The 55,670-nt window shown below is 64.3% G+C and carries 57 protein-coding genes (2 of these 57 cut by a window edge); 37 read left to right on the top strand and 20 right to left on the bottom strand.

The window, feature by feature from the left end:
* The 4 genes from AC4FWB_RS09830 to gnd form a co-directional block, all read left to right on the top strand.
* Window positions 1-265 carry the final stretch of a copper chaperone PCu(A)C gene (locus AC4FWB_RS09830; RefSeq protein WP_491025801.1) on the top strand. It extends 278 nt beyond the left edge of the window, so only the last 265 of its 543 coding nucleotides appear in the window; the start codon falls outside the window, past its left edge; the stop codon is at window positions 263-265.
* A gap of 38 nt (window positions 266-303) precedes the next feature.
* Window positions 304-822: a YcnI family copper-binding membrane protein gene (locus tag AC4FWB_RS09835; protein ID WP_491025802.1), complete on the top strand. Its 519-nt coding sequence runs from the start codon at window positions 304-306 to the stop codon at window positions 820-822.
* A 52-nt stretch (window positions 823-874) separates the two neighbouring features.
* Window positions 875-2,509 carry a copper resistance CopC/CopD family protein gene (locus AC4FWB_RS09840; protein ID WP_491025803.1) on the top strand — a complete coding sequence of 545 codons (1,635 nt, stop codon included), beginning with the start codon at window positions 875-877 and terminating at the stop codon, window positions 2,507-2,509.
* Between the two features lie 237 nt (window positions 2,510-2,746).
* The gene (gene gnd / locus AC4FWB_RS09845) at window positions 2,747-4,174 is read left to right on the top strand and encodes an NADP-dependent phosphogluconate dehydrogenase (RefSeq protein ID WP_491025804.1); all 1,428 of its coding nucleotides are present in this window, start codon (window positions 2,747-2,749) and stop codon (window positions 4,172-4,174) included.
* 41 nt (window positions 4,175-4,215) lie between these two features.
* Here gnd and AC4FWB_RS09850 read toward each other — a convergent pair whose 3' ends face one another.
* Window positions 4,216-5,148, bottom strand: coding sequence for a LysR family transcriptional regulator (locus AC4FWB_RS09850; RefSeq protein WP_491025805.1), 933 nt, complete (start codon window positions 5,146-5,148; stop codon window positions 4,216-4,218).
* 93 nt (window positions 5,149-5,241) lie between these two features.
* On the opposite strand from AC4FWB_RS09850, the gene AC4FWB_RS09855 reads away from it, so the two are divergent.
* Window positions 5,242-6,039: an NAD(P)H-dependent oxidoreductase gene (locus AC4FWB_RS09855; protein WP_491025806.1), complete on the top strand. Its 798-nt coding sequence runs from the start codon at window positions 5,242-5,244 to the stop codon at window positions 6,037-6,039.
* A 67-nt stretch (window positions 6,040-6,106) separates the two neighbouring features.
* Here the strand turns inward: AC4FWB_RS09855 and AC4FWB_RS09860 are convergent, their stop codons facing one another.
* Window positions 6,107-6,667 (bottom strand): TetR/AcrR family transcriptional regulator, encoded by a 561-nt coding sequence (locus AC4FWB_RS09860; protein ID WP_491025807.1) that lies wholly within the window; start codon window positions 6,665-6,667, stop codon window positions 6,107-6,109.
* Between the two features lie 151 nt (window positions 6,668-6,818).
* Between AC4FWB_RS09860 and AC4FWB_RS09865 the strand changes: the two genes are divergently transcribed.
* Window positions 6,819-7,274, top strand: coding sequence for a DUF2269 family protein (locus AC4FWB_RS09865; RefSeq protein WP_491025808.1), 456 nt, complete (start codon window positions 6,819-6,821; stop codon window positions 7,272-7,274).
* Here AC4FWB_RS09865 and AC4FWB_RS09870 read toward each other — a convergent pair.
* Entirely contained in the window at window positions 7,258-8,355 is a 1,098-nt protein-coding gene (locus AC4FWB_RS09870; protein ID WP_491025809.1) for a LacI family transcriptional regulator, read from the bottom strand. The two genes, AC4FWB_RS09865 and AC4FWB_RS09870, sit on opposite strands and share 17 nt — an antisense overlap.
* A gap of 384 nt (window positions 8,356-8,739) precedes the next feature.
* On the opposite strand from AC4FWB_RS09870, the gene AC4FWB_RS09875 reads away from it, so the two are divergent.
* The 8 genes from AC4FWB_RS09875 (at window position 8,740) to AC4FWB_RS09910 (ending at window position 16,700) form a co-directional block, all read left to right on the top strand.
* The gene (locus tag AC4FWB_RS09875; RefSeq protein ID WP_491025810.1) at window positions 8,740-9,978 is read left to right on the top strand and encodes an ABC transporter substrate-binding protein; all 1,239 of its coding nucleotides are present in this window, start codon (window positions 8,740-8,742) and stop codon (window positions 9,976-9,978) included.
* Window positions 9,979-10,079: 101 nt separating this feature from the next.
* A complete protein-coding gene (locus AC4FWB_RS09880; protein WP_491025811.1) occupies window positions 10,080-10,973 on the top strand; it encodes a carbohydrate ABC transporter permease in 894 nt (297 codons plus the stop codon).
* Between the two features lie 13 nt (window positions 10,974-10,986).
* Entirely contained in the window at window positions 10,987-11,910 is a 924-nt protein-coding gene (locus AC4FWB_RS09885) for a carbohydrate ABC transporter permease (RefSeq protein ID WP_491025896.1), read from the top strand.
* A 2-nt stretch (window positions 11,911-11,912) separates the two neighbouring features.
* Complete coding sequence (locus tag AC4FWB_RS09890; RefSeq protein ID WP_491025897.1) at window positions 11,913-13,019, top strand: ABC transporter ATP-binding protein; 1,107 nt, start codon at window positions 11,913-11,915, stop codon at window positions 13,017-13,019.
* A 30-nt stretch (window positions 13,020-13,049) separates the two neighbouring features.
* Window positions 13,050-13,796, top strand: coding sequence for a sugar phosphate isomerase/epimerase family protein (locus tag AC4FWB_RS09895; RefSeq protein ID WP_491025812.1), 747 nt, complete (start codon window positions 13,050-13,052; stop codon window positions 13,794-13,796).
* Between the two features lie 11 nt (window positions 13,797-13,807).
* Entirely contained in the window at window positions 13,808-14,950 is a 1,143-nt protein-coding gene (locus AC4FWB_RS09900) for a Gfo/Idh/MocA family protein (RefSeq protein WP_491025813.1), read from the top strand.
* Between the two features lie 170 nt (window positions 14,951-15,120).
* Window positions 15,121-16,167, top strand: a complete 1,047-nt coding sequence (gene mgrA, locus AC4FWB_RS09905; RefSeq protein ID WP_491025814.1) for an L-glyceraldehyde 3-phosphate reductase — start codon at window positions 15,121-15,123, stop codon at window positions 16,165-16,167.
* Window positions 16,168-16,295: 128 nt separating this feature from the next.
* Entirely contained in the window at window positions 16,296-16,700 is a 405-nt protein-coding gene (locus tag AC4FWB_RS09910; RefSeq protein ID WP_040972454.1) for a Fur family transcriptional regulator, read from the top strand.
* A 240-nt stretch (window positions 16,701-16,940) separates the two neighbouring features.
* Here AC4FWB_RS09910 and polA read toward each other — a convergent pair whose 3' ends face one another.
* The gene (gene polA, locus AC4FWB_RS09915; RefSeq protein ID WP_491025815.1) at window positions 16,941-19,904 is read right to left on the bottom strand and encodes a DNA polymerase I; all 2,964 of its coding nucleotides are present in this window, start codon (window positions 19,902-19,904) and stop codon (window positions 16,941-16,943) included.
* Between the two features lie 561 nt (window positions 19,905-20,465).
* On the opposite strand from polA, the gene AC4FWB_RS09920 reads away from it, so the two are divergent.
* The 5 genes from AC4FWB_RS09920 to AC4FWB_RS09940 all read left to right on the top strand — a co-directional run bounded on the left by AC4FWB_RS09920 (window position 20,466) and on the right by AC4FWB_RS09940 (window position 23,614).
* Entirely contained in the window at window positions 20,466-21,851 is a 1,386-nt protein-coding gene (locus AC4FWB_RS09920) for a M20/M25/M40 family metallo-hydrolase (protein ID WP_491025816.1), read from the top strand.
* A 133-nt stretch (window positions 21,852-21,984) separates the two neighbouring features.
* A complete protein-coding gene (locus AC4FWB_RS09925) occupies window positions 21,985-22,605 on the top strand; it encodes a ribonuclease D (protein ID WP_491025817.1) in 621 nt (206 codons plus the stop codon).
* A 51-nt stretch (window positions 22,606-22,656) separates the two neighbouring features.
* Entirely contained in the window at window positions 22,657-22,860 is a 204-nt protein-coding gene (locus tag AC4FWB_RS09930; protein WP_491025818.1) for a hypothetical protein, read from the top strand.
* A gap of 57 nt (window positions 22,861-22,917) precedes the next feature.
* Window positions 22,918-23,064 (top strand): hypothetical protein, encoded by a 147-nt coding sequence (locus AC4FWB_RS09935; protein ID WP_491025819.1) that lies wholly within the window; start codon window positions 22,918-22,920, stop codon window positions 23,062-23,064.
* 166 nt (window positions 23,065-23,230) lie between these two features.
* Entirely contained in the window at window positions 23,231-23,614 is a 384-nt protein-coding gene (locus AC4FWB_RS09940) for a hypothetical protein (protein WP_491025820.1), read from the top strand.
* A gap of 137 nt (window positions 23,615-23,751) precedes the next feature.
* Here AC4FWB_RS09940 and AC4FWB_RS09945 read toward each other — a convergent pair whose 3' ends face one another.
* Window positions 23,752-24,120: a DUF5615 family PIN-like protein gene (locus AC4FWB_RS09945; protein WP_491025821.1), complete on the bottom strand. Its 369-nt coding sequence runs from the start codon at window positions 24,118-24,120 to the stop codon at window positions 23,752-23,754.
* Window positions 24,121-24,149: 29 nt separating this feature from the next.
* Window positions 24,150-24,791: a DUF433 domain-containing protein gene (locus AC4FWB_RS09950; RefSeq protein ID WP_491025822.1), complete on the bottom strand. Its 642-nt coding sequence runs from the start codon at window positions 24,789-24,791 to the stop codon at window positions 24,150-24,152.
* Between the two features lie 305 nt (window positions 24,792-25,096).
* On the opposite strand from AC4FWB_RS09950, the gene AC4FWB_RS09955 reads away from it, so the two are divergent.
* A complete protein-coding gene (locus AC4FWB_RS09955) occupies window positions 25,097-27,349 on the top strand; it encodes a transglycosylase domain-containing protein (protein ID WP_491025823.1) in 2,253 nt (750 codons plus the stop codon).
* 198 nt (window positions 27,350-27,547) lie between these two features.
* The gene (locus tag AC4FWB_RS09960) at window positions 27,548-28,297 is read left to right on the top strand and encodes an SDR family NAD(P)-dependent oxidoreductase (RefSeq protein ID WP_491025824.1); all 750 of its coding nucleotides are present in this window, start codon (window positions 27,548-27,550) and stop codon (window positions 28,295-28,297) included.
* 18 nt (window positions 28,298-28,315) lie between these two features.
* Here AC4FWB_RS09960 and AC4FWB_RS09965 read toward each other — a convergent pair whose 3' ends face one another.
* Window positions 28,316-29,236: a zinc-binding dehydrogenase gene (locus tag AC4FWB_RS09965; RefSeq protein WP_491025825.1), complete on the bottom strand. Its 921-nt coding sequence runs from the start codon at window positions 29,234-29,236 to the stop codon at window positions 28,316-28,318.
* Window positions 29,237-29,367: 131 nt separating this feature from the next.
* Here AC4FWB_RS09965 and AC4FWB_RS09970 point away from each other — a divergent pair, with 131 nt between their 5' ends.
* Window positions 29,368-30,174 carry an AraC family transcriptional regulator gene (locus tag AC4FWB_RS09970; RefSeq protein WP_491025826.1) on the top strand — a complete coding sequence of 269 codons (807 nt, stop codon included), beginning with the start codon at window positions 29,368-29,370 and terminating at the stop codon, window positions 30,172-30,174.
* A gap of 43 nt (window positions 30,175-30,217) precedes the next feature.
* Here the strand turns inward: AC4FWB_RS09970 and ybaL are convergent, their stop codons facing one another.
* Window positions 30,218-31,999 (bottom strand): YbaL family putative K(+) efflux transporter, encoded by a 1,782-nt coding sequence (gene ybaL / locus AC4FWB_RS09975; protein ID WP_491025827.1) that lies wholly within the window; start codon window positions 31,997-31,999, stop codon window positions 30,218-30,220.
* Between the two features lie 218 nt (window positions 32,000-32,217).
* Window positions 32,218-32,655: a baeRF12 domain-containing protein gene (locus AC4FWB_RS09980; protein ID WP_491025828.1), complete on the bottom strand. Its 438-nt coding sequence runs from the start codon at window positions 32,653-32,655 to the stop codon at window positions 32,218-32,220.
* Window positions 32,656-33,086: 431 nt separating this feature from the next.
* On the opposite strand from AC4FWB_RS09980, the gene cysG reads away from it, so the two are divergent.
* The 6 genes from cysG to AC4FWB_RS10010 all read left to right on the top strand — a co-directional run bounded on the left by cysG (window position 33,087) and on the right by AC4FWB_RS10010 (window position 38,857).
* Complete coding sequence (gene cysG, locus AC4FWB_RS09985; RefSeq protein ID WP_491025829.1) at window positions 33,087-34,553, top strand: siroheme synthase CysG; 1,467 nt, start codon at window positions 33,087-33,089, stop codon at window positions 34,551-34,553.
* On the top strand, window positions 34,550-34,855 hold the full coding sequence (locus AC4FWB_RS09990) for a DUF2849 domain-containing protein (RefSeq protein WP_491025830.1): 306 nt from the start codon (window positions 34,550-34,552) through the stop codon (window positions 34,853-34,855). Before cysG ends, AC4FWB_RS09990 begins: the two co-directional genes overlap by 4 nt.
* 45 nt (window positions 34,856-34,900) lie before the next feature.
* Window positions 34,901-36,571: a nitrite/sulfite reductase gene (locus tag AC4FWB_RS09995; protein WP_491025831.1), complete on the top strand. Its 1,671-nt coding sequence runs from the start codon at window positions 34,901-34,903 to the stop codon at window positions 36,569-36,571.
* Window positions 36,546-37,310, top strand: coding sequence for a phosphoadenylyl-sulfate reductase (locus AC4FWB_RS10000; protein WP_491025832.1), 765 nt, complete (start codon window positions 36,546-36,548; stop codon window positions 37,308-37,310). The genes AC4FWB_RS09995 and AC4FWB_RS10000 overlap by 26 nt, the downstream gene beginning before the upstream one ends.
* 171 nt (window positions 37,311-37,481) lie before the next feature.
* The gene (locus tag AC4FWB_RS10005) at window positions 37,482-38,015 is read left to right on the top strand and encodes a DUF934 domain-containing protein (RefSeq protein WP_491025833.1); all 534 of its coding nucleotides are present in this window, start codon (window positions 37,482-37,484) and stop codon (window positions 38,013-38,015) included.
* A gap of 221 nt (window positions 38,016-38,236) precedes the next feature.
* Window positions 38,237-38,857, top strand: a complete 621-nt coding sequence (locus AC4FWB_RS10010) for a DJ-1/PfpI family protein (RefSeq protein WP_491025834.1) — start codon at window positions 38,237-38,239, stop codon at window positions 38,855-38,857.
* Window positions 38,858-38,911: 54 nt separating this feature from the next.
* Here AC4FWB_RS10010 and AC4FWB_RS10015 read toward each other — a convergent pair whose 3' ends face one another.
* Window positions 38,912-39,112 carry a hypothetical protein gene (locus AC4FWB_RS10015; protein ID WP_491025835.1) on the bottom strand — a complete coding sequence of 67 codons (201 nt, stop codon included), beginning with the start codon at window positions 39,110-39,112 and terminating at the stop codon, window positions 38,912-38,914.
* A 216-nt stretch (window positions 39,113-39,328) separates the two neighbouring features.
* Between AC4FWB_RS10015 and grpE the strand changes: the two genes are divergently transcribed.
* Window positions 39,329-39,979 carry a nucleotide exchange factor GrpE gene (grpE, locus tag AC4FWB_RS10020; protein WP_491025836.1) on the top strand — a complete coding sequence of 217 codons (651 nt, stop codon included), beginning with the start codon at window positions 39,329-39,331 and terminating at the stop codon, window positions 39,977-39,979.
* 128 nt (window positions 39,980-40,107) lie between these two features.
* Complete coding sequence (locus tag AC4FWB_RS10025; protein ID WP_491025898.1) at window positions 40,108-40,740, top strand: trimeric intracellular cation channel family protein; 633 nt, start codon at window positions 40,108-40,110, stop codon at window positions 40,738-40,740.
* A 105-nt stretch (window positions 40,741-40,845) separates the two neighbouring features.
* Here AC4FWB_RS10025 and olsB read toward each other — a convergent pair whose 3' ends face one another.
* The 6 genes from olsB to AC4FWB_RS10055 all read right to left on the bottom strand — a co-directional run bounded on the left by olsB (window position 40,846) and on the right by AC4FWB_RS10055 (window position 47,854).
* Window positions 40,846-41,718, bottom strand: a complete 873-nt coding sequence (gene olsB / locus AC4FWB_RS10030; RefSeq protein WP_491025899.1) for a l-ornithine N(alpha)-acyltransferase — start codon at window positions 41,716-41,718, stop codon at window positions 40,846-40,848.
* Between the two features lie 199 nt (window positions 41,719-41,917).
* The gene (locus AC4FWB_RS10035) at window positions 41,918-44,197 is read right to left on the bottom strand and encodes a PAS domain-containing sensor histidine kinase (protein WP_491025837.1); all 2,280 of its coding nucleotides are present in this window, start codon (window positions 44,195-44,197) and stop codon (window positions 41,918-41,920) included.
* 146 nt (window positions 44,198-44,343) lie between these two features.
* Window positions 44,344-45,333 (bottom strand): acrylyl-CoA reductase (NADPH), encoded by a 990-nt coding sequence (gene acuI / locus AC4FWB_RS10040; protein WP_491025838.1) that lies wholly within the window; start codon window positions 45,331-45,333, stop codon window positions 44,344-44,346.
* A gap of 113 nt (window positions 45,334-45,446) precedes the next feature.
* A complete protein-coding gene (gene lspA, locus AC4FWB_RS10045) occupies window positions 45,447-45,935 on the bottom strand; it encodes a signal peptidase II (protein WP_491025839.1) in 489 nt (162 codons plus the stop codon).
* 10 nt (window positions 45,936-45,945) lie between these two features.
* Window positions 45,946-46,806, bottom strand: a complete 861-nt coding sequence (locus tag AC4FWB_RS10050; RefSeq protein ID WP_491025840.1) for a TrmH family RNA methyltransferase — start codon at window positions 46,804-46,806, stop codon at window positions 45,946-45,948.
* 1 nt (window position 46,807) lies between these two features.
* Window positions 46,808-47,854, bottom strand: a complete 1,047-nt coding sequence (locus AC4FWB_RS10055) for an RsmD family RNA methyltransferase (RefSeq protein ID WP_491025841.1) — start codon at window positions 47,852-47,854, stop codon at window positions 46,808-46,810.
* Window positions 47,855-47,978: 124 nt separating this feature from the next.
* Here AC4FWB_RS10055 and AC4FWB_RS10060 point away from each other — a divergent pair, with 124 nt between their 5' ends.
* From AC4FWB_RS10060 to AC4FWB_RS10070, 3 genes are all read left to right on the top strand, one after another.
* A complete protein-coding gene (locus AC4FWB_RS10060; protein ID WP_491025842.1) occupies window positions 47,979-48,689 on the top strand; it encodes a helix-turn-helix transcriptional regulator in 711 nt (236 codons plus the stop codon).
* A 70-nt stretch (window positions 48,690-48,759) separates the two neighbouring features.
* Window positions 48,760-49,140: a VOC family protein gene (locus AC4FWB_RS10065; RefSeq protein ID WP_491025843.1), complete on the top strand. Its 381-nt coding sequence runs from the start codon at window positions 48,760-48,762 to the stop codon at window positions 49,138-49,140.
* Window positions 49,137-49,574 (top strand): EVE domain-containing protein, encoded by a 438-nt coding sequence (locus tag AC4FWB_RS10070; RefSeq protein WP_491025844.1) that lies wholly within the window; start codon window positions 49,137-49,139, stop codon window positions 49,572-49,574. Before AC4FWB_RS10065 ends, AC4FWB_RS10070 begins: the two co-directional genes overlap by 4 nt.
* Here the strand turns inward: AC4FWB_RS10070 and lhpI are convergent.
* The 4 genes from lhpI to sppA form a co-directional block, all read right to left on the bottom strand.
* On the bottom strand, window positions 49,567-50,529 hold the full coding sequence (lhpI, locus tag AC4FWB_RS10075; protein WP_491025845.1) for a bifunctional Delta(1)-pyrroline-2-carboxylate/Delta(1)-piperideine-2-carboxylate reductase: 963 nt from the start codon (window positions 50,527-50,529) through the stop codon (window positions 49,567-49,569). The genes AC4FWB_RS10070 and lhpI overlap by 8 nt on opposite strands.
* 92 nt (window positions 50,530-50,621) lie before the next feature.
* Entirely contained in the window at window positions 50,622-50,954 is a 333-nt protein-coding gene (locus AC4FWB_RS10080; RefSeq protein WP_491025846.1) for a LapA family protein, read from the bottom strand.
* A gap of 162 nt (window positions 50,955-51,116) precedes the next feature.
* Entirely contained in the window at window positions 51,117-51,401 is a 285-nt protein-coding gene (locus AC4FWB_RS10085) for an integration host factor subunit beta (RefSeq protein ID WP_027165368.1), read from the bottom strand.
* 77 nt (window positions 51,402-51,478) lie between these two features.
* Complete coding sequence (sppA, locus tag AC4FWB_RS10090; RefSeq protein ID WP_491025847.1) at window positions 51,479-52,432, bottom strand: signal peptide peptidase SppA; 954 nt, start codon at window positions 52,430-52,432, stop codon at window positions 51,479-51,481.
* Window positions 52,433-52,727: 295 nt separating this feature from the next.
* Here sppA and lptC point away from each other — a divergent pair, with 295 nt between their 5' ends.
* The 4 genes from lptC to rpoN all read left to right on the top strand — a co-directional run.
* Window positions 52,728-53,441 (top strand): LPS export ABC transporter periplasmic protein LptC, encoded by a 714-nt coding sequence (gene lptC / locus AC4FWB_RS10095; RefSeq protein WP_491025848.1) that lies wholly within the window; start codon window positions 52,728-52,730, stop codon window positions 53,439-53,441.
* A complete protein-coding gene (locus AC4FWB_RS10100; RefSeq protein ID WP_126097884.1) occupies window positions 53,428-54,030 on the top strand; it encodes an LptA/OstA family protein in 603 nt (200 codons plus the stop codon). Before lptC ends, AC4FWB_RS10100 begins: the two co-directional genes overlap by 14 nt.
* Window positions 54,030-54,848 (top strand): LPS export ABC transporter ATP-binding protein, encoded by an 819-nt coding sequence (gene lptB / locus AC4FWB_RS10105; RefSeq protein ID WP_491025849.1) that lies wholly within the window; start codon window positions 54,030-54,032, stop codon window positions 54,846-54,848. Before AC4FWB_RS10100 ends, lptB begins: the two co-directional genes overlap by 1 nt.
* Window positions 54,849-55,213: 365 nt before the next feature.
* On the top strand, window positions 55,214-55,670 hold the 5' end (the start) of the coding sequence (gene rpoN / locus AC4FWB_RS10110) for an RNA polymerase factor sigma-54 (protein ID WP_491025850.1). It continues 1,073 nt past the right edge of the window; 457 of the gene's 1,530 nt are visible here — the first part of the coding sequence; its start codon is at window positions 55,214-55,216; its stop codon lies off the right edge, out of view.

Here is a 55,670-nt window from a genome sequence, read left to right on the forward strand (position 1 = left end):
CAAGGCCGAGCTACATGCGATGGGCGTCAAGGACGGCGTCATGACCATGCGGCCGGTCACCGGCGGGCTGGAAATTCCGGCCGGCGGCAAGGCCGAGCTGAAGCCGGGCGCCTACCACCTGATGTTCGTCGGCCTCAAGCGGCAGCCCAAGCAGGGCGAGAAGTTTCCCGCGACGCTGACCTTCGAGAAGGCCGGCAGCGTCATCGTCGAGTTCGCCGTCGAGGGCATGGGCGAGATGGGCGGCATGGACGATCACGCCGAGTGATCCGCTGTCCGCACAATTCGAAATCAGAGGGACAATCGATGAAGAAATATCTTTTGGCGGCCGGCACGCTTTGCGTGCTCGGAACCAATGCCGCGCTCGCTCACATTACGCTCGAAACGCAGGAAGCGGCGGTCGGCTCGACCTACAAGGCGGTTCTGCGGGTGCCGCATGGCTGTGATGGCAAGGCGACGACAGCGGTGCGGGTGCAGATCCCGGAAGGCGTCATTTCCGTAAAGCCGATGCCGAAGCCCGGCTGGACGCTGCAGACCAAGAAGGGCAGGTACGAGAAGTCGTACCAGCTCTATAGCGAGACGCTGACCACCGGCGTCAAGGAAGTCGACTGGAGCGGCGGCAATTTGCCGGACGACTTCTATGACGAGTTCGTCTTCCGCGCTTCGCTTGCGGCCGATCTGCCGGCCGGCCAGATGCTCTATTTCCCGGTGGTGCAGGAATGCGGCGATGCCGCCGCTCGTTGGATCGAAATTCCGGCGGCAGGCCAGGATGAGGACGCGCTGGAAAATCCGGCGCCGGGCATCAAATTGCTGCCGAAGAAATGATCTCTTGATGGCGCGTTCCATTCGGGCGCGCCATCGCTTCTCGAAAGACCGCATGAACGCAGCAATCTTCCCCGCACGCCTGAGCGGCATCCGCATCAGCCCTGTCACCGGTAGCCTGGTGGCGGCCTTCGTGCTGATCGCGCTGCTGGTCTTGCCTGGCCGCGCGCTTGCGCATGCGGCGCTGGTCGCAACCGATCCGGCCGATGGCACGGTGTTGATGCAGAGTCCCGCCCAGTTCTCGCTGACCTTCAGCGAGCCGGTTTCGCCGCTCGTCCTCACCCTCGTGCGGCCGGACGGCACGCGGCTTGCGCTGACCTCCTTCCGCCTCGCGGACCGGACTGTCGAGATCGATAATCCCGAGACGCTCAAATCCGGCACGCATGTGCTGAGCTGGCGGGTGATTTCGGAGGACGGCCATCCGGTCGGCGGCTCGGCGCTGTTTTCCGTCGGCGCGCCAAGTGCGGCGCCAGCGGTGGGCGAGGCCGTGGACGGGACACTGCGCGCGGCGATCTGGATCGGAAAGTTCTTCCTCTATGCCGGCCTCTTTCTCGGTGTGGGCGGCGCCTTCTCTCTCGCCTGGCTTGCCGAGTACCGCCGCTGCGGCCGGCGTTTCGTCATCGGCGCTTTGCTCTACGGGCTGGCCGCCGCGCCGTTTTCGCTTGGCTTGCAGGGATTGGATGCGCTTGGCGCGCCGCTCGCGCGGTTCGCGGCGCCGTTCGCCTGGCAGACGGCGCTCGAGACGAGCTTCAGTTGGACCGTACTGGCTGGCTTGATCGCGCTCGGACTCGCATTGCTGTCCCTTGTCGCACCGCGCACTTCCCGCAAGCTGCTGGCGCTTGCGGGGCTCGTCGGCGTGGGCGTGGCGCTTGCCGCCAGCGGGCATGCAAGCGCTGCCGAGCCGCAATGGCTGATGCGACCCTTGGTGTTCCTGCACGGCGCGGCCATCGCCTTCTGGACCGGCGCGCTGGCGCCGCTCGGCCTTGCGCTGCGACACCAGCCCACCGAGGCGAAAGTTTTCCTGCGCCGGTTCTCGCGCGCGATCCTGCCCGTCGTTGCCGTGCTTGCCGCAAGCGGCATCGTGCTGGCGATCATCCAGGTGCAGACACCGGCTGCCTTGATCAACACCGCCTATGGCCGCCTGCTGCTCATAAAACTGGCCTTGCTGCTGTTCCTGTTCACGCTGGCCTCCGTCAACCGTTGGACGCTGACCGCCCCAGCCGAGGCTGGCGATACCGAAGTACAGCGGCGGCTGGTGCGTTCGATCGGCATCGAGATGCTGATCGCGCTCGCCATCTTCGGTGTTGCCGCCGGCTGGCGCTTCACGCCGCCGCCACGCGCGCTGGCGATCGCCGCCGCGCAGCCGGTGTCGATCCACATCCACACGCTGAAGGCGATGGCTGATCTCAGCATCACGCCCGGCCATGCGGGACAGGTCGCGGCCTCCGTGGTCATCATGACCGGCGATTTCGGGCCGCTGGACGCCAAGCAGGTGACGCTGGTGCTGTCGAAGCCGGACTCCGGTATCGAGCCGATCAAGCGGCCGGCGACCAAGCCCGGCGACGGCACCTGGCGCGTCGACAATCTCGTCATCCCTCTACCCGGCCGCTGGAATGCTCGGCTCGATATCCTCGTCTCGGATTTTGAAATGGTGAAGATCGAGGCGCCAATTGATATTCGCGCCGAGTGATATTCAGGTGATGCCGGCCTGCGAACGGTGGTTTTTTGCGCTTCCGGTGCTCACGTACTTTAAGTACGCTCCGCTCCGGTTCTCGAAAACCACCGTTCTCGGTGCGGCCTGACCTGAATCTCACCTAGCGCGACCTAGACACAATTCGGCAAGGCGGTTGACGCCGCTGCGAAGCGCCGTCAATCATCCTGCAAATCGACGGCCTCAACAAAAGCATTCGAAAGCAGGGAAGAAACGATGGACAAAGCCGAAATCGGCCTGATCGGCCTTGGCACGATGGGCTCCAACCTGGCGCTCAACATCGCCGAGCACGGGCACCGCATCGCCGTCTTCAACCGCACGCGGTCGCGCACCGACGCCTTTGTCGAGAGCGCGGGCGCGCTGAAGGACATGGTCGTTCCCTGCTACAGCCTGGAGGAACTCGCAGCCGCAATCCGGCCGCCCAGGCCGATCATCATCATGGTGCTGGCCGGCAAGCCGGTCGACGAGCAGATCGCGGCGCTGCGCGGGGTGCTCTCCGACAACGACATCGTCATCGATGCCGGCAACGCCAATTTCCGCGACACGATGCGGCGCTTCTCGGAACTCTCCGGCTCGGGCCTGACCTTCATCGGCATGGGGGTGTCGGGCGGCGAGGAGGGCGCGCGCCATGGGCCGTCGATCATGGTCGGCGGCACCGAAGACTCCTGGAAGCGCGTCGAGAAGGTGCTGACGGCGATCTCCGCCAAGTTCAAGGACGAACCCTGCGCCGCCTGGCTCGGCACCGACGGCGCCGGCCACTTCGTCAAGACCATCCACAACGGCATCGAATATGCCGACATGCAGATGATCGCCGAGATTTACGGCATCCTGCGCGACGGCTTGGGCATGGCGCCGAAGGAGATCGGTAAGGTCTTCGACGGCTGGAACAAGGGCCGGCTCAATTCCTATCTGATCGAGATCACCGCCAAGGTTCTCGCCGCCGACGATCCCAAGACCGGCAAGCCGGTGGTCGACATCATCCTCGATCGCGCCGGCCAGAAGGGCACCGGCAAATGGTCGGTCATCGAGGCGCAGCAGCTCGGCATTCCGGCGACGGCCATCGAGGCCGCGGTCGCGGCGCGCGTGCTGTCCTCGATCAAGGACGAGCGGCAGGCAGCCGAAAAGGCCTATGGCAATGTCGGCGTCGCAAAGATTGCCGGCGACAAGGCGGCCCTTTTGAAGGACCTGGAGCTGGCGCTGTTCGCCGGCAAGATCGCGGCTTACGCGCAAGGCTTCGCGGTGATGAGCGGCGCCTCGAAGGAATTCAACTGGAACCTGCCGATGCCGACCATCGCCAAGATCTGGCGCGCCGGCTGCATCATCCGCTCGCAAATGCTGGACACGATGGCGGAAGCCTTCGGCTCGGGCAGCGCGTCGACCAACCTCCTGATGGCTCCGGCCTTTATCGCCATGATGAAGGAAGCGCATCCGTCGCTGCGGCGCATCGTGGCGAGAGCCTCCGAGGCCGGCTCGCCGGTGCCGGCGCTGTCGTCCGCGCTCGCCTATTTCGACAGTTACAGGCAGGGACGCGGCACCTCGAACCTGATCCAGGCGCAGCGCGATTTCTTCGGCGCGCACGGCTTCGAGCGCATCGGCGAGCAGGGTGCGTTCCATGGACCGTGGGGCAGTGGCGCTGGCGGCTAGGCTTGCGGGTGAGGCAGCCAAGGCGCTGCCAAGGGTCGCGGTCAACGCTCGAACCGCGACCTCTCGATCCCCGGGATGCCGCCAATCTGCTCCGCTAGAAAGTCGACCAACAGGCGGACTCGGGCAACGCCTGCGCGCTGCGGGACAATCAACATGTTCAGCGGGACGGCTGACAGTGAATAGTCAGGCAAGATCGCCTTGAGCCGGCCGGCCGTCAAAAGATCATCGACAAGCCATTGATGGGCCGGCGCGATGCCGCGTCCAGCGGCAAGAGCTTCGCGCGCCGCAAGTCCGTGGTCGATCCGAAAGCGTCCTCCAAACGGTACCGCATGGCGCTCGCCGCCTGGTCCCAGCAAGACGAGCGTATCGCTTCCTGCCACGTTCGACATCCGTATGCCCTCGTGGTCGGCCAGGTCCCGGGGGATAGTCGGCGTCCCCCTCGCCGCCAGGTAGGCCGGTGCCGCGACGAGCAGGCGCCGGCTCTGGCCGAGAGCCCTCAGCTTCATTGAGCTGTCGGTGAGCGGCCCCAGGCGAAGCGCGATATCAACGCCCTCCCTGACAAGGTCGACACGCTCGTCGGTGAGGCTGAGGTCGACCCCGATGTCGGGATATCGATCCTGAAACGCGAAGATCAATCGGCTTGCATGCAATACCCCGAAAGCTGCGGTGCAGGATATCCGGATCGTGCCGGCAGGTGCTCCACGCTTGCCGCGGGCCTCATCGCCGGCCTGCTCGACGAGACGCAGAATCTGGACACAGTCGGCATAATAGCGGCTGCCTTCATCGGTCATCGTGACACGCCGTGTGGTCCTGCTGAGCAAAGGCACGCCGACGGCCTCCTCGAGTTCTCGCAGATGCCGTGTGACCGTTGACTGACCCACGGCGAGCTCGCGTGCAACCGCCGACAGGCTCCCGCGCTCGGCGACGCGAACGAAGGTGCGCATGCGCTCAAACGTGACGTCAGATTTATCCATTATTCGGCATAATATTATACATTACCTTTGTGTAGCGGGCCGTCCGAGCGTTGTCTATCTAGAGGGCCAATTCCCATCATCGGAGGTTGACCCATGAAGGTTCTGCTTGTCTTCGCCCACCCCGAACCGCGCTCTCTCAATGGTGCGCTTCGCGATATCGCCATTAAGGAGCTCGAGGCCCAGGGGCACGAGGTGCGCGTGTCGGATCTCTACGCCGAGGGTTGGAAATCGGAGGTCGATCGCGCCGACTTCCCTGGTCTGGTTCCGGATGCGCGGCTGATACCGGTCGCGGCCTCCAAGAAGGCCTTCCAGGCCAACGCGCTGACGGAAGATGTCAAAGCCGAGATCGAGAAGCTTCTCTGGGCCGACACCCTGATACTGCAGTTTCCCCTCTGGTGGTTCGGCATGCCGGCGATCCTGAAAGGCTGGGTCGATCGGGTGTTCGCCTACGGCTTCGCCTATGGCGTGGGCGAGCATAGCGACAGGCGATGGGGCGACCGCTATGGTGAGGGCACCCTGGCGGGCAAGCGCGCAATGCTGATCGTCACCGCCGGGGGCTGGGAGGAGCATTACTCCGCGCGCGGGGTCAACGGGCCTATCGACGACCTGCTGTTTCCGATCAATCACGGGATCCTCTACTATCCGGGCTACGACGTGCTTCCGCCGTTTGTGGTCTATAGGGTCGATCGTTTCGACGAAGCGGGTTTCGAGCCAATCGCCGAGTGCCTGCGCGAGAGGATGCGGACGCTCGCGACGAGCGCGCCCATCCCTTATCGACAGCAGAACGGCGGCGACTACCTGATCCCGAGCATGCAACTCCGTCCCGAACTGGGCGAGCCGGGCGCGACAGGTCTCACGCTTCATCTGAACACCGCGAGCGCGGCTGACTAGAAACACAGACCCGCTCCCTGGGCAGCGGCGCGAGCGGGTGAGACGCGCCGCCACTCCCGCCGAACGTCTATTTCAGATATCCGACCACGAGCCGGGTAGCCTCCTCGATGAGCGTTTCGGCGGCGTCATCCGATAGCTTTTCAGAGCTGTGCAGCACCGCGGTATGGGCCAGCGCCTCGATCGAAGTCACGCACACGAAGGCCGCAAGCCCGGGGTCGGCCACGCGTAGCTCGTCGCTGTGGCTTTCGAGATAGCTCTTGAAGAGGGCATGGGCTTCGCGGTTGAAGGCCTCCACGTTTTCGAGGCGTCCCGTGCGCGGAATCTGCTCGGCAAGGACACGATGCAGCTTGGGGTCGATGCGATGCGCCTCGATCGCGACGGCAACAAGTTTCCGCGCCGCCTTCTCGACCGGCTGCAGGGCGACCTCCGCAAACGCCGCGCGCACGACCTGCATGACGTCTTGGTTGTGACGATCGATGACGGCGGCAACGAGCGCCTCCTTGCACGGGTAATATTGGTAAAGCGAGCCGATGCTCACACCGGCCTCCGCGGCGATCCGGTTGGTGCTGGCCTTGTCGAAACCGTCCCGGACCAAAATGCGAGCGGTCGCCTCGACGAGCGCGTCCACCGTCGCGCGCGACCTCTCCTGAGAGGCGTTCTTCCTTGGGTTCGTGAGCGGCTTAGGCGGCATGTTCCTGTCGGTTCCGATGCGAGTAGACAATTGTGAGTTATCGCTCGCATTATGTCCACCAATGTTCTAACGATGCGGATGACGACAGATGCTCTATGAGATTGTTTTGGGACTCCATGCATACGCCATGTGCGCCGCGTTGCTGTTGTTCGTGGCGAACGAACTTCTGCTAATTCCTGCCCGAAGAGGGCAGCCAGGGCCGGCCAGAATGGCCTTCTTCGCCAGCCGCTTTGCGGGGCTTCTGGTGGGCGCCGGTGTGCTTGCCGGCATCGCCCTTGTGTTTCTTGGCGGCTGGTCCCTGCTGACGCCGTGGCTGGTGGCGTCGTTTGCGCTGGTTGCCGCCTTGATGGCCGTCGAGCACAGGCTCGTTCGTCCATGGGCGACGCAGGCCCAAACAGCACTTCGCGGTGCCGTCTCAGCCGTCGAGGTCAAAGCCTTTGCCGGCGACAAACGCGCGCTGGTTGGACGCCTGACCATGATCACGCTCTTTGCGCTCATTGTCGCGTTGATGACCGCGAAGCCCGAACTCAACCCCTTTGCATGATGATCGCCGGCGCGAAAGGCGCAGCGTCACTGTCTCCCGAATGCCGGTAGGCCTGGACCTCGCCCGGCGTGCTGAGCGATTGCAGCGTGCCGGGTTCGGCGCCGCCGATCCAGCCGAGCACCGCACGCGCAAGCTCGGAACCGGCGAGCCTGAAGTTCTCGTTGACGACGAGCAGTTCCCGCCGGAACAGATGCAGCAATTCCGACGACTGTTTCGAGACCACGTCGATGTCGCGCCCGAGCTTCAGGCCGGCGTCCTCGATACCGGCGACGACGGCGAGCGTGGCGGCGGCGGCGCTTGAGACGATGCCGTCCGGGCGATCGTCGCGGCGCATGAGCTGCGCTGTCCGCATCCTGATCTGCTCGATCGTGTGGTCGATGGAGACGGTGTTGAACGGCACCTCTGAGGCGCCGACCTCGCTCAGCGCATCGGCAAAGCCGTTCACCGTGTGACCGTAATAGGTGAGGCCGACCGGCGGCGTCACCAAGGCCAGGCGACGCCGACCCATGCCGGCCAGATGCCGCACCGCTTCGCCGGCGAAAGCATAGTTGTCGAAGTCATGGTAAGGGTGCACCAGCCCCATGTCGGTGCGGCCATGCGTGGCGAAGGGAATGCCGCGCTCCAGCATGTAGCGGGCCCGCGGATCGTTAGGCTGGGTGCGTGAAATGATGACGCCGTCGGCGGAGCCCGTTTCCACCAGGTAGCGCACCGGATCCAGCGGATCCTGCGAGCGCGAATAGGGCGTGACGATCAGGTGGTAGGGCGTGTCGGCGATCACCTCGGTGACGCCATAGATGATGTCCGAGACGAAGCTCATGATCTCGTGCTCGGTGTTGAGCACGAGGCTGATGACGTTGGTCTTGCCGGTCCTGAGCCTGACGCCGGCGCGGTTCGGCCGGTAGCCGATCTGCTTGGCAACGAGCTGGACACGGCGCCTGGTCTCGGCGCCGATCTCGGGCGCATCCTTCAGCGCGCGCGAGACGGTGGTGACGCCGAGCCCGGTCATGAAGGCAAGCGTCTTCAGCGTCGGCCGTTCCTTGGCCGACGTCTCGTCGTCCTTTTCGGTTGATCGTCTGTCCATTCGTCCCGCCCATCAGGCGCATAGCAGCAGCGAGGCCGACCGGCAATCGTGCGCGTTGACATTTGCGCGGCTTTCAGCCTCTGACACGGTTCAATATACTGAAACGTTACAGATTGCCAACGCCCGAGACCGGATGGCTGGCCGCGATCTTCGCGGTCAACGCCGACGAGGTCGGTCGAAAGCAGCTGGAATCGCAAAGAAATCTCGGTTTCTTGCGCCTTTTGGCACCATTCGGTCAAGCTGAGCGCGTTTGGGTCCTCCCAGGAGAAGGATTTTGTTCGCGTCTCGAAAAAATATTGGATCAAGTTCATTCGAGGGGTTGCCTATGCCGGCCATTTGCCGTATCGAAAATCTGTAACGTTTCAGATTCTGGGAGGAACCGAAATGCGATACAAATTCCTGACTGCCGCATTCGCCGCGACGGTCGCGCTGAATTTCGCCGGACCGGCGGATGCGACCGACCTCGAAGTCACCCATTGGTGGACTTCGGGCGGCGAGGCGGCGGCGGTGGCTGAACTTGCCAAGGCCTTCGACGCGACCGGCAATCACTGGGTCGACGGCGCCATCGCCGGTTCCGGCGGCACGGCGCGGCCGATCATGATCAGCCGCATCACCGGCGGCGATCCGATGGGCGCCACCCAGTTCAACCATGGCCGCCAGGCGGAGGAGCTTGTCCAGGCCGGGCTGATGCGCGACCTCACCGACATCGCCACCAAGGACAAGTGGACGGAAATCGTGCGGCCGAAGAGCCTGCTCGATTCTTGCACCATCGACGGCAAGATCTATTGCGTGCCGGTCAACATCCACTCCTGGCAGTGGCTCTGGCTGTCGAACGAGGCCTTCCAGAAGGCCGGCGTGCCGATGCCTAAGGACTGGAACGAGTTCGTGGCCGCCGCTCCGGCGCTGGAAAAGGCCGGCATCATCCCGTTGGCCGTCGGCGGACAGCCCTGGCAGGCATCGGGCGCCTTCGACGTGCTGCTCGCGGCGGTCGGCGGCACCGACGCCTTCCTCAAGGTCTATAAGGAAAAGGACGCCAAATTCGCCGGCGGTCCCGAGATCGCCAAGGTGTTCAAGGCGGCGGACGATGCCCGCAAGATGGCCAAGAACACCAATGTGCAGGACTGGAACCAGGCGACCAATCTCGTCATCACCGGCAAGGCCGGCGGCCAGATCATGGGCGACTGGGCGCAGGGCGAATTCCAGGTCGCCGGCAAGACCGCCGGCAAGGACTATACCTGCCTGCCCGGCCTCGGCCTGAACGAGGTCATCGCCACCGGCGGCGACGCCTTCTACTTCCCGCTGCTGAAGGACGCCGACAAGGCCAAGGCGCAGGAAGTCCTGGCCGAGACGCTGCTCGATCCGAAGACCCAGGTCGCCTTCAACCTCAAGAAGGGCTCGCTGCCGGTGCGCGGCGACGTCGACCTCAATACGGCGAACGACTGCATGAAGAAGGGTCTCGCCATCCTTGCCAAGGGCGCCGTCATCCCGTGGACGGACCAGCTGCTCTCGCAGGACAGCCAGAAGCAGAAGGAGGACCTGTTCTCCGAATTCTTCGCCAAGCCCGACATGAGCCTCGAAGAGGCGCAGAAGCGCTTCGCCGACATCATCGCTTCGGCCGACTGATTGCTTTTGTCGACTGATTACGGCGCCCCCGCCAACTCCCGGCCCCCGCCTATCCGGGGTCGGGAGCATGATGTCCTCATTGTCCCAGCCCGGCTGCCGAGATGAGCAACAGCGAACGCCCCAACCAGCTTTTCCGCAACCTCAACGCCAAGGTCGCCTCAATCCCGATGATCCTGACCGCGCTGGTCGTCTTCGTCGGCGGCACGGCCTGGACGGTGCTCTATTCCTTCACCAATTCGAAGCTGCTGCCGCGACTGAACTTCGTCGGGCTCGACCAGTATTACCGGCTCTGGGCGACGCCGCGCTGGCTGGTCTCGATCGAGAACCTTTTGATCTACGGCGTCATCTCGCTGGTGTTCTCGCTGGTCATCGGCTTCATCCTCGCAGCGCTGCTCGACCAGAAGATCCGCTTCGAGGACACGTTCCGCACCATCTTCCTCTACCCGTTCGCGCTCTCCTTCATCGTCACCGGGCTGGTCTGGCAATGGCTGCTCAATCCGGATTTCGGCATCCAGCGAGTCGTGCGCGACCTCGGCTGGACGAGCTTCAGCTTCGACCCGCTCTATAATTCCAGCATCGTCATCTACGGCATTTCGATCGCGGCGCTCTGGCAAGGCACCGGGCTCATCATGTGCCTGATGCTCGCCGGCCTGCGCGGCATCGACGAGGACATCTGGAAGGCCGCCAGGGTGGACGGCATACCGATGTGGAAGACCTATCTCTTCATCGTCATCCCGATGATGCGGCCGGTGTTCATCACCACGCTGGTCATCATCGCGGCCGGCATCGTCAAGGTCTACGACCTGGTCGTGGCCCAGACCAGCGGCGGGCCGGGCATCGCCTCCGAGGTGCCGGCAAAATACGTCTACGACTACATGTTCTTCGCCCAGAACCTCGGCCAGGGTTTTGCCGCCTCGACCATGATGCTGCTCTCGGTGGTGATCGTCATCGTGCCGTGGGCCTATCTCGAATTCGGAGGCAAGAAGCATGGCTGAGATTGCTGCCTCCATGCCCGGTGACGCTCTCCGGCGCGAAGCCCTGTCGCGCGATGCATTGGGGCCGAGCGGAACGAAGCCGCGACATGTGCTCTCGCGCCGCAACATCTTCCTCTACGGCACCCTCATCGTGGTGGCGCTCTATTATCTGCTGCCGCTCTACGTGATGGTCGTCACGTCACTGAAAGGCATGCCGGAAATCCGCCTCGGCAACATCTTCTCGCCGCCGCTGGAGATCACCTTCGAGCCCTGGGTCAAGGCGTGGTCGCAGGCATGCACCGGCCTCAATTGCGACGGGCTTTCGCGCGGCTTCTGGAACTCGGTGCGCATCACCGTGCCATCGGTTCTGTTGTCGATCGCGATCGCTTCGGTGAACGGCTATGCTTTAGCCAACTGGCGCTTCAAGGGCGCCGATACCTTCTTCATCATCCTGATCGTCGGCGCCTTCATCCCCTATCAGGTGATGATCTACCCGATCGTCATCATCCTGCGCGAGATCGGCATCTACGGCACGCTGACCGGCCTGGTGATCGTGCATTCGATCTTCGGCATGCCGATCCTGACGCTTCTGTTCCGCAACTATTTCACCTCGATGCCGGAGGAGCTGTTCAGGGCCGCGCGCGTCGACGGCGCCGGTTTCTGGGGCATTTATCTGCGCATCATGCTGCCGATGTCGATGCCGATTTTCGTCGTCGCCATTATCCTGCAGGTGACCGGCATCTGGAACGACTTCCTGTTCGGCGTCGTCTACACGCGTCCCGACACCTATCCGATGACGGTGCAGCTCAACAACATCGTCAACTCGGTGCAGGGCGTGAAGGAATACAACGTCAACATGGCCGCGACCATCCTGACCGGCCTCGTGCCGCTCATCGTCTATTTCGTTTCCGGTAAGCTCTTCGTGCGCGGCATCGCCGCCGGCGCGGTGAAAGGATGATGATGGCAGCAGCAATCGCCAATCCCAGCGTTTCGATCCAGGACCTGTCGCTGAATTTCGGCCTGATGTCGGTGCTGAAGACGCTCAATCTCGACGTCGCCGAGGGCGAGTTCATCGTGCTGCTCGGACCGTCGGGTTGCGGCAAGTCGACCTTGCTCAACTGCATCGCCGGCCTGCTCGACATTTCCGAGGGCCGCATCTTCATCAAGGGCAAGAACGTCACCTGGGAGGAGCCGAAGGATCGCGGCATCGGCATGGTGTTCCAGTCCTATGCACTCTATCCGCAGATGACGGTGGAAAAGAACCTCTCCTTCGGCCTGCGCGTCGCCGGCGTGCCCAAGGACGAGATCGCCAATCGCATCGCGCGCGCGGCGGAAATCCTGCAGATCGAGCCGCTGCTGCAGCGCAAGCCCTCGGCGCTCTCCGGCGGCCAGCGCCAGCGCGTGGCGATCGGGCGCGCGCTGGTGCGCGACGTCGACGTCTTCCTGTTCGACGAGCCGCTGTCCAACCTCGACGCCAAGCTGCGCTCGGAACTGCGCGTCGAGATCAAGCTCCTGCATCGCAGGCTGCAGAACACGATGATCTACGTCACCCACGACCAGATCGAGGCGATGACGCTGGCCGACCGTATCGCGGTGATGAAGGGTGGCGTCATCCAGCAGCTCGACGCGCCGCAGACCATCTACAACCGGCCGGTCAATCGCTTCGTCGCCGGTTTCCTCGGCTCGCCGGCGATGAATTTCCTGAAAGGGGAGTTGGAAGCGGGCGATGCGCCTACGTTCAAGGCCGACGGTGTTTCGGTGCCGCTCGGCCGCTACACATTCGAGGGCGACAACGGCGGCGCCGGCAGGCCCTGCGTGTTCGGCATCAGGCCGGAACACATCGCCTTGGGCGACGCCGCCAAGGCGATGCCGTTTAGCGCCGAGTCCACCGTCGAGATCGTCGATCCGATGGGTTCCGACACGCTGGTGTGGACCAAGCTCGGCGGCCAGATTCTTTCCTTCCGCGTCGAAGCGGACAAGACGCTGCGTAACGGCGATGCGATCCGCATCGGCTTCGATCCGGCGCGCGCTTCGCTGTTCGACGCCGAGACCGACAGCCGACTTTAACCTCCCAAACCACCAAGAACGGACAGACAGATGAACTGGTCATTCCAACTTTATAGCGCCCGCAATTTCCAGCCATGGGACGGCGTGCTGAAAATGCTCGGCGAACTTGGCTACAAGGAAGTCGAAGGTTTTGGCGGCGTCTATGACGATCCCAAGGCGTTCCGCGCCGAGCTCGACAAGAACGGGCTCGCCATGCCGACCGGGCATTTTTCCATCGACGCGCTCGAAAAGGATTTCGACGGCGTGCGCAGGATCGCCGATACGCTCGGTGTCAAGCTGCTGATCTGCCCCTATCTGATGCCCGATGCGCGGCCGAGCGACGCTCCCGGCTGGCGCGGCTTCGGCGAGCGCCTGGCGAAGGTCGGCGAAACCGCGAAGAAGGCGGGCTACGGCTTTGCCTGGCACAACCACGATTTCGAGTTCAAGGCGCTCGCCGACGGCTCGCTGCCGCAGGACCACATTCTGTCCTCAGCGCCCGATATCGGCTGGGAGATGGACGTCGCCTGGGTGGTGCGCGGCGGCGCCGACCCGCTGCCCTGGATCGAAAAGCACGGCAAGCGCATCGTGGCCGTTCACGTCAAGGACATGGCGAAGCCGGGCGAGGGCCTCGACGAAGACGGCTGGTCGGATGTCGGCCACGGCACTATCGACTGGCCAGGCCTGATCAAGGCGTTGCGCGCCGGAAGCGCGACGCAGTATTTCGTCATGGAACAGGACAATCCCAACGACATCGAGCGCTTCGCCCGTCGCTCGATCGAATCCGTCAAGAATTACTAGGACATACCATCATGGCAAACAAACTTGGCGTAGGCGTCATCGGCTGCGGCAACATCTCGAAGGCGTATTTCTCGCTGGCGCCGCTGTTCCGCGGCATCGAGATGCGTGCCTGCGCGGATATCAACACGGACGCCGCGAAGGCGCGGGCGAAGGAATTCAAGCTGCGCGCGCAAACGGTCGACGAGCTGCTCGAAGCCGACGACATCGATATCGTCGTCAACCTGACGATTCCGGCCGTGCATTATGAAGTGTCGAAGCGGGTGCTCGACGCCGGCAAGCATGTGTATTCCGAAAAGCCCTTCGTGCTGTCGATCGAGGAAGGGCTGGACCTCAAGAAGCGGGCCGAGAAGAAGGGACTGCGCATCGGCTCGGCGCCGGACACATTCTTCGGCGGCGCGCATCAGCTGGCGCGCGAGCTGATCGACAACGGCAAGCTCGGCAGGATCACCAGCGGCACCTGCCACGTGATGGGCCACGGCATGGAGCACTGGCACCCCAACCCCGACTTCTTCTTCCAGCCGGGCGCCGGCCCGGTGCTCGATATCGGCCCGTACTATGTCACCAACCTGATCCAGCTGATCGGGCCGGTGAAGCAGGTTGCGGCTTTCGCGGCGACGCCGGCCAAGGAGCGCACGATCAGCTCCAAACCCCGCGCGGGCGAAAAAATCCCGGTCAACACGCCGACCACTATCCATGCGCTGCTGGAATTTGAGAACGGGGCCGTGGTGACGCTCAACACGAGCTGGGACGTCTGGAGCCATGGCCACGCGCCGATGGAGCTCTATGGCGAGGCGGGCACCGTCTTCGTGCCGGACCCGAACTTCTTCGGCGGCGAGGTCCGCTTCACCGATGCCACCAAGCCGGTGAAGAAGCTGCCGAAATGGGATCATCCGTTCGGCGTGCCCAACGAGATGCACGGCCAAGGCATGATGGCCAACTACCGCACCGCCGGCCTCGCCGACATGGCGATCGCGATTGCCGAAGGGCGGCCGCATCGTTGCTCGATGGAGCTGGCGCTGCACGCCGTCGACGTCATGACCGGGATCCTGCGTTCCGGCGAAAGCGGCAAGTTCGTCGCCATGCAGACGACCTGCGAGCGGCCGGCTGCGCTCGGCATCAAGGAAGCGAAGGCGCTGCTGGCGAAGAAAAAGTAGGTGGCGACCCCCTCTCCCCGTTTCGGCGGGGAGAGGGTAAGGGTGAGGGGCAAGCATCGATTCAATTCACAACTAGAGCAGAGCATGATGTCGTCCGAAAACCGCTCCACACTTTTCGGCATCATGCTCTAGCGGCGGTCGCCGCGCCGCTTCGATCCCGAGGATTTCCCATGCCCTATGTCGCCGCCGAGAACCGCTACGAGAAAATGATCTACAACCGTTGCGGCCGGTCCGGCCTCAAGCTGCCGGCCATCTCGCTCGGGCTGTGGCACAATTTCGGCAACGACACGCCGCACAGGACCAAGCAGGCGATCGTGCGCAAGGCCTTCGATCTCGGCATCACGCATTTCGACCTCGCCAACAATTACGGCCCGCCGCCCGGCTCGGCCGAGACCGCCTTCGGCGAGATCCTGCGCAGCGATTTCGCCGGCTATCGCGACGAGCTGATCATCTCGACCAAGGCGGGCTACGAAATGTGGGCCGGGCCCTATGGCGAGTGGGGCAGCCGCAAATATGTGCTGGCGAGCCTCGACCAGAGCCTGAAGCGGATGGGCCTCGACTATGTCGACATCTTCTATTCGCATCGCTTCGATCCGGAGACGCCGCTCGAAGAAACCATGGGCGCGCTCGACCATGCCGTGCGCTCGGGCAAGGCGCTCTATGCCGGCATCTCCTCCTACAATTCGCAGCGGACGCGCGAGGCGGCCGACATACTGAGGCAGTTGGGCACGCCCTGCATCATTCACCAGCCGAGCTATTCGATGCTCAACCGCTGGGTCGAGGAGGACGGGCTGCTTGACACGCTGGAGGGGCTGGGCATCGGCTCGATCGTGTTCTCGCCGCTGGCGCAGGGCATGCTGACCGACAAATATCTCGGCGGCATCCCCGAGGGCAGCCGGGCATCCCAGGGCAAGTCGCTGCGCCCGGCTTTCATCAACGACAAGTCGATCGCCAACATCAAGGCGCTCAACGCCATCGCCGGCCGGCGCGGCCAGACGCTGGCGCAGATGGCGCTGGCCTGGGTGCTGCGCAGGGGACGCGTGACCACGGCGCTGATCGGCGCCAGCCGGCCTGAGCAGGTCGAGGATTGCGTCGGCGCGCTCAAGGCGCTCGAGTTCAGCGATGCCGAACTGGCCGAGATCGACAGCTATGCGCGCGAGGCCGACATCAACCTCTGGGCGGCGTCCGCCGAACGCAAGGGGCCGCCGCGCAAGTAGCAGCCGCGCCGGGCGGCCAATCGCGGAAACAGTGGCAAAAATGCGCGTTCGTCGCTATCTCATGGAGCGGAGAGCGTTTCATGTGCACAATCGGCACGCGAAACGACGCGGCGAGCGGAACGGAACAGATGACGGCAAGGGATACGCTGACCAAGAACCAGTTGTGCGTGCTCGAGAAGCTCGAGGCCGCCAGCGGGCCGCTCAGCGCCTACATGCTGCTCGACCAGTTGCGCGAGCGCGGCTTCCGCGCGCCGCTGCAGGTCTATCGCGCGCTCGACACGCTGGTGAAATCGGGCTTCGTGCACCGGCTCGAAAGCCTCAACTCCTTCGTCGCCTGCGCCGAGCCGCACGATCACAGTCATTCGATGACGGCCTTCGCCATCTGCGACAGCTGCGGCCAGGTGACCGAGATGTCCGACCACGATGTCGACCACCGGCTGGACGAATGGGTGCGCTCGACGGGATTTGCCGCGAAAAAGGCAGTGATCGAGTTTCGCGGGGTGTGTGCGAAATGTCGGGCCGAGGCGGCCTGACGCGGCACAAACGAAAACCTGTTAAGCTGGCGGGACAGCGCCCCCCTCTGTCCTGCCGGACATCTCCCCCACAAGGGGGAGATTGGCAGCTCCACCCACACCGCAATTCCTGCAACGCTGGCGATTTGCGAAGGCGACGGCGACATCCGATCTCCCCCCAAGTGGGGGAGATGGCCGGCAGGCCAGAGGGGGGCGCGAAGGATCTCGGCAATTGGTCCGTTGTTTACGCCCGCAAAAGGCTCAGTGCGCCTCGTCCCAATTATCCGCCGCGCGCGCGTCGACATGCAGCGGCACCGACATCGAAACGGCCGGCATCGGCGCGTTCTCCATCACGCGGCGTACGACGGGGATCGTCGCCTCGACCTCCGCTTCCACCGTCTCGAAGATCAGCTCGTCATGCACCTGTAAGAGCATGCGGGCCGACAGCTTCGCCTTCTCCAGCGCCTCTTCCATATGCACCATGGCGCGGCGGATGATGTCGGCGGCGGTGCCCTGGAGCCTGGCGTTGATCGAGGCGCGCTCGTTGAAGGCGCGGATCGAGGGGTTGGACGACCTTATCTCCGGATAATGGATGCGGCGGCCGAAGATCGTTTCGACGAAGCCGTTCTCCCGCGCATAGGCCTTGGTTTCCTCGATATAGTCGCGGATGCCCGGGAAGCGTTCGAAATAGCGCTTGATGTAGGCGCTCGCTTCCTCGCGCGGGATCGACAGCTGGTTGGCGAGGCCGAAGGCCGAGATGCCGTAGATGATGCCGAAATTGATCGCCTTGGCGCGCCGGCGCACATCCGAAGGCATGCCCTCGACCGGCACGTTGAACATTTCCGACGCGGTGATGGCGTGGATGTCGGCGCCGTCGGCGAAGGCCTGCTTGAGCTGCGGAATCTCGGCGACGTGGGCAAGCACGCGCAGCTCGATCTGGCTGTAGTCTGCCGAGACCAGCTTGTGGCCCTTTTCGGCGATGAAGGCGGTCCTGATCTTGCGGCCTTCCGCGGTACGCACCGGAATGTTCTGCAAATTGGGATCGGATGATGACAAACGGCCGGTCGTCGTTGCCGCCAGCGCATATGAGGTATGCACGCGATTGGTGCCGGGATTGATGAAGCCGGGCAGCGCGTCGGTGTAGGTCGATTTCAGCTTGGTGAGCTGGCGCCAGTCGACGATCTTGCGTGGCAGCTCGTGGCCTTCGGCGGCCAAGTCTTCCAGAAGCTGCGCCGAGGTCGACCATTGGCCTGTCTTGGTCTTGGAGCCGCCCGGCAGGCCCATCTTGCCGAACAATATGTCGCCGAGCTGCTTCGGCGAGCCGATGTTGATGCGCTCGCCGACGATGCCGTAAATCTCTTCCTCGACGCGGGCCGCGCCCTGCGCCAGCTCGCCCGACAGCCTCGACAGGATCTGGCGATCGACCGAAATGCCGCGCTGCTCCATGCGGGCGAGCACGGGCACCAGCGGCCGTTCCAGCCGCTCATAGACGGACACGAGACCCTTGGCGGCGAGCCGGGGCTTCAGCAACTGCCAGAGCCGCAGCGCCAGGTCGGCCTGCTCACCGGCATAGGCGGTCGCCCGCTCGATATCGACCTGGCCGAAGCCGATGGCGTTCTTGCCCGATCCGGCAAGCTCCTTCTTGGAGGCCGGCGCATGGCCGAGCCACTTCTCCGACAGCGAGGCGAGATCATGGCCGCCCGACGTGCCGGCATCGAGCACATAGGAGATCAGCATCGTGTCGTCGAAGGGCCCGACCTCGATGCCGTGCCGGCTCATCACGACGATGTCGTATTTCATGTCCTGGACGATCTTGAGGACCGACCTGTCCTCGAGCAGCGGCTTGAGCAGCGCCAGCGTTTCGCGGACGGGGATCTGGTCCGCCAGCAGGCCGCCGCCAAGCAGGTCGCCATTGCCGCTCATATGGGCGAGCGGCACGTAGACGGCGCGGCCCGGCGCGATCGCCATGGAGAGGCCGATCAAGTCGGCCTGCATCGGATCGGACGACGTGGTCTCGGCGTCGAAGGCGAGGATGCCGGCTTCTCTCGCCTCGGCGACCCAGGCTTTCAGCGCGGCCATGTCGCGAATGGCCACATAGGCCGAGGGATCGATCTTGCGCGCCGTCGCCTGTTCCAGCCGCAGCGCCGAGAGCAGGGAAGGGGTGTCGCCCTGCGGCGGTGCGTCCTCGCCCCGGACGGCAGGGGCAGGCTTCGCGGCGCCGTTCGGCGTGAGCGCAGGTCTGGGGGCCGCCGGCGCGCCGGCACCGACATCGGGGCCATGCGCGGCATCGGCGCGCTCGATGCTAACGGCGGAAGCCTGGACGTCGCCGATCTCGGTTGCGGTCGCTTCCGCGACGCGGCGCGTCAGCGTGGTGAATTCCATCGTCTTCAGGAAACCGATCAGCTTCGGCCCGTCCGGCGCATGCAGCACAAGGTCATCCAGCCCCTCTTTCAGCGGCACGTCGTTCTTCAGCGTCACCAACTCGCGGGAGATGCGCGCCTTGTCGGCATTGGTGATGATGGTTTCGCGCCGCTTGTCCTGCTTGATCTCGCTGGCACGAGCCAAAAGCCCGTCGAGGTCGCCGAACTGTTCCAGCAACTGCGCCGCGGTCTTCGGGCCGATGCCGGGCACGCCGGGCACGTTGTCGACGGAGTCGCCGGTGAGCGCCTGCAGGTCGATCATCTTTTCCGGCGGCACGCCCCATTTCTCGATCACTTCCGGAATGCCGATCTGGCGATCCTTCATCGGGTCGTACATGCCGACCGTCGGGCCGACCAATTGCATCAGGTCCTTGTCGGACGAGACGATGGTGGTGTCGGCGCCGGCCTCGCGGGCAAGCTTGCTATAGGTGGCGATGATGTCGTCGGCCTCAAAGCCTTCCATCTCGATGCAGGGCAGGTTGAAGGCCACGGTGGCCTGGCGGATCAGGCCGAATTGCGGGATGAGGTCTTCCGGCGGCGCCGAGCGGTTGGCCTTGTATTCGGGGTAGAGATCGCTGCGGAAGGTCTTTGACGAATAATCGAAGATGACGGCGAAATGCGTCGGCACGATGCCGACGCTGGTGTTGCGGGCGTCCTGCATCAGCTTCCACACCATGTTGCAGAAGCCGAGCACGGCGCTGGTCGGCAAGCCGTCGGATTTGCGGTTCAGCGGCGGCAGCGCGTGATAAGCGCGGAAAATGTAGCCGGAGCCGTCGACAAGGAAGAGGTGATCGCCTTTTTTCATGCCGGCAGGGATAGCGCGGCCAGGCTTCGCGGTCCATGCCAAAGGCTGCGCAACCCACGGGTTCCGGCAACACCCTGACAAGTGCCGATCCCGCCCGAATCCGGCTGCTCATCCGACCGCTCACGGGTATGTTACAAAAGTGTAACGTTCGTGCCCTTGAATCGCCATGTTCGCAGACCCAAATAGCTGTCATCGGCAGTTTTCGCCGAAGTCCGGAGTAAGGCCCGTCCCCCGCCTATCCCGGGCAACTGCGGCAGCCTATCCCCCCTCTCCGGGCTGCCGCAACGTTTCGAGTAAAGACCGCCGTGGTTCCCCCTCCACCACGGCGGTTCTTTTTTGCCCTGCAGCCTCCGCGTCGCTGACGCCAAAGCCCGTGGTCCCCCCGTGGTCCAATGATCGCGGCTTTGCGTTTTCTGCTCGTCCCTTAAAGCGCGTCGCGATCTTTCAGAATCGTGCCATGCGCTTTAGTTTTTGATTTTACGCATGTCTTTGTCCCGAAACCGGTTCCCACTTTCGGGAGACATGCTTTAGGGTCGGGCCAGAATCGAAAGGCTGCGAATAATGTCCAGAATCTCCCCCGTCCTCGACCGTCTCGACCAGAATCTCGACCAGAGCCTGGAGCGGCTGTTCGGCCTGCTCGGCATCAAGTCGATCTCCACCGATCCGGCCTTTGCTGCCGACTGCCGCAAGGGCGCCGAATGGCTGGTGGCCGAGCTCAAGCTGATCGGCTTCGACGCCAGCGTGCGCGACACGCCCGGACATCCGATGGTGGTGGCGCATCACGAGGGGCCCGCCGGCGCGCCGCATGTGCTGTTCTACGGGCATTACGACGTGCAGCCGGTCGACCCGATCGAGCTTTGGGAGAGCGATCCGTTCGCGCCGTCGATCAAGGAGATCGAACCCGGCCGCAAGGTGATCACCGGGCGCGGCTCGGCCGACGACAAGGGCCAGCTGATGACCTTCGTCGAGGCGTGCCGCGCCTGGAAGCAGGTGCATGGCAATCTGCCCTGCCGCATCACCATCCTGTTCGAAGGCGAGGAGGAGTCCGGCTCGCCGTCGCTCAAGCCTTTCCTCGAGGCGAACGTCGCCGAACTGAAAGCCGATTTCGCGCTGGTCTGCGACACCAGCATGTGGAACCGCGAGACGCCGTCGATTTGCGTGTCGCTGCGCGGCATGGTCGGCGAGGAAGTCACGGTCAAGGCCGCCAGCCGCGACCTGCATTCGGGCCTCTATGGCGGCCCGGCCGCCAATCCGATCCGGATCCTCGCCAAGATCCTGGCCGACGTCCACGACAAGGACGGCCATGTCACCATCCCGGGCTTCTATGACGGCGTCGAGGAGACGCCCTCGCAGGTGCTGAAGTCCTGGGAGGGGCTCGGCGAAACGGCCGAGACCTTCCTCGGACCGGTCGGGCTTTCCATTCCGGCCGGCGAAAAGGGCCGCTCCCTGCTCGAACTCACCTGGGCGCGGCCGACGGCCGAATTCAACGGCATCATCGGCGGCTATACCGGCAAGGGTTTCAAGACGGTGATCGCTGCGGAAGCCTCGGCGAAGGTGTCGTTCCGCCTCGTGCACAAGCAGGACCCGAAGAAGATCCGCGCCGCCTTCCAGGCTTTCGTGCGCGAGCGCATCCCTGCCGACTGCTCGGTCGAATTCCATCCGCATGGCGGCTCGCCGGCGATCCAGCTTTCCTACGACTCGCCGTTCCTCGCCAAGGCCAAGGACGCGCTGTCCGATGAATGGGAGAAGCAGGCCGTCACCACCGGCGGCGGCGGCTCGATCCCCGTGGTCGGCGACTTCCAGACCTATCTCGGCATGGAATCGCTGCTGGTCGGCTTCGGCCTCGACGACGACCGCATCCATTCGCCCAACGAGAAATACGAGCTCTCCTCCTTCCACAAGGGGCAGCGCTCCTGGGCGCGCATTCTCGATGCACTGACCCGTTGAGAGGCCGGAAAGACAAGTTTTTGTTGATTTTTCTTCGGATCGCGGCGAGGACGGCGCTTCTAGCGCAAAGTGCGGCGTCCTTTGCGCATCCAAAATGATGCGCGGCGCCGCAGGCCGCGATCCGGAGAAGAGAATGACCGACATCCGTTTCCACAAGAACGATCTGCCGGACCTGTCCCGCTACAATGTCGGGGCGGTGGCCATCGACACGGAAACGCTGGGGCTCAACCCGCATCGCGACCGGCTCTGCGTGGTGCAGATTTCGCCCGGCGACGGCAGCGCCGACGTCATCCAGATCGCTCCTGGTCAGCGGAAAGCGCCGAACCTCGTCAGCCTGCTTAGGAACCGCACAATCACCAAGCTGTTTCACTACGGCCGTTTCGATATCGCTGTGCTCTACCACACCTTCGGCGTCATGGCCGAGCCGGTGTTCTGCACCAAGATCGCCTCGCGGCTGACCCGCACCTATACCGACCGGCACGGGCTGAAGGATATCTGCAACGAGCTGCTCGGCATCGGTCTCTCCAAGGCGCAGCAATCCTCGGACTGGGCGGCGGAAACGCTCTCGCCCGAGCAGCTCGAATATGCGGCATCGGACGTGCTCTACCTGCACCGGCTGCGCGAGGTGCTTGCGGCGCGGCTGGCGCGCGAGGGCCGTACCAAGGAAGCCGACGCCTGCTTCCGCTTCCTGCCGACGCGCGCCAAGCTCGACCTGATGGGATGGGGGGAAGAAGATATCTTCGCGCATAGCTGACGGAACCCGGCGCGTCGAGCGACGTTCCCTGCCGGTCCATGGAGGAGTGAAATGGCAGAGCGCAAACCGATAGCCAGCGCGCCGAAGGACGGCTCGAAGGTCACGATCATGTGGAAGGACGTCGACGGCGTGATCAACGAATCCGTCGGTCAGTATCGTGACGGCGGCTGGTGGGTCTACACCGACAGCAACACCCAGAAAAAAGTCGATCCGACGAGCTGGCGGCCGGCTTCCGGCGATGACGACGACCAGTGAGCAATCGCTGGCGGTTTCGGAAGCGAGCGTGGGGTCCGGCCGCAGCAAGGGGGCGCAATGAGACAGAACATGCTCTACCTCATCATCGGGGTATTGGTCGTCGTGATCGTCGGGCTTGGCGTCTACATCTATCGCGAGCAGACCAGGCCGAAAGGCGTGGAGCTCAAGATCGACGACAAGGGCATTTCGATCCAACAGAATTGATCCGGTCGCGTGCACATCTTGTGGCTTGACCGCCGTGCTCCGGACAACAGCTCCCATCAATCTTGCGGGAGTGGGACGGCAACAAGAGTGACGTCCGGGCGGTTCGGCGGTATCATCCTAGCATAGGGAGTTTGGGGCCAACCAACCTAGCCACTAGGAGGTTGCCATGAGGCACCAAACACTGGACCAGCTGCACGCCGTTGCCGAGGTCAAAACTGCCAGACCCATCATGAGCCGAACCCAGCGCCTCGCCCGTTGGGCGGAGCTTCTCGAACGTGAGCCAACCCGGCTGCTCACCGCGCTTACCGGCACCGAGTACCATGCCCGGGCCGAGCGCGATATCATGCGTGGTGACGGCTCGCCGATATCGGTCGCGCTCGAAGACCCGATCTTGCACGGCGAAGGTTTGAAGGACGACAGCTACGGGGAAGCAAAGCGCTTCTTCGAGCTGACCGACTATCAGTTGCATGAGATCGTCTGCTACTGCCATGTCGGCGATATCATGCAGGCATCGAGAGCGGCGCTGTCGGTCCGTGCCGTGCTCGATTAGTCCACAGCCGACTTGCCCGCCGGATGCAACCTGGCAAGGAGCGCGGCCGGATCCTCACGCCGCTCGCGCTCCGATCTGCGGACGGATGAAGTCATGCGTAAAACAATCTGGCAACGAGCTTTAGGCCGGAGCCGGCTCTACCGGAAGGTCGTAAAATGATGGTTGGTGATCTCCATCCAAACCCTGGATGATGCCTTCTTGCAACTCACCTCGAATTCGTGCGCGATTAGGGACAGAGCCTGCTCCATGCGCTTTGCGGCCATAGGAGCATTGCAACCCAAGTGGACTACGCTGAGTTTCTGAAAGCGATCCGTTTCCGGCTTAAAACGCCGGGTAAGGCGTTTCATGTCGGTGTCGACGGCAACCAATATCGCCTCATTCTTCATCGCGGTCTCACAAACCACGACATCGCTGGCGCCTTCCGCCAAAACGTCGTTGTGACGGATGACTTTGAAGCCCGCTGTCTCGATTACCTGGGCGACCGATTCCGGCGTGCTGGCGTCCAACAGGAAAACGAGATGGACGCCAGGCACGATTAAGCAGCGTTATCGTAGGCTAGTGCCGCCTCAACGTCCGATCGCGTCAAAGTCGGGTATTCCCGCATGATCTGCTCGACCGTGTAGCCGGTTTCGGCGAAAGCCTTGATATTCTCGACCGGTATACGGGTACCCGCAACAACCGGAGTGCTGAACCCCTGCCGTTTTTCGACCTGGCCTGCCCGGGTTTCATCTCGACGTCGCCACACTTTAACTCGTTCGATCATGTCGCCAGCGACAACTTCAAGCGGGATTTGGAGAACGCCTTGACCCGATACAACTTCCTCATGCTGCTGAGTTGCGGCGTTGACAAAAACGACCTTCCTCTTCCACACGTACAAGGTGGTTGAGATCCAGTTCTCGCCAAGCGCCAAGAGCTTGTCCTTAACCTCTCGCAGGTGCTGCATTGAGACGCGAGATTCGTTACGCAACTCGTCAAGGACGCGCAATGCGACTAAGTCCTTGAAACTGTAGAGCCGAGCATAGGAAAGGCTGCGATTTTCGTTCGCCAAGCTTGGGGCAAAGAACTTCGTCCGGTCCCAGTGGCGCAATTGACGCACCGAAAGACCGGTAAGACGTGCGGCGTCTTCTTCGGTGAAGGCCGCGATAACAATGTTCTCACCCTTTTTGCTCATTTGCATATTGTAACGCCTTGACATGGTAAAAATACCGTTCACCGGATAAATTTTTGTTGGCCAGCCAAAAGCCCGTTTCTATCCCTAACGGCTCTGACCGTTGTACCGTCGACCGCAAAGCAGCCGACCTGCCAGCGATTTGCGGGCTCTCGATCTGAGGGCATCCGGCCGCGGCAACGTGCGGTAGCGGATTTAGAAATTCGTAATAAAATTCAAAGGCCTGCATAAACCCTGCTTTAACCCGCCTTTAAACCGCCGCATCTACTCTGCAGCTCGAGCGCCATCGGCACCGGGGACAGCAAGCACAGCGCATGGCGAACCGCAGAGACAGTCGCATCGAACCAAGCTTCGAGGGCTCGCCGCGGGCGAAATCCTCCGACGGCTTTTCGGTCAGCGAGGAGGATCGCGTCGTGCCGGCCAATCGCAAATCCGCTGCAAAACGCAAATCCGCCAAGGCGAAATCGTCGCGTCGCGGTCGCGACCGCAACCGTCGCGGGCTGTTTTCCATTTTCGGCCGCCTGCTCTACTGGTGCTTCGTGCTCTGCATCTGGGGCGGCATCGCGGTGGCCGGCGTCGTCGTCTATTACGGCGCCAAGATGCCGGCGGCGACCACCTGGTCGATCCCCGACCGCGCGCCCAACATCAAGATCGTCTCGGTCGACGGCCAGCTCATCGCCAACAGAGGCATGAGCGGCGGCGAGGCTGTCGGCCTGCATGAAATGTCGCCTTACATCCCCGAGGCCGTCGTCGCCATCGAGGACCGCCGCTTCTATTCGCATTTCGGCATCGATCCGATCGGGCTGACGCGCGCCATGGTTACCAACGTTCTCGGCAGGCATTTCTCGCAGGGCGGCTCGACGCTGACGCAGCAGCTGGCGAAGAACCTGTTCCTGACGCCGGACCGGACGCTGGAGCGCAAGGTGCAGGAAGTGCTCTTGGCGCTGTGGCTTGAGCACAAGCACAGCAAGGACCAGATCCTCGAAATGTATCTCAACCGGGTCTATTTCGGCTCCGGCGCCTATGGCGTGGAGGCGGCCTCGCGGCGCTATTTCGGCAAGAGCGCGCGCGACGTCTCGCTTTCCGAGGCAGCACTTCTGGCCGGTCTGTTGAAGGCGCCGTCGCGGCTGTCGCCGGCGCGCGACCCGAAGGCGGCCGAAGAGCGCGCGCAACTCGTGCTCGCCGCCATGCGCGAGGAAGGCAAGATCAGCGATAAGGAATACAAGGTGGCGCTCAGCGCGCCGGCGACGCGCGCACCGTCCTACTGGACCGGCTCGGAAAACTATGTCGCCGACACGGTCATGGAGGAGCTGCCGGACCTGATCGGCGATGTGCGCGGCGACATCGTCATCGACACCACCGTGGATATCACCCTGCAGAAGCTTGCCGAGCAGTCGATCCGCCGGCTGATCGACGAGAGCGGCAAGAAGCTCAACGTCACGCAAGGCGCGCTGGTCTCGATCGACGATTCCGGCGCCGTGCGGGCCATGGTCGGCGGCTACGACTATTCGACCAGCCAGTTCGACCGCGCCTCGGAAGCCCGCCGCCAGCCGGGCTCCGCCTTCAAGCCGTTCGTCTACATGGCGGCGCTCGAGGCCGGCCGCACGCCGGACAGCGTACGCAACGATGCGCCCATCAGAATAGGCAAGTGGACGCCCGACAATTATGGCGGCAAATATTATGGCAAGGTGACGCTGGCCACCGCGCTGGCCAAGTCGCTGAACTCGGTGGCGGCGCAGCTCACAATGGAGGTCGGACCCGACGCGGTGGTCGAGGCGGCGCACCGCATGGGCATCCAGTCCGACCTGCAGTCGAACACCTCGATCGCGCTGGGCACCTCGGAAGTGACGCCGCTGGAACTGACCTCCGCCTATGTGCCTTTCGCCAATGGCGGCTACAAGCCGGACGTCCATTTCATCAGCCGCGTCACCACGGCCGGCGGCAAGGTGCTCTACGAGAACAATGGCGGCAGCGCGCCGCGCGTCATCAAGGCCGACATCGTCGGCATGATGAATTCGATGATGACGGGCACGGTCGAGGTCGGCACCGCCAAGAAAGCGGCCTTCAACTGGCCCTCGGCCGGCAAGACCGGCACCAGCCAGAATTCGCGCGACGCATGGTTCGTCGGCTACACCGCCAACCTCACCACCGGCGTGTGGTTCGGCAATGACGACGGCAGTCCGATGAAGAAAGTTACCGGCGGCGCGCTGCCGGCGCAGGCCTGGCACGAGTTCATGGTGGCGGCGCATGAAGGCGTGCCGGTCAGGCCGCTGCCCGGCACGTGGAAGTCGACGCCCTCCGATACGGTCGTGCCGGACGAAATCCCGTCGGCGGATGGCTCACAGCCGCCGCCGGCGCCGCCCGCGCCGGTCGGCCAGTCGGCGCCAGTGGCCCAGGCGCCCGCGCGCCGGGCGCGTCCTGCCCAGACGGTCGATGCCGACGGCTTCGACATGCCCAGCGACGGCGGCACCACCGCCTCGGTCGGGCATCCGGTGCCGCCCGGCGACGTCGGCGGCCCGAAGAAACGGCGGCAGACGTCTATTCTCGATATCCTGAACGGCGGCTAGATCGGATCACTGTTTAGCGGAAACAGCGATCCGCTCTATCTCTTTGTTTCTTACGCAATTCCGGACGGAAAACCGCTTCTCACTTTTCCTGGAATTGCTCTAAAGCCTGATCCCGCTTTCGGGATCATGGTCCAGCCGGCAACTCGCCTCTCGCCATGACAGTCGCCTTCGGCTACATGTCCGGCCGGAGATCAAGCCATGGCCGAAATCGACAGCAGAAAAACCATCGTGCTCACCGGGGCCAGCCGCGGCATCGGCCATGCGACGGTGAAGCGCTTTTCGCGTGAGGGCTGGCGCGTCATCACCTGCTCGCGCCAGGCCTTCGCCGAGGATTGTCCGTGGCCCGCCGGCCCTGAGGACCACATCAAGGTCGATCTCGCAGACCAGGAGGATGTCGGCATTGCCGTCTCGGAAATCCGGCATCGGCTGGAGGCGCATGGCGGGCAATTGCACGCGCTGGTCAACAATGCCGGCATCTCGCCGAAGCTGAAGGACGGCGGCCGGATGAACTCGATCGACACGCCGATGCATGTCTGGCGCGATGTGTTCCAGGTCAATTTCTTCGCGCCGATCATGCTGGCGAGAGGCCTGTTCAAGGAACTCGCCGCGGCCAAGGGCTCGATCGTCAACGTCACCTCGATCGCCGGCAGCCGGGTGCATCCGTTCGCCGGCACGGCTTACGCGACGTCGAAAGCGGCACTGGGCTCGCTGACTCGCGAGATGGCGCATGACTTCGGCCCGCACGGCATCCGCGTCAACGCGATCGCGCCGGGCGAGATCGACACGGCGATCCTGTCGCCCGGCACCGACAGAATAGTCGAGACGATCCCGCTCAGGCGCCTTGGCGCCACCTCGGAAGTCGCCGACATCATCTTCTTCCTGTGCTCGGGCCAGGCCTCCTACGTGACCGGCTCGGAAATCCACATCAATGGCGGCCAGCACGTGTGATTCCAAGCTAAGGACTGCTCATCCGGTCATGGTGAGAACAGCCTTGCCGCTGATGCTGCGCCGTCGCAGCGCGTCCAGGGCTTGGGCGATGTCCGTCCACGGCACGGTCAAGGCCACGCGGGTTTCCAGCCGGTTGGCCGCGACCAGGGCGAGCAGCGAGGCGATGTCGGTACCAATGGCCGGACCGGACGTGTAGTAGGCGAAAGTCTGCAACCGCGCCCCCTCGTGACCCGGAACGAACTGGCGGAATCCGACGGGCGTGAGTTCGCCGCTGCTCGAACCGAACATGACGATGGTCCCGCCGGGTGCGACGCGTTCGATCGCGCGTGCGAGGCTTTCGCCGCCGACCGACTCGGTGATCAGCGAAAACGGTCCCTCGGCCAGCTCGATCGCCTCGACCACCTGCTCGGCGCCCAGGCGACGAAGATCCTCGTTATGCCGGCCAGCGGCGACCGCGGTCACGCGCCCGCCCTGCTGACGGGCGATCTGGATCTGGAAACGACCGACCGCGCCGCTTGCGCCGGTGATGAGAACCTGCTGGCCGGTTAGGTCACCGCCATGGCGCAAGGTCCTCAGCGCCGTCGTGCCCGCGACCGGAAGCGTGGCCGCGGAAACGAAGCTGACGTCATCCGGCAGGACGGCGAGACGGTCGGTTGAAACGGCGACACGTTCGGCCCAGCCGGCCTGGTCGACCAAAGCCGCAACCCGGGTGCCTGCGACTGGGCCGGAGCCATCGGCTGCTGCGCGGTCGACAATGCCAACGATGTCCTGGCCAGGTATCCACCCGTCAGGGCGTATGCTGAGCAGGCGCAGCTCGCCACGATTCAACGACGTTGCATGAACGGCTACCAATGCTTCATTCGCATTGCAGTTTGGCTCGTCGGCCTCGGTGAGCTTCAGCCGGTTGGGGCTGGCGGGAGATATAGCGAGGGCGAGCATGGGTCGGGCCTTCCTGTGGTTTGCGTGGCGCTCACACGAACTGTTGCCCGCATGCGGAAACTGGAGCCTATCGACTTCCTCGCGCGAAGAATTTAGCTGTCATGGCGTTAAATCGCTAAAAGAGATCAATCATGAGACAGCCGCTCCGCTGGCCTTGGCTGGATTTCGACGTCGACGACGTGGCGGCGCCGGCGATCGCCGTTGGCGTCGATGTCACCGAGACAAGGGCCGAGGTGCGCGAGCACTGGCATCGCAAGGGGCAGCTCGTCTTCGCGCTCGGCGGCAGCGTAACTTGCCGCGTTCCGAGCGGGCTTTGGATGGTGCCGCCGCATTGCGCGGTGTGGGTGCCGAGCCGGATGGAACACAGCAATATCGCGACGGCCAATGCGCGGATTTTCTTCGTCTATATCGAGCCGGGCGCCGCCGACCTGCCGGACCGGTGCTGCACGCTTTCGATCTCGCCACTGCTGCGCGAGCTGATCATCGAACTGTCGGACTGCGCGCCGGAGGATGCGAGGTGCGATTTCCTGGGAAGGATACTGCTCGCCGAACTGCCGCATATGCCTGTCCAGCAGCTGCATCTGCCGATCTCGTCCGAACCGCGCTTGAGGCGGATCGCCGAAGCGCTGGCGGACAATCCCGCCGACCGCAGCACCCTGGCGGAATGGGCCAGCCGCGTTGCGCTGAGCGAGAGCAGCCTCGCCCGTCTCGTGGTCAAGGAGACAGGGCTGAGCTTCGGGCGCTGGCGCCAGCAATTGCATTTGATCGTCGCAATACGGGAGCTGGCCGCCGGCGCCAGCGTGCAGCAGGTTTCGGCCGATCTCGGCTATGAATCGGTCACCGCTTTCATCACCATGTTCAAGAAGGCGCTCGGCAAGCCGCCGGCGAAATATCTCAGCGACATCGCGCAAAACGGCGGTTCCGCGTTCGTTGCCTGACTGCCGCTCACTCCGCGCAAATCGGCAACGCGAAGAGTTGGTTTCAAGCCTCCGCCTTGACCGGCTCCACAACAGCCGCGCCCGTCACCGCCTGGACGATGCCGCGCGCGATCTCGCGCTCGCCCATGATCACCGTGTCAGCACCGAGGCCTTTTAGATGCTCGACCTCGGCATCGGAATGGGCACGGGCAATGACGCTTATGCCGGGATTGGCGGCGCGGGCGCGAAGCACGACCTGCCCGGCCTCGAAGGCATTGGGAATGGCGAGGATCAGCCGCTTGGCGCCTTCCGGATTGGCGGCGGAAAAGACCTCCGCATTGGCCGCGTTGCCGGCGACTGTCTCGATGCCGTCAGCCTTCAGCTTCGCAAGCGTTTTGTCCGCATCCTCGATGACCAGGAAGGGCAGGGCGGCCTCCTTCAGCGCGGCACCCACGAGGCTGCCGACGCGGCCGTAGCCGACCAGGATGGAATGATCGGCGAGCGCGGTCCGCGGCGGCGGGCCGTCTTCCTTTTCCGAAGCCGCCACCACCGAAGCCACCTGGCCGGGCTCGGTCGCCGGCCCGATCGGCCCTGCCTCGACTGGAGGCGCTGCTTTGGTGGCACGCGCTTCCAGCCATGGCTTCATCCAGTCGACGACGAGGAACATCAACGGATTGAGCAGGATCGACAGGATGGCGCCGGCCAGAATCAGGTCGCGGCCCTGCTCGGGCAACAGCTTCAGCCCGACCCCGAGCTCGGCCAGGATGAAGGAGAATTCGCCGATCTGGGCGAGGCTCGCCGAAATCATCAGCGCCGTCGCGATCGGATAGCGGAAGGCGATGACGATGACGAAGGCGGCAAGCGATTTGCCGATGACGATGATGGCAAGCGTCGCCAGGATCGGCAGGCCGTTGCTGATCAGGCTGAGCGGATCGAACAGCATGCCGACCGAGACGAAGAACAGCACCGAGAAAGCATCGCGCAGCGGCAGCGATTCCTCGGCCGCGCGGTGGCTGAGCTCGGACTCGCTCATGATCATGCCGGCGAAGAAGGCGCCGAGCGCCAGCGAGACGCCGAACAGCTTTGCCGCGCCGAAAGCGACGCCGAGCGCGATCGCCAGCACCGACAGCCGGAACAGCTCGCGCGAGCCGGTATGGGCGACATAATGCAGGATCCACGGGATGACCCTGCGGCCGACGACCAGCATGACGGCGACGAAAGCGGCGACCTTGGCCAGCGTCACGCCGACCACGCCCCATATGCCGTAGCTGGCAGGCAGCGAGAGCAGGCTCGCATGGTCGTCGGCCTGTGGCTGGCCGCCGAGCACACCGGCGAGCGCCGGCAAAAGCACCAGCGCCAGCACCATGGCCAGATCCTCGACGATAAGCCAGCCGACGGCGATGCGGCCGCGCTCGGTCTCGATCAGCCGCCGCTCCTGCATCGCGCGCAGCAGCACGACGGTCGAGGCGACGGAAAGCGCCAGGCCGAAGACCAGGCCGGCGCCCAAGGACCAGCCGAGCAGCCAGGCGAGGCCAACGCCGAGCAGCGTGGCAAAGCCGATCTGCACGACGGCGCCGGGCACGGCAATCGCGCGAACCGACAGAAGATCCTTCAGCGAGAAATGCAGGCCGACGCCGAACATCAAGAGGATGACGCCGATCTCGGCGAGTTCGTTGGCGAGGCTGGCGTCGGCGACAAAGCCCGGCGTGTTCGGCCCGACCAGCACGCCGGCCACGAGATAGCCGACCAGCGGCGGGATGCGGAAACGGTTGGCCAATGCTCCGAAGACGAAAGCAAGCCCCAAACCGGCGACGATGGTGGCGATAAGGGGCGTGTCATGCGGCATGGTCTATGGAGCGCCTTTCAGAAACTGCGATGTCGGATAAGCGCCGCCCGAGGCCGTCGCCTTTCGCAATATGGTGGGGAGAGCGGTGGTGATGCAACCGCTGGTGCGCTGAAATCGGCGCCCCGGAGGCCGCCGGAGGACGAAAACCGCAGCCGGCCGCCGTGCGGTGGTCGCGCAGCATCACCTCAATGGCGTTCGATAGCCTCTCGCTGCCTGGCTCAGGCCGCCTGGAGCAGCTTCTCGATCTCGGGAATGGTGTGGTTGGTCAGCGTCTTCGGTATCTCCGCCCTCACCTTGTCGCAGACCTCCTTGTGCAGCTTCTGGCGCATCTCGCCGAGCACCTGCGGTGGAGCGATCAGCACGACCTCGTGGAAGTCACCCCGATGCGCAAGCTTGTAGAGCCGGTTGGCAATATCGTCAGCAAAACGTTCCTTGCCGAGGCGATGCCAGTCGGTCTCCTCAATAGCGCTGCGGGGCCCTTCAGCGTAGCGGCCTGGCTTGTCTGTGCCTTGCTCCCGGGTGGCCGGGTTTTCCTGTTCCATTTCCTGCACGACCTGCAGGTCCGGATATTTGGTATCGCCCTGGTTGCGAAGGAAAAGCGCCTTTTCGCCGTCAGCCACGATGACCCAAAGATCGTGTTTCAGCCTGATGCTCATAGCGCTCCTCCTTTTCAGCTTCCGGGCCTGCCGACCGAGCTTCAAAATGCGATCTGCCGGCAGCGATGCGATCGTTAGCCAAACGTGCCGCCGAGCGCGATTGTTCCAGTCAGCGGTGACTGCCCGCTCGCTCCTTGCACGGCGCATCAAGCGGCCGCTCGGCGCGGGTACGGCTTTAATCTACTAACTTAGTAGAAATTAGAAAAAACTATTTTGCCGCCATGACCGGGCAGCGCTAAAAATTATGCTGGATCAATGGGCGACGGCGAGGTGTCTGGCCACCTCAAGCTCAGGCGTAGAATTTTTTTCTCCTGCCTTTCGCGGTTGCGAAAAAGCGATTGCCTGCCTCCGAGCGATGCGCGAGTGCTTGCCTTCTGGTTTTTGCCGCGCCCGCGTAAAACTGCCAAACTGTTCAACTATTGCTTATCGCCATGTCGCCAGCCAATGCCAAGCTCAACGCCTTCCCCGTCTTCGTGCGGGTCGACGGCGAAGCTGTGGCCATCGTCGGCAACGGCGAGGAGGCGCTTGCCAAGGCGAGGCTGCTTGCGCAGTCGAGCGCTTCGCTGCGCATCATTGCCGACAATGCCGATGCGGAGCTGCTTGCATTCATCGCAACCGCTGGCGCCATCCATATCGATGCCGCCTATGACGCCGCGCAGCTCGAAGGCGCGGCCATGGTGTTCGCCGCCAGCGGCGATGAGGCGCTCGATCGCCGCGTCGCCGAGGATGCGCGCCGGCTGGGCATCCCGGTCAACGCCGTGGACCGGCCGGAGCTCTGCGATTTCTTCACCCCGGCGCTGGTCAACCGGGCGCCGGTTGTGATTGCCATCGGCACCGAGGGCGCCGGCCCGGTGCTCGCGCAAATGCTGCGCGTGCGCATCGACCGCATGCTGTCGCCGTCGCTCGGCCGGCTGGCGGCCTTGGCGGCGTCGTTCCGTGCCGCGGCCGAGCGGCTGCCGAAGGGCAATCGCCGCCGCCGCTTCTGGAGCGATTTCTTCGCCGGCGCTCCGGCCAAGGCCATCGAAGCCGGAGAGTTCGACAGGGCGCACGATGCGGCGCTCGACCTTCTGGCTTCGAACGCGTTGACCGCAGGTCATATCGCGCTGGTCGGCGCCGGTCCGGGCGCGGAGGATCTGTTGACGCTGCGGGCCCACCGGCTGCTGATGGAAGCGGACGCGATCGTCTATGACGCGCTGGTGCCGGAGGCGATCGTCGCCATGGGCCGCCGCGACGCCGAGCGCCTGCCCGTCGGCAAGCGCAAGGGCTGCCATTCGAAGAGCCAGGAAGAGATCAACGCGCTGCTCATCGAGCTCGGCCGCGCCGGCAAACGCGTGGTGCGGCTGAAATCCGGCGATCCGCTGGTGTTCGGCCGGGCAGGCGAGGAGATGGCCGCGCTTCGCGAGGCCGGCGTCGCCTATGAGGTGGTTCCGGGCGTCACCGCCGCCTTCGCCGCCGCCGCCGATTTCGAGCTGCCGCTGACGCTGCGCGGCGTGACATCCTCGATGGTGTTCACCACCGGCCACGACCTCAAGGGCAACTCGCTGCCCGACTGGGCAAAGCTCGCCATCTCCGGCGCTACCGTCGCCGTCTATATGGGCCGCTCCGTAGCGGCCGAGGTGGCCGGCCGTCTGATCGAAGCCGGGCTGTCGCCCGATACCGCGGTCGCCGTCGTCGAGAATGCCAGCCTCGGCAACCGCCGCCGTTTCCACGGCACGCTGGCCGACCTGCCGTCGCTGGAAGCGCGCGCCGATCTCACCGGCCCGGTGATGACGATCATCGGCGACGCGGTCGCCGGCGCCAATTTCGAACGGTCCGAGCCGCTCGCGACACGCAGGCGCGAAGATACAGGACATGAAGAGGCAGCCAGCGTTGCGGGCGCCGAAGGAGTACGGGAATGAAAGTTCTGACCGCAAACAGGCTCTCCGACGGCATTGCCGTCTGGTACGCCGACGGCGGCTGGGCGGAGACGGTCGGCCATGCCGACATCGCCCATGACAAGGCGGCGGAGGACCGTCTGGAAGCGATCGGCGCCGTGGCCGCTGCCAACAACGAGGTGGTCGACGTCAACCTGATCGACGTCACCGTGGTCGATGGATTGGTCGAGCCGGTGCGGCTGCGCGAGAAGATCCGCGCCGCGGGCCCGACGATCCGCACCGACATCGGCAAGCAGGCGAGCCCGGAAGCGGTTCGGGCAGCCTGAGGGTTCAAGGAAAGCAGCGGGCGGACGCGCCCTGAAAGACGAAGCATGTACCGTTACGACGAGTTCGACCACGATTTCGTAGAGGCCCGTGTCGCCGAGTTCAGCGACCAGGTGCAGCGCCGGCTGTCCGGCGAGATCACCGAGGAGCAGTTCCGGCCGCTCAGGCTGATGAACGGCGTCTATCTGCAATTGCACGCCTATATGCTGCGCATCGCCGTGCCCTATGGCACGCTGAACAGCCGGCAGTTGCGCATGCTCGGCCACATCGCTCGCAAATACGACAAGGGCTACGGCCACTTCACCACGCGCCAGAACATCCAGTTCAACTGGCCGGCGCTGTCGGATATTCCGGCGATCCTCGCCGATCTGGCGAGCGTCGAGATGCACGCCATCCAGACCAGCGGCAACTGCATCCGCAACGTCACCGCCGACCATTTCGCGGGCGCCGCCGCCGACGAGGTCGCCGACCCTCGTCCCTATGCGGAAATCCTGCGCCAGTGGTCGTCGGTGCATCCGGAATTCTCGTTCCTGCCGCGCAAGTTCAAGATCGCGGTGACGGGTGCGGAGCGCGACCGCGCCGCCATCCAGACGCACGATATCGGCCTGCATTTGAAGAAGAACGCGGCCGGCGAGCTCGGCTTCGCCGTCTATGTCGGCGGCGGCCAGGGCCGCACGCCGATGGTGGCGAAGAAGATCCGCGACTTCCTGCCGGAAGCCGATCTTCTCTCCTACTGCACGGCGATCCTGCGCGTTTACAACCTCTACGGCCGCCGCGACAACAAGTACAAGGCGCGCATCAAGATCCTGGTCCACGAGACCGGCGAGGAAGAGATCACGCGCCAGATCGAGGCCGAATGGCTGGAGCTGAAGGACGCCGAGCTCAAGCTGCCGGAAGCCGACATCCAGGCCATCAACGCCTATTTCGCGCCGCCGGCATTGCCGAACCGGCCGGAAGGCGACGCGCTCGTGAAGCAGGCGCGGCTCGATTCCAAAAGCTTCTCGGAATGGCTCGACCAGAATGTGGTGACCCATCGCCACCCCGACTATGCGGCGGTGACGATCTCGCTGAAGGGCATCGGCGAGGTGCCCGGCGACGCCACCGACAGTCAGATGGAAGCGGTTGCCGACATCGCCGAGAAATACGCTTTCGACGAGCTGCGCGTCAGCCACGAGCAGAACCTGATCCTGCCGCATGTGGCCCGCGCCGACCTCAAGACGGTTTATGACGCACTGGTCGAGATTGGTCTTGCGACGGCCAATTCCAATCTGATCAGCGACATCATTTCCTGCCCGGGCCTCGACTATTGCGCGCTGGCTACGGCGCGCTCCATCCCGGTCGCGCAGGAAATCTCGCGCCGCTTCGCTTCGCTGGAGCGGCAGCGCGAGATCGGCGAGCTGAAGCTGAAGATCTCAGGCTGCATCAATGCCTGCGGCCACCACCATGTCGGCCATATCGGCATTCTCGGCGTCGAGAAGAAAGGCTCCGAGCTCTACCAGGTTACCCTCGGCGGCTCGGCGGACGAAAACACGTCGGTCGGCGAGATCATCGGCCGCGGCTTCTCCTCGGAAGAGATCACCGATGCCATCGAGCAGATCGTCGATACCTATCTCGGCCTTCGGCTCAGTCCCGATGAACGTTTTATCGACGCTTACCGCCGTGTCGGTCCCGCGCCGTTCAAGGAGGCGCTCTATGCTGGCGAAACCAAGGCCGCTTGACCGGGTGGGCGGCGTCGAGGCCGGCGTTGCCGCGGAAGCGGCGGGGCTCGACGCGCTGCTTGGCCATCTGAAGCCGATCGAGATCATCGAACGCTCGGTGCGCGAATCCTTCCGCGGCGAGGTCGCCGCCGTGTCGTCCTTCGGCGCGGATTCGGCAGTGCTGTTGCACATGATTTCGGAGATCGACCGCACCCTGCCGGTGATCTTCCTCGATACCGGCAAGCATTTCGAGGAAACGCTGGGCTACCGCGACGCGCTGGTCGCCGATTTCGGCCTGACTGATGTCAGGGTGATCAAGCCGGAGGAAGCCGCGCTCGAACGCGTCGATCCGACCGGCAGGCTGCATGAGACCGACACCGACGCCTGCTGCAACGTGCGCAAGGTCGAGCCTCTGGCGCGCGGCGTCGAGCCGTTCCGCGCCTGGTTCACCGGACGCAAGCGTTTCCAGGCTTCGACGCGCGCGGCACTTCCGGTCTTCGAGGCGGTCGGCTCGCGCATCCGCATCAATCCGCTCGCGCGCTGGACGACGTCGGACCAGGCCGACTACATGCGCGCGCATGCGCTGCGCGAAAATCCACTGGTCGCCTATGGCTATCTCTCGATCGGCTGCTTCCCATGCACGCAGCCGGTACAGCCCGGCGAGGATGCGCGCAGCGGCCGCTGGGCAGGGCACGCCAAGACCGAGTGCGGCATCCATCTGTCGGGACTGGAAAAGTCGCTGACCGACGCCTCACTTTAAGGATACGCCGATATTCAGGTGAGGCCGGCCTGCAAATGGCAGCTTCCTGCGCTTCCGGTGCTCGCGTACTTCAAGTACGCTCCGCTCCGGTTCTCGGAAGCCACCATTTTCGACTCGGCCTGACCTGAATAGCGGCATATCCTTGGAATCTTTGGGGCTTTAGGAATTTTGATGACTGAATCGACGATACCAGGTACCCGCCTCTGGACCCCGAAGGGTTTTCGGGAGGATGACTGGACCCACGCCGAAAGCGCCGAGGCGCTTGCCGGCAATGGCCGCTTCATTCTGCCGCTGCAGGCCTTCCTCGCGCTCGATGACGAGACCCGCAAGTCGGCCAAGGAGCGCATCGGCGTGCTCTTGCTTCCCGGTGATGAACTCGACAAGATCGTCGGCCTGCTCGACCAGTTGTCGCTGGTGGCGCTGGCCTTTCCGGCGTTCAATGACGGCCGCTCCTTCTCCAAGGGCGAGCTGCTGCGCGCCCGGCACAACTTCAAGGGTGCGGTGCGCGCCACGGGGCAGGTGCTGGTCGACCAGCTGCCGCATATGCTGCGGCTCGGCTTCGACGAGTTCGAGGTTTCCAATCCGGTGCTGTTGAAGCGGCTGGAGGAAGGGCGCACCGGCGGCCTGCCGGTCTACTATCAGCCGGCCGTGGAGCCGGAAGCCAAGGGCCCGAAATATTCCTGGCGGCGCAAGCGCCCGGGCTGACGGCATGACGGCATGCTGGTTCGTTTCGGGCCGGCCTGGTCGGACCAAGGCTGCGGATTTTCCCGGTTGCCTGGCGTTGCAATGAGCGGAAGTGGGAAGTCCGTCGCCGATCTGGCCGGACCACTTGCGCGATTTTCACTTCCCCTTCCGCCGTGTTGCCCTTAGGATTGGTTTATTATTTCGCGCCTCGAAATAAATAGCTGACAAAGGGAGGAATCGACATGGCAGGCAAGAAGATATTGATGCTCGTCGGCGAGTTCAGCGAGGAATACGAGATTTTCGCCTTTGAGCAGGCCATGCATGCGGTCGGCCACACCGTCCATGTCGTCTGCCCGGACAAGAAGGCCGGCGATGTGCTGAAGACGTCGCTGCACGACTTCGAAGGCCACCAGACCTATACCGAAAAGCTCGGCCACGATCACATCCTCAACAAGACCTTCGCCGATGTGAATCCCGCGGATTACGATGCGGTCTACGCGGCCGGCGGGCGCGGGCCGGAATACATTCGCATCGACAAGCGCGTGCAGGCGCTGGTCAGGCATTTCCACGAAACCGGCAAGCCGATCTTCACCATCTGCCACGGCGTGCAGATCCTGATCGCCGTCGACGGTGTGGTGCGGGGCAGGGAAGTCGCGGCGCTGCAGTATTGCGAACCCGAGGTGACGCTCGCCGGCGGCACCTATATCGATGTTGCGCCGACCGGCGCGCATGTCGACGGCAATCTGGTGTCAGCCAAGGGTTGGCCGGGGCTTGCCGCTTTCATGCGGGAGTGCCTGAAAGTGCTCGGCACCGAAATCCGCCATGGCGAAGCGCTTATGCGCGACGAGCGCAAGGCGGCCTAGTTCTTTCCGCCACGACACTGCGGAACGTTATTGGGGAGGCGCGGAGCAGCGCGACTATCGGCGCCGCTCGCCGCCCACCTGTTCCGCTTCCGCCCCATCCAGACGGTCGAGCAGATCCGTGAGCCGCTTGGGCACCGTTTTCTCCAGGCGAAATACCGGCAGTGTGCGCAGGAGGCGGTTGGTCGCTTCGCTTCCAACCTGTCGCCTGATATCGTTGGCGAGTCTGGCGCGCCTTTCACTGTTGTTGCCGCTCATAGTCCCAAAATCCTGTGTCGGCTTCGAAACTCCTCCAGCCGGCAATGGTTCCCGCATCGGCCGACAGAGGCAAGCAAAGCTGTGCGGTACGGTAAAATTTGAATTAATTTGGAATGACCGCGGGATGGTCGGCAGTGGCGCTTGCCCCTTGATTTTTAGCCCTCAAACCTCGATATCGGGCGCAAATCCAACCAATCCGAATGACGGGAAACGGCGATGAGCGACCAGGCAAAAGACGAACGCGCGCCCGAGGAAATCGAAGCCACGCAGGCTTCCGGTGCCCAGGCTTCCGCCGAACGTGCTGAAGGCGGCGTCGACGGCGATTATGAAGCGCTTGTGCGGCTGCTGAAGGAAAACGAGGAACTGAAGGACCGCGCGCTGCGCGTCGCGGCCGAAATGGAGAACCTGCGGCGCCGCACCGCGCGCGACGTGCATGACGCGCGCACTTACGCGGTGGCCAACTTCGCCCGCGACATGCTGTCGGTGTCGGACAATCTGCGCCGCGCGCTGGACGCCATTCCGGCCGAGGCCAAGGCCGCGGGCGATGCCGGCTTCAAGGCGCTGATCGAGGGCGTCGACCTCACCGAGCGCGCCATGCTGTCGGCGCTGGAGCGGCACGGCGTGAAGAAGCTCGCGCCCGAGGGCGAGAAGTTCGACCCGAACTTCCACCAGGCGATGTTCGAGGTGCCCAATGCCGACGTTCCGGCCGGCACCGTCGTCCAGGTCGTGCAACCCGGCTATTCGATCGGCGAGCGCGTCTTGAGGCCCGCGATGGTCGGCGTCTCCAAGGGCGGCCCGAAGGCCGCCGCGACCGAGGCGGCGGTCGAGCCGGGCCCGGTCAATGAGCAGGCTGAGAAGGATGCGTGATTAGGGGAGTAAGGGAGTAGGGCAGTAAGGCAGTAAGGGAGTAGGGAAGAGCCGTACAATTCATTCGGCTTGTGCTATTCAATTTTCCCTATTCCCCTACTCCCTTACTGCCCTACTCCCTTATGCCTTTGAATCCCATCGAGCTGCTCGACTATGCCGGCGTCGCGGTCTTCGCGGCGACGGGCGCGCTTGCCGCGTCGCGCAAAGAACTCGACATCATCGGCTTCCTGTTTCTCGCCAGCGTCACCGGCATCGGCGGCGGAACGCTTCGCGACGTCATCCTCAACCTGCCGGTGTTCTGGGTCGCCAATAGCGGTTATGTGCTGATCTGCGCCGTCGTGGCGGTGCTTGTCTTCTTCAGCGCCCATCGCGTCGAATCCCGCTACAAGCTCTTGCTCTGGCTCGATGCGATCGGGCTTGCCGCCTTTGCGGTAATGGGGGCCGCAAAAGGCCTGGCGATCACCGGCTCGCCGGTCGTGTCGGTCATCACCGGAGTGCTCACCGCGACCTTCGGCGGCATATTGCGCGACCTGCTGGCCGGCGAGCCTTCCGTGCTGTTGAGACCGGAGATCTATGTCACGGCGGCGCTTGCGGGTGCGGCGATCTTCACGCTTTGCGACCTTGTCGGCATGCCGGCGCTTTCATCCAGCCTGCTCGGCTTCGCGGCCGCTTTCCTGGTACGCGGGGGAGCGCTCAAATTCGGCTGGTCGTTCCCGGCCTATAAGAGCCGGCCCGGCCGGAGGCCGGAAGATATTCCGTGAGTGAGTAGGGAATAGTCAGTAGTCAGTAGTGACAGAATCGCGAGCCGTGATGTGTTCACTACTCACTACTCACTACTCACTACTCACTACTCACTACTCACTGGCTCAAGCCGCGAAACGCTGCCCTTCACCGCCATAGTAGTTGACGTAGCGGGCGCCGATTTCGTTGACCGGCATGACGACGAAGACATCGACGGTCGAGAATTCGTGGTCGATGACGCAGCCGTCGCCGATGCGGGCGCCGACACGCAGGTAGCCTTTGACCAGCGGCGGCATGGCGGCGATCGCCGCCTTGGCGTTGACGGCCTCGATCGGCATCAGGTCCATCGAGCAGTAGCGGCCGGCCACCGCCCGCACATCCCAGGCCTGGTCGGTGCGGCAGTGATGGGCAAGATAGGTCAGCGCCTCGGCATGGGCCGCCGGCACGATGCCATGGAAGGACGCGCAGCCGGTCATCACGCCGATGCCGTAATGGTTGATGTAGGCCCAGATGCCTTGCCAGAGCGCCTCGATGGTGCGCTTGGAACGGTATTCCGGCAGCACGCAGGAACGGCCGAGCTCCAGGAAGCGCTGGCCCGGATGGCGCGCGACCAGCTTGGTCAACTCGAACTCGCCCTCGGAGTAGAAGCCGCCGGCGGCCGTGGCGATCTCCTGGCGTAACAGGCGGTAAGTGCCGACGATGCGGCGATGCTCGGGGCCGGGAAGCGACGTGTCGAACACCAGAAGGTGATCGCAGAGCGGGTCGAAACGGTCGGCATCGCGCCGGTCCTGCGCCTGGAACAAATCCTTCCTCGCGCCAAGCTCGTCATAGAATACCCGGTAGCGCACTTCCTGGGCGGCGGCGATCTCGGCCCCGTTGCGGGCGAGCCGCACTTCAAGGTTGCCGATACGGCCCAGCGGTGCGCCGCTTGCGACAGCGTCGGCGGTACGCGCGCCGAGCAAAGCGCTGGCGTTCGGCCGAGTGTCGCATTCAGGCATGACTGTATGCACGAGTGATTCTCTCCTTCGAGCCATCCCTCTTGGCACGGGGATACGGTGTAGGTGCAACAGGATTGTGACAGTACCGTGATACGGCGAGCCCGGCAATACTTCGTCGGCTGGGCAATACCTTCAACCGGCTATGTTACGGCTGCGAAAGCCAAGCAATCCAAGGCGTTCGCGAAACCTAAAAAAATCGTTACGCCGCAACCTGGCCTTCGACGGCCTGGACCAGCGCATCGGGGTCGAGAGGCTTGGTGACGAAGCCGCTGGCGCCGTGGGCCAGCACGGTGTGGCGCGTCTTTTCCTGGCTGTCGGCCGAAAGAACCATGATCGGGATCGGCGGCACGGCAAGCGCTTCCTCATGGCGGCGGATGGCGGCGATCGCGTCCAGCCCGTCCATCACCGGCATGTGCAGGTCCATCAGAACCACGTCGAAACGGTGCTTGAGGCCGGCATCGGTGACGGCCTCGACCGCGGCCTTGCCGTTGCCGACGATCTTGACGCGATGCCCGGCCTTGAGCAGCGTGGCGCGGGCAAGCATTGCGTTGATGTCATTGTCCTCGGCGATCAGCACGGACAGGCCCTGGTCGCGGCGGCGCGCGGACGCGGCACCGCGCGGTTCCGGCCGCGGCTCGGCCGGCGCCGCCACTTGGGCGGTCAACAGAACACGCAGCAGCGTTTCGCCGCGTACCGGACGGGCGAGGAATGTCGCGTAGCCGTTGGCGCGGAACTCGCCAAGCATGCCGCGATCGGTCGGGGCGATCAGGGTGATGGCCTCGCAATCGACAAAGCCGCTCTCGCGCAGGCGCTTCAGCAAGCGGCCGTCGCTGTTTTCAAGCGCGGCATCGATCAGAAGCACGTTGCAGCCGGCGGCAAACGAAGCGGCCTGGCCATGCGTCGCGGCGATATCGACCGCGCCGCCATGGGCGCGGATGGCGCGGGCGATGGCGTCGGCCTCGACCGCGTTCTTGGACACGATCACCGCGCGCCGGTCCGAGAGGATGTTGTGGCGATGCGGCGGCGGCTCGGTCGCCGCGGTGGCGGGGATATCGAAGACGAATTCGGACCCTTCGCCGAGCCGGCTCGAAACCGAGATCGCGCCGCCCATGGCGATCACCAGCCGCTTGGAGATGGCAAGGCCGAGACCGGCGCCGCCATGCACCCTTGTCGAGGTGCCGTCGGACTGCTCGAACTCCTCGAAGATGCGCTCCATGTCCTCTTCGCGCAGTCCCGGACCCGTGTCGGCGATGGTGAAGCAGATGCGGTCGGTGCTCTCGGTGCGGGCGCGCGCGACGGTGAGCAGAACGCCGCCGGCGTCGGTGAACTTGACGGCATTGCCGATGAGGTTGAGCAGCACCTGGCGTACGCGGCCGGGATCGGCGGTGATCATCTGCGGCACATCGGGCTCGACGTAGCAGCCGAGACCGATGTTCTTGGAGAAGGCTTTCGCCGCCAGCAGCTCGATGATGTTGTCGGCGATCTCGCGTAGCGAGGTCGGCTGCGGCTCGGGATCGAAGCGGCCGGCCTCGATCTTGGAATAGTCGAGCAGGTCCTCGATCAGCGCAAGCAGCGCGCTTGCGGAAGTGGAGACGGCGCCGACATAGGTGCGCTGCTCCGGCGACAGGTCGGTGTCGGCAAGCAGCTTCGCCATGCCCATGATGCCGTTCATCGGCGTGCGGATTTCGTGGCTGACGGTGGCGAGGAAGCGCGACTTGGCCTGGCTTGCATATTCGGCCCGCTCGCGGGCGGTGATCAGCGAGGATTCGGCGCGCTTGCGGGCGGTGATGTCGCGCGCGATAGCCCGGTGCGACACCGCGCCCGTATCCTTGTCGCGCACCGAGAGCTCGATCCAGGAGAACCAGCGCGGCCCGTTCGGCGTGCGGACCGCGACATCGGTGGAGCTCAGGCATTCGTGGTCCGAGAAGGCGGCGTCGGGCACGACGCCGACATCTATGCCGAGCTCGGAAAGCGTCTTGCCGGCAAGGTCGCGCTGGTCGGTGTCGACAAGCGAGGCGAACACCTTGTTGGCATAGACGATGTGGCCGTCGCGGTCGCGATGGACGACGAGATCGCCGAGCGCATCGATCAGGCCGCGAAAACGCTCCTCGCTCTCCTGCATCTCCCACATGCGGTCGGCGAGCGTCTCGATCTCGGCGCGGCTGCGGGCGGCGGTCTCGTCGAGAAGAGCCGCGGTGCGGCGCTCCGTCCTCCTGTTGCGCAGATGCATGGCGATGCTGCCGAGGCCGGTCGCCAGTAGGCCGACGGTGATGAAGATCGGCGCTCCGGTGAGATGCGCCAGCCCGGCCAGCACGGTGATGGCGACGATTGTCAGGAAGGGCAGGCCTTCACGGCTGTCCGCCTGCAAGGCAGGGACCAGCGGCGGCGCGACGAGCACCTGCCGTTTCGGCGCGCCGGCGTCCAGCCCGTCGCCGCCAGCGGCTTTGCTGTCCTGTCTGATGTCGGAGTCCGCGAACATGCGGGAAACCTTGCCAGACAGAGATTATGGAAGCTTGCGGCGGATCGTTCGAATTTTAGTCTTCCGCGCCGATTTCACGCGGTTTTAGGCTGTTTTTGGCGCAATTCCGGGCGGAAAACCGCCGAACACTTTTCCTGGAAATCGCACTACATATCGACGACCACGCGGCCCCTGATCTTGCCGTGGACGATGTCCCGCGCGGCGTCGATGATGCCGTCGAAGCCGATCGACCGCGACAGGGTCGACAGCTTCTTCAAATCGAGGTCGGCGCCGATGCGGCGCCATGCCTCGAGGCGGACCGGTTTCGGCGCCATGACGGAATCGATGCCGAGCAGCGAGACGCCGCGCAGGATGAAGGGGGCGACGCTTGTCGGCAGGTCCATGCCGCCGGCCAGGCCGCAAGCGGCGACCGCGCCGCCATAGGACGTCATCGACAGCACGTTGGCCAGCGTGTGGGTGCCGACCGAGTCGACGCCGCCCGCCCAGCGTTCCTTGGCCAGCGGCTTTGCCGGCTGGCTAAGCTCGTCGCGCGAGATCACCTCGGCCGCGCCGAGATCGATCAGATAGGGGCTTTCGGCATTGCGCCCGGTGGAGGCGACGACATGGTAGCCGAGGGTGGAGAGGATCGAGATGGCGACCGAGCCGACGCCGCCGGCAGCGCCCGTCACCACCACCGGCCCGCGGTCCGGCACGATGCCGTGCCGCTCCAGCGCCATGACGGCGAGCATCGCCGTATAGCCGGCGGTGCCGACGGCCATCGCATCGTGCGGGCTCATGCCATCCGGCAGCGGCACCAGCCAGTCGCCCTTGACGCGGGCGCGCCCGGCATAGGCGCCGTAATGCGTCTCGCCGACACCCCAGCCGTTGAGGATCACCTTGTCGCCCTTTCGCCAGTCGGCATGGGAAGAGGAAATGACGGTGCCGGCGAAATCGATGCCGGGCACCAGCGGCCAGCGGCGCACGACCGGCGCCTTGCCGGTGATGGCGAGCCCATCCTTGTAGTTCACCGTCGTCGCCTCGACGGCGACGGTGACATCGCCCTCCATCAGGTCGGCTTCGGTGAGGTCGACAATTTCGACCGACTGCTTCTTTTCGGCGTCGCGTAAAACGAGGATGGCTTTGAAGGTATCGGGCACTTTTGTCTCCTCGGTTCTAACGATTTGTCTTTATGCAATTGCGAACGGAAAACCGCGGCACACTTTTTCTGGACTTGCCCCTGAAACGAATTTGGGGCGGCGGCCGCGCGAGGTCAATTGCCTCGGTCCTGGGGCTCGGTTTCCCGCCGCCAGCCGATCAGTTCGTCGAAGACAACCAGTGCCGCGCCCACGGAAATGAAGGCGTCGGCGAGGTTGAACACGGCGAAGGACCAGACGGGCGTGTGGAACAGAATGTAGTCGATGACGTGGCCGTGGACAGCGCGGTCGATCAGGTTGCCCAGCGCGCCGCCGACGATCAGGGCAAAGCCGATACGGGCAATGATGTGGCCGGCGGGCGTGCGCACGGCGAGATAGAGCACGAAGGCGACGACGAGCGCGGCGATGATCACCAGGCCGGTGTCGCCGAAGGAGGAGAACATCGAGAAGGCGATGCCGGTGTTGTAGGTGCGAAACAGCGCCAGGAAAGGCAGGAGATCGACCTTTTCCTGAAAGGCGAGCCCGTTCTCGACCAGCTGCTTGATCCATTGGTCGAGCGCGATTGCCGCGACGACCAGCAGGGCGTAAGGGGACCAGGATTTCACTTGGCAGTCCTCATCGCGTGTCGGTGGCGGGGTCGAGCTTCAACGCGCCGCGCCGGATCTCGAACAGCATCACGCCGGTGGCGACCGCCAGGTTGAGCGAATCGGCACGTCCGGCCTGCGGGATCCTGAGCAGCCGATCGCAGCTTTCGGCGAGGCTGTCGGGCAGCCCTTGCTGCTCGTTGCCCATCAAGAGCAGCACCGGACCCCTTGAGAAGTCGACCGAGCGGTAGTCGACGGCGCCCTTCAGATGCGTGCCGGCGACAAGGCCCGGAAAGTCGCGCCGCCAGGCGAGGAAGGCCTGCTCCGTCGCCTTGGCGACCGGCACGGCGAAGATCGAGCCCATGGTGGCGCGCACCGTCTCCAGCGAAAACGGATCGGTGGTGTCGCCGACCAGGATGATGCCCTTGGCGCCGACGGCATCGACGGTGCGGATGACGGTGCCGAGATTACCGGGGTCGCGCACGCGGTCGAGCGCGACCCAGACATCGCCGTCCGTGGCGCGGATGTCCCTCAGCGGCAGCGTCTGCTGCGCGAAGACGCCCACGACCATTTGCGGGTTTTCGCGGCGGGTGATTGCGGTGAGCACCCTTTCCGAGACTTCGAGCACGGTGCCGCCGGCGGCAACCGTGCGCGCCGCGACTTTTTCGACGGCCGCGTTGCCGCGCCCTGCCTTGGCGAAGACCAGCGTCCTGATCGACCAGCCGAGATCGAGCGCGTCGATGACCAGCTTCAAGCCTTCGGCCATGAAGGCGTTCTGCTGGTCGCGGAATTTCTTCAGCGCCAGCGCCTTGATGTCCTTGACCAGCGGATTGGCGAGGCTGGTGACTTCCTTGACCTGGCCGACCGGCCGGTGTCCGTCATATGCGACCATTTCAAGCCACCCAGCGCGAGAACAGCGAGGTCGAGAGCGCGCGGCCGGCGGATTTCTCGCGGATGATCAGCTCACCGGATTCGACCGTGCCGCCCATTCCGACGAAGGTGTCGCGCATCAGGGCATGGATGGCGAAGAAGGAGGCGCGGATCGAGTAGGCGGTGAGAACGACGGCCAGCGGCTTCGGCGTCAGGATCGAGCGGCAAAGGTCGGTGAGGCCCGGCAGGTCCTCGAACAATTGCCAGACCTCGCCCTTGGGGCCGCGGCCATAAGCGGGCGGGTCGAACAGGACGATGTCGTAGCGGCTGCCGCGGCGCTCCTCGCGCTCGGCGAATTTCACCGCGTCCTCGACGATCCAGCGGATCGGCTTGTCGGAAAGGCCGGCCATTTCCTGGTTCTCGCGCGCCCAGCCGATCGCCTTCTTCGAGGCGTCGACATGGGTGACCTCGGCGCCTGCGCGCGCCGCCACCAGCGAGGCAAGCCCGGTATAGCCGAACAGGTTGAGCACCTTCACCGGACGCCGGGCAGCCGCGATCAGCCCGGCCATATGGTCCCAGTGCGAGGCCTGCTCAGGGAAGACGCCGACATGGCGGAACGAGGTGAAGCGGCCGAGATAGTCGATGCCGTCATGCTTCATCGGCCAGGTTTCGCCGAGCGGCGTTTTTGGAAAACGCCAGCGGCCGATGCCTTCCTCGTCGGTGTCGCCGGTAAAGATGGCGTCGGCGCGCTCCCATTCCTTGGCGGGAAGCGCGCGCTGCCAGATCGCCTGGCCCTCCGGGCGCACGATGCGGTAAGGCCCGTACTGTTCAAGCTTCTCGCCGGCGCCGCTGTCCAGCAGCGCATAGTCGGCGTTGGGCGCGACTTCGAGGATCAGCGGCAGGCGCTCGGCGGGCAGCGGGCCGTCGCGGCGAGCAAGCACACGCGGCGCTGGTTTCTGCTCCTGGCGCTCGGCGGGCGAGCCGCCAATTCCGCGCGGCGGCTGGCTGGGACCGGGTTTCGCGGGCTGGCGCGTGCGGTTGTCGCGGTGTCGGTCGCGAAAGGACTTCAAGAAAAATCTCCGGAACGGCAGGCCGCTTTTGGCATAGGGCCTCCGCCTTCGCAACAAGATGGTCCATCGCTGTTCTGCCACGATGCAATGGACCTCGCCTAGAGAAACGGGCAAATCTCCGATCATGTCCCGCTCCGAACGCCTGCTCGACCTGATCCAGATCCTGCGCCGCCACCGCCGGCCGGTAAGCGGCCGCACGCTTGCAGATGAAATGGGCGTGTCGATCCGCACGCTCTACCGCGATATCGCGACGCTGCAGGGGCAGGGCGCGCCCATCGAGGGCGAAGCGGGGTTGGGCTATGTGCTGAAGCCCGGCTTCATGCTGCCGCCGCTGATGTTCACCGACGAGGAGATCGAGGCGATCGTGCTCGGCTCGCGCTGGGTGGCCAAACAGCCGGACAAGCGGTTGGCAGCGGCCGCGACGGACGCGCTGTCCAAGATCGCGGCTGTCCTGCCGGATGATCTGCGCGAGGATCTCGACGCCACGACGCTGCTGGTCGGGCCGGGTTCGGGAACCGTCGAGGCGATCGACCTCGGCGTGGTGCGGCAGGCGATCCGCGACGAACGCAAGCTCGGCTTCCTCTATCGCGACGCCGGGGGCGCCGCGTCGCAGCGCATGGTCTGGCCGTTCGCGCTCGGCTTCTTCGACAAGGTGCGGGTGATGGTCGCATGGTGCGAGATGCGCCAGGATTTTCGCCACTTTCGCGCCGACCGCATGTCGGGTCTCACTGCTACCGACATTCGCTATCCGCGCCGCCGCCAGGCAATGCTCAAGGAATGGCGGGCGACGCTCGACAAGTCGGACCAGACCGCGTCGAAGAATTCCGCGGGCTGAATGCTGCTGCCAGAATCTGACAGTGGTATCGCCTAAGATCACCAAGGTTCAAACAGCTTGGAGATTTGATATGGCTACGCCCAATTTCGTCATCCTCTACGTCGACAACCCCGAGCGGAGCGGTGCGTTCTACGCTTCGCTGCTCGGGCGCGAGCCGGTCGAGGCCTCGCCGACCTTCGTCATGTTCGTGCTCGACAAGGGTTTCAAGCTCGGCCTCTGGTCGCGCCACACCGTGGAGCCGGCGGCCGCCGCTGCTGGCGGGGGCGGCGAGCTCGTGCTTGCGGTCGAGAATTCGGCTGCGGTCGACGCCACGCACGCCGACTGGATGAAGCGTGGGCTAAAGATACTCCAGTCGCCGGTCGATCTCGACTTCGGCCGCACCTTCGTCGCGCTCGATCCCGACAATCACCGCCTGCGCGTCTACTGGCCTTTCGATGGAGCACAGGGATGAGCGCCTATTGGGTCGCGGTTGCTTCGGCCGAGCATGTGCGGATCGGCCGCCGAGCCGGCTTCATGCAGGTCAACCATGGCAAGGCGGCGCCGCTGCGCCGCATCAAGCCGGGCGACGGTATCGTCTACTACTCGCCGAGCACAGTGCTCGGCGAGAAGGACGGGTTGCAGTCCTTCACGGCAATAGGCACCGTGCGGCATGGCGAAATCTACCGGGGCGAGATGGGTGGCGGCTTCACGCCGTCGCGGCGCGACGTCGACTGGGCAGGTGCCAGGGACGCTCCGATCAAGCCGATGCTCGACCGGCTGGACTTTACCGCCGGCAAACCGAACTCGGGCTATCAGCTTCGTTTCGGCCTGTTCGAGGTCAGCGAACATGACTTTCGTCTGATCGCCGAGGCAATGGGAGCGAAGTTGGTGATGCCGGCTATTTGAGCGCCTCGTAGACCGCGATGCCGGCGGCGAGGTCTTCGAGGGCGGCGCCGACAGACTTGAACAGCGTGATCTCGCCGTCGTCCTGCCGGCCCTGTTTCTCGCCGCGCGCCAATTCGTGCAGGTCGGCGACGATCGCTTCCGGCTTCAGCACGCCGGAGGCCAATGGCTGGACGATGTCGCCTGCCTCCTTGGTGGCGCCGGCGCGGGTGTCGACATAGACACGCGCGCGGACGATGGCGTCGTCGTCGCTCTCGCGCATCTCCGGTGTGAAGCCGCCGACCAGATCGACATGGGTGCCCGGCTTCAGCAACGCGCCCTTGATCAGCGGCGTGGTCGAGATCGTCGCCGAGGAGACGATGTCGGCCTCGCCAAGCTCGGCTTCGAGATCGCCAGCAGCGCTGGCCGGGAGGCCTTCGGCGCGGAGCGCGCTTGCCACCTTTTCGGCATTGGCCGGCGTGCGGTTCCAGATGCGGATGGATTTGATCGGTCGCACCGCCGAGTGCGCCTTGGCGAGGAAGGACGACAGCGCGCCGGCGCCGATCACCAGCAGCCGCGACGCATCCTCGCGGGCAAGGTAGGATACCGCGAGCGCCGAGGCGCAAGCGGTGCGCCATTGTGTCAGCCGCTGGCCGTCGATCAGCGCTTGCGGTTCACCGGTCACACCGTCAAGCAACAGATAGAGGCCCATCACCGCCGGCTTGCCGATGGCGTTGTTGTCCGGCGACACGGTGACGATCTTGACGCCGATATGGCCACCGGCCGAGCTGCCGGCGGCGTTGAAGTCGGTCCAGGCCGGCATCAATAGCAGTGTCGAGGCGGCGCCATCCGGGCGCTCGACGGCGTGGTGATGACGCACCGGCTGCACCGCACCGTCGCGGAAGGCCGTGCGCAGCGTCTCGACCAGCCCTGGAAAGGTGAGCGCCTGATCGACCTCGGCGGCCGAGATGGTCAGCATGGAGAACTCCGTGAAAGCGAGGCGCTGCTAGACTATTTGTTTTTTGCGCAATTCCGGAGGGAAAACCGCCCCTCTACTTTCCTCGAATTGCCCTAGTTCGTCGGCTTGGGCAGCGCTGGTCCCTTAGGCGCCGCCGGCGCGCGGCTCACCGCCTGGCGCAGGTTCTCGGCCTCGATGCCGCGCTGGCGCGCGAGCTTGCGGTAGCGGCCCTGCTTCACCCAGGTCGCCAAGCTGCCGACGATCATGCCGATGGCCAAAGCCAGGAACAGGAAGATGAAAAGCGGCAAATTCAGCGTCAGCGCCGGATTGCCCGGATGGAACGGGTCGAGCGTGAAGGCGACCGGTCCGCGGTTGGCGACGGCGAGCGCAATCAGGATGACGGCCAGCGGCACGAGGACCACGACGAGCATGAAGCGATTAAACATCAGGTCTCCATGGAGAGGCGGCATAAAAGCGCATCGCGATCTTTCGAGTTCGCTCTGCGCTTAGGTTTTTGATTTTACACATGTCTTTGCCCCGAAACCGGTTCCCACTTTCGGGAGACATGCTTCAAGCGCCGGGACGTCGTTTCGATCCGCCGGCGGCGCCTATTTGCCGCCGTTCAGCCTTTCGCGCAACTCCTTGCCGGTCTTGAAGAACGGCACCCACTTCTCCTCGACCTCGACGGACTCGCCGGTGCGCGGATTGCGGCCGGTGCGGGCAGGGCGGTTTTTCACCGAAAAGGCGCCGAAACCGCGCAGCTCGACCCTGTTGCCTTCGGCAAGCGCGTCGGTGATCTCGTCAAAGATCGCGCCGACGATGTTTTCCACGTCGCGCAGGAAAAGATGAGGGTTGCGCGCAGCAATGATCTGCACAAGTTCGGATTTGATCATGAGAACGTTCCCCGTAACCACTGCGGTCAAATTATCAGGATGATTTTATTGCTTTTTTGGCTGGCTCCAACAGCATGTCAAGGGTGCCAGACCGAAACGAGACCGTCAAGAAACAAGCGGTCGGCGCCAAGTTCGTGAATGACGTCGCCGCCGGCGTCGGGCAGGCCGAGCGCATTGGCGATGGCCTTGGTCATGCTCCTCGAGAACAGGTAGCTGCGCCCCTCTGTGCTCTTCCATTCGACGACCTTGAGCTTGCTGTCGACGCCCTTGGTCGCCAGCCAGTCGATCGCCTCGGTCTCGCCGCCGACCGCGTCGACCAGGTGGTTGCCGAGCGCCTGGCGGCCGGTGAAGATCGAACCGTCGGCCAGCGCCTGCGCCTGCTCATGCGTCATTTTGCGCCGCTCGGCGACGATGCCGACGAACCAGTCATAGCTGTCGAGGATCAGCTTGCGCACCATGGCGCGCTCGTCGTCGTTGGTCGGCTTGAAGGGCGAGGGCGAAGCCTTGAGCGGCGAGGATTTCACCTCCTCGAGCTTGATGCCGAGCTTATCCATCAGGCCGCTGACGTCGGGATACTGGATCAGCACGCCGATCGAGCCGACGATCGAGGTCTTGCGGGCAACGATGTGGTCGGCCGCGCTGGCGATCATGTAGCCGGCGGACGCCGCCAGCGTGCCGACCTCGGCCACCACCGGCTTGTCGCCGGCAAGCTTGCGCACTTCCTCATAGATCGACTCGCCGCCGACCGTGGTGCCTCCGGGCGAATCGACCGACAGGATGACGCCCTTCACCGTCGCGGACTTGCGGATCGTCTCCAGCCTTTTGATCAGCTCCTCGTCCTCGGTGATGGTGCCCTCGATCTTGACCTTGGCGATATGGTCGACCGCTTGGCCGGTGAAATCCTCACCGTAGATCCATGCCGAAAAGGCGATCAGCGCCGCCGCCAGAACCACAAACGCAGCGACGCGCCAGAACGTCAGCTTGCGGCGCAAGCGGCGGCGGTCGATCAGGTCGTCGGCTCTCATTGCCATCGTCAGCCTCATGGGTCGGTGGGAAAGGACGCTTTTAAAGCAAGCCTCCGCGCGCGGCTACCGTTTCATGAGAACTCCGGCGCGGACGATCGGATGCTGGAGATGACCTCACGAAAAATTAACGCAGCCGGCCCCTATCTGCTATGAAGGGCTGGCAGTTCAGCCGAATTCGTCCTAGTCGTGCGGTAGTAGCCGTCACATTTTTGCAGTTTTCCTCCGCTTGTGCTTGCTTGCGGGGGCCGGCATACCACCTATAGGCGGTGTTTGGCGGGCAAGGGCTCATTAGAAAACAGTCATGTTGGCGCGATCTGACGAAACGAGCGATGCCGAAATGGTGTCGGCTGCTGCTGGCGAAAGCGGCACGCGGGGCGACGCGTTCGACCGTGCGCAGCGGCATTCGCGCCGCGTGCGCGTGCTGAAGTTCGCGGTGCCGCTGCTGGCGGCTGCAATTGCGATCGCCTTTCCGGTCTATTCCTATCTCGCCGCGCCGGTGTCGATCTCGGTGCAGGCCGAGGGCACAGCCTTTTCGGACGGCAAGCTGGTGATGGCCAATCCCAAGCTCAACGGCTTCACCAAGCAGAAACTGCCTTATTCGTTGACGGCGACCAGGGCGACGCAGGATGTCGGCAAGCAAGGCATCATCGACCTCGAAGGCATCAATGCCAAATTGCCCGTCGCCAGCGACAACGTCGTGTCGGTCAACGCCGCGCATGGCATCTACAACCGAGACGCCAACACGATGGACCTCACCAGCGACGTCTCGGTGACCACCAGCGACGGCATGGAAGCCAAGTTCAAATCGGTCTTCCTAGATATGGGCAAAGGCTCTATGAAGACGGAGAATCCGGTCGATGTCAGCCGCGCCGGGTCGCGCATCACTGCCGACTCGATGTCGGTGGAAGAGAACGGCAAGGTGGTGGTCTTCGAGAACCGGGTGCGCGTCAACATCGATGCAGCCAGTCTGAAGGCGGCAGAGGCAAAGAGCGGAGAGCAGAATGCGTCGCAGTAATTCGGCAAGGCTTGCAGCGGCGGCCTCTTTCCTGCTGTTGCTGGGGGCGGCGCCCGCGCTTGCCCAGTCCAGCGGCACCAGCCAGATGTCCGGCCTGAAATTGTCGGGCGACCAGCCGATCCAGATCGAAAGCGACAAGCTGGAGGTCCGGCAGGCCGACAGCGCGGCGATTTTCAGCGGCAACGTCACCGTCAACCAGGGGCCGACGCTTCTCAAGGCCGGCAAGATGACGGTCTTCTACGTCAAGGATGCCAACGCCCCCAAGGGCGCGGCGGCCGGCGCGTCGGCGATGACGGGTGCGGCCAATATCGACCACCTCGTGGTCGAGAACAAAGTTTATATCAAGTCGAACGACCAGATCGCCACCGGCGACAAGGGCACCTTCGACATGAAGACGCAGGTGCTCGTTCTTTCCGGCAATGAAGTGGTGCTCTCGCAGGGCGACAATGTGCTCAAGGGCTGCAAGCTCACCGTGCAGATGAAGAGCGGCCTTGCCAATGTCGACGGTTGCGGCAGCAGCGGCCGCGTCATCATGTCGATAACGCCCCAGAAGCAGGGAACGGCCCAGCAGGGAGCGTCGAGCAACTAATGACCGGCGTATCGTCGCTGCTGGCCCGCCTTCCAGGGCGGGCGGCCGCAAAACCGGCTGCCCCGGCAACGGCCGGTGTCGACAAGGCGAAGTTCAAGGGCACCCTGATCGCCAAGGGTCTGACCAAGAGCTACAAGGGCCGCAAGGTGGTGAGTGGCGTGACGCTCGGCGTGCGCGCCGGCGAGGCGGTCGGGCTGCTTGGGCCCAACGGCGCCGGCAAGACCACCTGTTTCTATATGGTCACCGGCCTCGTCCCGGTGGACGAAGGCACGATCGAGATCGACGGCTTCGACGTCACCTCGATGCCGATGTACCGGCGAGCCCGCCTCGGCATCGGCTACCTGCCGCAGGAAGCGTCGATCTTCCGCGGCTTGAGCGTCGAGCAGAACATCCGCGCGGTGCTGGAGGTGGTGGAAAAGAGCCGCAAGGAGCGCGAGCGCACCCTCGACGAGCTGCTCGAGGAATTCCACATCAGCCATCTGCGCAAGGCGCCGTCGCTGTCGCTGTCGGGCGGTGAAAGACGCCGTCTCGAGATCGCGCGGGCGCTGGCGACGCGGCCGGCCTATATGCTGCTCGACGAGCCCTTCGCCGGTATCGATCCGATCGCGGTCGCCGACATCCAGCAGCTCGTTCGCCATCTGACCGCACGCGGCATCGGCGTGCTGATCACCGATCACAATGTGCGCGAGACGCTCGGCCTGATCGACCGCGCCTATATCATCCATGCCGGCCAGGTGCTGACGCATGGCCGGGCCGACGAGATCGTCGCCAACGCCGATGTGCGGCGTCTTTATCTCGGCGAGGGGTTCACGCTCTGAGGCGTGTTGATATTCAGGTGATGCCGGCCTGCAAATGCCGAGTTCCTGCGCTTCCGGCCTTCGCCGGCCGAAGCATTCATGAGTCGCCGCGCAGTTAAGGCTACGGCCGGCGTAGGCCGGTTCTCGGAACTCGCCATTTTCGGCTCGGCCTGACCTGAATCTAAAACACGTCTTAGACGCGAAATTCGGGTTCTGCCGCAATTTCTCGCTGATTTTTTCCCTGTTTCTTGCCAGTTCTGCCCCGGATAACGCTCCGGTAAGCCGTCGCTGCTAGCGTTTGCCTTGACAAGCAAAAGCCGGGCCAGTTTCTATGCCCGACCGAAAAACGGCAGTTCGATGCGTAGACGAGGCGTTTGAATCCAACCATGGCGCTGGCGGCCAAACTGCAGCTCAGACAGTCCCAGTCGCTGGTGATGACGCCCCAGCTGATGCAGTCGATCCGGCTGCTGCAGCTCACCCATGTCGAGCTTGAACGCTTCATCGACGAGGAGATCGAGCGCAATCCGCTTTTGGAGCGGGCCGAGCCGCAGGACGATGCGGGCGGCGACCAGCCGCAGAAGGGCGAGGCCGCGCCTGAGCCGACGCCAGAGGGAGACTGGTTCGAGGCCGAAACGGAATGGAGCGCCGAGGCGATCTCGGAAAAGCTCGATTCTTCGCTGGAGAACCTGTTTCCCGACGATCCCGGAACGACCGAGAGGCTGGGGCCGGACCTCACGGCGCAGTGGAAGTCGGCGTCCGGAGGCAGCGCCGGCGGCGCGTCGTCGGAGGGTTTCGATGTCGGCGAGATGGCCGCGACCGTAGTGACGCTGCGCGAGCATGTCG

Source organism: Mesorhizobium sp. LEGMi-168a (assembly GCF_058312955.1).

Coding starts and splice junctions, on each gene's coding strand:
- AC4FWB_RS09835 (WP_491025802.1), top strand. CDS start 304: ATGAAGAAATATCTTTTGGCGGCCGGCACGCTTTGCGTGCTCGGAACC.
- AC4FWB_RS09865 (WP_491025808.1), top strand. CDS start 6,819: ATGCTCTATGAGATTGTTTTGGGACTCCATGCATACGCCATGTGCGCC.
- AC4FWB_RS10070 (WP_491025844.1), top strand. CDS start 49,137: ATGAGCGCCTATTGGGTCGCGGTTGCTTCGGCCGAGCATGTGCGGATC.
- AC4FWB_RS10050 (WP_491025840.1), bottom strand. CDS start 46,806: ATGGTCGCATATGACGGACACCGGCCGGTCGGCCAGGTCAAGGAAGTC.
- lptB (WP_491025849.1), top strand. CDS start 54,030: ATGACCGGCGTATCGTCGCTGCTGGCCCGCCTTCCAGGGCGGGCGGCC.
- AC4FWB_RS10080 (WP_491025846.1), bottom strand. CDS start 50,954: ATGTTTAATCGCTTCATGCTCGTCGTGGTCCTCGTGCCGCTGGCCGTC.
- AC4FWB_RS09855 (WP_491025806.1), top strand. CDS start 5,242: ATGAAGGTTCTGCTTGTCTTCGCCCACCCCGAACCGCGCTCTCTCAAT.
- AC4FWB_RS09995 (WP_491025831.1), top strand. CDS start 34,901: ATGTACCGTTACGACGAGTTCGACCACGATTTCGTAGAGGCCCGTGTC.
- AC4FWB_RS10010 (WP_491025834.1), top strand. CDS start 38,237: ATGGCAGGCAAGAAGATATTGATGCTCGTCGGCGAGTTCAGCGAGGAA.
- AC4FWB_RS09910 (WP_040972454.1), top strand. CDS start 16,296: ATGACGGCAAGGGATACGCTGACCAAGAACCAGTTGTGCGTGCTCGAG.
- gnd (WP_491025804.1), top strand. CDS start 2,747: ATGGACAAAGCCGAAATCGGCCTGATCGGCCTTGGCACGATGGGCTCC.
- AC4FWB_RS09990 (WP_491025830.1), top strand. CDS start 34,550: ATGAAAGTTCTGACCGCAAACAGGCTCTCCGACGGCATTGCCGTCTGG.
- AC4FWB_RS09960 (WP_491025824.1), top strand. CDS start 27,548: ATGGCCGAAATCGACAGCAGAAAAACCATCGTGCTCACCGGGGCCAGC.
- AC4FWB_RS09890 (WP_491025897.1), top strand. CDS start 11,913: ATGGCAGCAGCAATCGCCAATCCCAGCGTTTCGATCCAGGACCTGTCG.
- AC4FWB_RS10015 (WP_491025835.1), bottom strand. CDS start 39,112: ATGAGCGGCAACAACAGTGAAAGGCGCGCCAGACTCGCCAACGATATC.
- AC4FWB_RS10065 (WP_491025843.1), top strand. CDS start 48,760: ATGGCTACGCCCAATTTCGTCATCCTCTACGTCGACAACCCCGAGCGG.
- AC4FWB_RS10005 (WP_491025833.1), top strand. CDS start 37,482: ATGACTGAATCGACGATACCAGGTACCCGCCTCTGGACCCCGAAGGGT.
- cysG (WP_491025829.1), top strand. CDS start 33,087: ATGTCGCCAGCCAATGCCAAGCTCAACGCCTTCCCCGTCTTCGTGCGG.
- AC4FWB_RS10085 (WP_027165368.1), bottom strand. CDS start 51,401: ATGATCAAATCCGAACTTGTGCAGATCATTGCTGCGCGCAACCCTCAT.
- AC4FWB_RS09925 (WP_491025817.1), top strand. CDS start 21,985: ATGACCGACATCCGTTTCCACAAGAACGATCTGCCGGACCTGTCCCGC.
- AC4FWB_RS10060 (WP_491025842.1), top strand. CDS start 47,979: ATGTCCCGCTCCGAACGCCTGCTCGACCTGATCCAGATCCTGCGCCGC.
- AC4FWB_RS09850 (WP_491025805.1), bottom strand. CDS start 5,148: ATGGATAAATCTGACGTCACGTTTGAGCGCATGCGCACCTTCGTTCGC.
- lptC (WP_491025848.1), top strand. CDS start 52,728: ATGTTGGCGCGATCTGACGAAACGAGCGATGCCGAAATGGTGTCGGCT.
- AC4FWB_RS10100 (WP_126097884.1), top strand. CDS start 53,428: ATGCGTCGCAGTAATTCGGCAAGGCTTGCAGCGGCGGCCTCTTTCCTG.
- AC4FWB_RS09840 (WP_491025803.1), top strand. CDS start 875: ATGAACGCAGCAATCTTCCCCGCACGCCTGAGCGGCATCCGCATCAGC.
- AC4FWB_RS10000 (WP_491025832.1), top strand. CDS start 36,546: ATGCTGGCGAAACCAAGGCCGCTTGACCGGGTGGGCGGCGTCGAGGCC.
- AC4FWB_RS09875 (WP_491025810.1), top strand. CDS start 8,740: ATGCGATACAAATTCCTGACTGCCGCATTCGCCGCGACGGTCGCGCTG.
- AC4FWB_RS09895 (WP_491025812.1), top strand. CDS start 13,050: ATGAACTGGTCATTCCAACTTTATAGCGCCCGCAATTTCCAGCCATGG.
- AC4FWB_RS09965 (WP_491025825.1), bottom strand. CDS start 29,236: ATGCTCGCCCTCGCTATATCTCCCGCCAGCCCCAACCGGCTGAAGCTC.
- AC4FWB_RS09940 (WP_491025820.1), top strand. CDS start 23,231: ATGAGGCACCAAACACTGGACCAGCTGCACGCCGTTGCCGAGGTCAAA.
- sppA (WP_491025847.1), bottom strand. CDS start 52,432: ATGGCAATGAGAGCCGACGACCTGATCGACCGCCGCCGCTTGCGCCGC.
- AC4FWB_RS09880 (WP_491025811.1), top strand. CDS start 10,080: ATGAGCAACAGCGAACGCCCCAACCAGCTTTTCCGCAACCTCAACGCC.
- AC4FWB_RS09900 (WP_491025813.1), top strand. CDS start 13,808: ATGGCAAACAAACTTGGCGTAGGCGTCATCGGCTGCGGCAACATCTCG.
- AC4FWB_RS09980 (WP_491025828.1), bottom strand. CDS start 32,655: ATGAGCATCAGGCTGAAACACGATCTTTGGGTCATCGTGGCTGACGGC.
- AC4FWB_RS09970 (WP_491025826.1), top strand. CDS start 29,368: ATGAGACAGCCGCTCCGCTGGCCTTGGCTGGATTTCGACGTCGACGAC.
- AC4FWB_RS09955 (WP_491025823.1), top strand. CDS start 25,097: ATGGCGAACCGCAGAGACAGTCGCATCGAACCAAGCTTCGAGGGCTCG.
- ybaL (WP_491025827.1), bottom strand. CDS start 31,999: ATGCCGCATGACACGCCCCTTATCGCCACCATCGTCGCCGGTTTGGGG.
- AC4FWB_RS09870 (WP_491025809.1), bottom strand. CDS start 8,355: ATGGACAGACGATCAACCGAAAAGGACGACGAGACGTCGGCCAAGGAA.
- AC4FWB_RS09920 (WP_491025816.1), top strand. CDS start 20,466: ATGTCCAGAATCTCCCCCGTCCTCGACCGTCTCGACCAGAATCTCGAC.
- AC4FWB_RS09935 (WP_491025819.1), top strand. CDS start 22,918: ATGAGACAGAACATGCTCTACCTCATCATCGGGGTATTGGTCGTCGTG.
- olsB (WP_491025899.1), bottom strand. CDS start 41,718: ATGCCTGAATGCGACACTCGGCCGAACGCCAGCGCTTTGCTCGGCGCG.
- grpE (WP_491025836.1), top strand. CDS start 39,329: ATGAGCGACCAGGCAAAAGACGAACGCGCGCCCGAGGAAATCGAAGCC.
- AC4FWB_RS09930 (WP_491025818.1), top strand. CDS start 22,657: ATGGCAGAGCGCAAACCGATAGCCAGCGCGCCGAAGGACGGCTCGAAG.
- mgrA (WP_491025814.1), top strand. CDS start 15,121: ATGCCCTATGTCGCCGCCGAGAACCGCTACGAGAAAATGATCTACAAC.
- AC4FWB_RS10035 (WP_491025837.1), bottom strand. CDS start 44,197: ATGTTCGCGGACTCCGACATCAGACAGGACAGCAAAGCCGCTGGCGGC.
- lhpI (WP_491025845.1), bottom strand. CDS start 50,529: ATGCTGACCATCTCGGCCGCCGAGGTCGATCAGGCGCTCACCTTTCCA.
- AC4FWB_RS09885 (WP_491025896.1), top strand. CDS start 10,987: ATGCCCGGTGACGCTCTCCGGCGCGAAGCCCTGTCGCGCGATGCATTG.
- polA (WP_491025815.1), bottom strand. CDS start 19,904: ATGAAAAAAGGCGATCACCTCTTCCTTGTCGACGGCTCCGGCTACATT.
- AC4FWB_RS09950 (WP_491025822.1), bottom strand. CDS start 24,791: ATGCAAATGAGCAAAAAGGGTGAGAACATTGTTATCGCGGCCTTCACC.